The 49,585-nt window shown below is 69.2% G+C and carries 44 protein-coding genes and 2 rRNA genes; 44 read left to right on the forward strand and 2 right to left on the reverse strand.

What is annotated here, in order from left to right; translation table 11 throughout:
- The 18 genes from Q4P07_RS04840 to aspS all read left to right on the forward strand — a co-directional run.
- Positions 1–633, forward strand: a 23S ribosomal RNA gene (locus Q4P07_RS04840); the annotation flags it as partial.
- A 97-nt stretch (positions 634–730) separates the two neighbouring features.
- Positions 731–847, forward strand: a 5S ribosomal RNA gene (rrf, locus tag Q4P07_RS04845).
- A gap of 361 nt (positions 848–1,208) precedes the next feature.
- Positions 1,209–2,063, forward strand: a complete 855-nt coding sequence (locus Q4P07_RS04850) for a hypothetical protein (protein ID WP_303373769.1) — start codon at positions 1,209–1,211, stop codon at positions 2,061–2,063.
- Positions 2,060–2,905: an HAD-IIA family hydrolase gene (locus tag Q4P07_RS04855; RefSeq protein ID WP_303373770.1), complete on the forward strand. Its 846-nt coding sequence runs from the start codon at positions 2,060–2,062 to the stop codon at positions 2,903–2,905. Before Q4P07_RS04850 ends, Q4P07_RS04855 begins: the two co-directional genes overlap by 4 nt.
- Complete coding sequence (locus tag Q4P07_RS04860; protein ID WP_303373771.1) at positions 2,902–3,210, forward strand: hypothetical protein; 309 nt, start codon at positions 2,902–2,904, stop codon at positions 3,208–3,210. The genes Q4P07_RS04855 and Q4P07_RS04860 overlap by 4 nt, the downstream gene beginning before the upstream one ends.
- Positions 3,207–4,064, forward strand: a complete 858-nt coding sequence (locus Q4P07_RS04865) for a TlyA family RNA methyltransferase (protein WP_303373772.1) — start codon at positions 3,207–3,209, stop codon at positions 4,062–4,064. The genes Q4P07_RS04860 and Q4P07_RS04865 overlap by 4 nt, the downstream gene beginning before the upstream one ends.
- Positions 4,061–4,996 carry an NAD kinase gene (locus Q4P07_RS04870; RefSeq protein ID WP_303373773.1) on the forward strand — a complete coding sequence of 312 codons (936 nt, stop codon included), beginning with the start codon at positions 4,061–4,063 and terminating at the stop codon, positions 4,994–4,996. The genes Q4P07_RS04865 and Q4P07_RS04870 overlap by 4 nt, the downstream gene beginning before the upstream one ends.
- Positions 4,993–6,801 (forward strand): DNA repair protein RecN, encoded by a 1,809-nt coding sequence (gene recN, locus Q4P07_RS04875; protein ID WP_303373774.1) that lies wholly within the window; start codon positions 4,993–4,995, stop codon positions 6,799–6,801. The genes Q4P07_RS04870 and recN overlap by 4 nt, the downstream gene beginning before the upstream one ends.
- 1 nt (position 6,802) lies before the next feature.
- Entirely contained in the window at positions 6,803–7,987 is a 1,185-nt protein-coding gene (gene steA, locus Q4P07_RS04880; RefSeq protein WP_303373775.1) for a putative cytokinetic ring protein SteA, read from the forward strand.
- Positions 7,984–9,084, forward strand: coding sequence for a copper transporter (locus Q4P07_RS04885; protein WP_303373776.1), 1,101 nt, complete (start codon positions 7,984–7,986; stop codon positions 9,082–9,084). Before steA ends, Q4P07_RS04885 begins: the two co-directional genes overlap by 4 nt.
- A complete protein-coding gene (locus Q4P07_RS04890; RefSeq protein WP_303373777.1) occupies positions 9,081–9,869 on the forward strand; it encodes a hypothetical protein in 789 nt (262 codons plus the stop codon). The genes Q4P07_RS04885 and Q4P07_RS04890 overlap by 4 nt, the downstream gene beginning before the upstream one ends.
- On the forward strand, positions 9,869–11,497 hold the full coding sequence (locus Q4P07_RS04895; RefSeq protein WP_303373778.1) for a lipid II flippase MurJ: 1,629 nt from the start codon (positions 9,869–9,871) through the stop codon (positions 11,495–11,497). Before Q4P07_RS04890 ends, Q4P07_RS04895 begins: the two co-directional genes overlap by 1 nt.
- Positions 11,494–12,687: a glycosyltransferase family 4 protein gene (locus tag Q4P07_RS04900; protein WP_303373779.1), complete on the forward strand. Its 1,194-nt coding sequence runs from the start codon at positions 11,494–11,496 to the stop codon at positions 12,685–12,687. The genes Q4P07_RS04895 and Q4P07_RS04900 overlap by 4 nt, the downstream gene beginning before the upstream one ends.
- An 11-nt stretch (positions 12,688–12,698) precedes the next feature.
- The gene (locus tag Q4P07_RS04905; protein WP_303373780.1) at positions 12,699–14,387 is read left to right on the forward strand and encodes a CTP synthase; all 1,689 of its coding nucleotides are present in this window, start codon (positions 12,699–12,701) and stop codon (positions 14,385–14,387) included.
- 20 nt (positions 14,388–14,407) lie between these two features.
- Positions 14,408–15,037, forward strand: coding sequence for an NUDIX hydrolase (locus Q4P07_RS04910; protein WP_303373781.1), 630 nt, complete (start codon positions 14,408–14,410; stop codon positions 15,035–15,037).
- A 52-nt stretch (positions 15,038–15,089) separates the two neighbouring features.
- Positions 15,090–15,605 carry a hypothetical protein gene (locus tag Q4P07_RS04915; RefSeq protein WP_303373782.1) on the forward strand — a complete coding sequence of 172 codons (516 nt, stop codon included), beginning with the start codon at positions 15,090–15,092 and terminating at the stop codon, positions 15,603–15,605.
- 12 nt (positions 15,606–15,617) lie between these two features.
- The gene (locus Q4P07_RS04920) at positions 15,618–16,097 is read left to right on the forward strand and encodes a DUF421 domain-containing protein (protein ID WP_303373783.1); all 480 of its coding nucleotides are present in this window, start codon (positions 15,618–15,620) and stop codon (positions 16,095–16,097) included.
- A gap of 249 nt (positions 16,098–16,346) precedes the next feature.
- On the forward strand, positions 16,347–18,170 hold the full coding sequence (gene aspS, locus Q4P07_RS04925) for an aspartate--tRNA ligase (RefSeq protein ID WP_303373784.1): 1,824 nt from the start codon (positions 16,347–16,349) through the stop codon (positions 18,168–18,170).
- Between the two features lie 85 nt (positions 18,171–18,255).
- Here aspS and Q4P07_RS04930 read toward each other — a convergent pair whose 3' ends face one another.
- A complete protein-coding gene (locus Q4P07_RS04930) occupies positions 18,256–19,074 on the reverse strand; it encodes a GNAT family N-acetyltransferase (protein WP_303373785.1) in 819 nt (272 codons plus the stop codon).
- A gap of 99 nt (positions 19,075–19,173) precedes the next feature.
- Here Q4P07_RS04930 and Q4P07_RS04935 point away from each other — a divergent pair, with 99 nt between their 5' ends.
- The 9 genes from Q4P07_RS04935 (at position 19,174) to aroB (ending at position 29,725) form a co-directional block, all read left to right on the forward strand.
- A complete protein-coding gene (locus Q4P07_RS04935; RefSeq protein ID WP_303373812.1) occupies positions 19,174–20,535 on the forward strand; it encodes a replication-associated recombination protein A in 1,362 nt (453 codons plus the stop codon).
- Positions 20,536–20,668: 133 nt separating this feature from the next.
- Positions 20,669–23,362 (forward strand): alanine--tRNA ligase, encoded by a 2,694-nt coding sequence (gene alaS, locus Q4P07_RS04940; protein WP_303373786.1) that lies wholly within the window; start codon positions 20,669–20,671, stop codon positions 23,360–23,362.
- A 5-nt stretch (positions 23,363–23,367) separates the two neighbouring features.
- On the forward strand, positions 23,368–23,925 hold the full coding sequence (gene ruvX / locus Q4P07_RS04945) for a Holliday junction resolvase RuvX (RefSeq protein ID WP_303373787.1): 558 nt from the start codon (positions 23,368–23,370) through the stop codon (positions 23,923–23,925).
- Positions 23,909–25,153: an endolytic transglycosylase MltG gene (gene mltG / locus Q4P07_RS04950; RefSeq protein ID WP_303373788.1), complete on the forward strand. Its 1,245-nt coding sequence runs from the start codon at positions 23,909–23,911 to the stop codon at positions 25,151–25,153. Before ruvX ends, mltG begins: the two co-directional genes overlap by 17 nt.
- Complete coding sequence (locus Q4P07_RS04955; protein ID WP_303373789.1) at positions 25,147–26,055, forward strand: shikimate dehydrogenase; 909 nt, start codon at positions 25,147–25,149, stop codon at positions 26,053–26,055. The genes mltG and Q4P07_RS04955 overlap by 7 nt, the downstream gene beginning before the upstream one ends.
- Positions 26,052–26,774, forward strand: coding sequence for a prepilin peptidase (locus Q4P07_RS04960; protein ID WP_303373790.1), 723 nt, complete (start codon positions 26,052–26,054; stop codon positions 26,772–26,774). The genes Q4P07_RS04955 and Q4P07_RS04960 overlap by 4 nt, the downstream gene beginning before the upstream one ends.
- Positions 26,775–26,865: 91 nt before the next feature.
- Positions 26,866–28,131 (forward strand): chorismate synthase, encoded by a 1,266-nt coding sequence (aroC, locus tag Q4P07_RS04965; protein WP_303373791.1) that lies wholly within the window; start codon positions 26,866–26,868, stop codon positions 28,129–28,131.
- The gene (locus Q4P07_RS04970) at positions 28,128–28,646 is read left to right on the forward strand and encodes a shikimate kinase (RefSeq protein WP_303373792.1); all 519 of its coding nucleotides are present in this window, start codon (positions 28,128–28,130) and stop codon (positions 28,644–28,646) included. The genes aroC and Q4P07_RS04970 overlap by 4 nt, the downstream gene beginning before the upstream one ends.
- On the forward strand, positions 28,643–29,725 hold the full coding sequence (gene aroB / locus Q4P07_RS04975; protein ID WP_303373793.1) for a 3-dehydroquinate synthase: 1,083 nt from the start codon (positions 28,643–28,645) through the stop codon (positions 29,723–29,725). The genes Q4P07_RS04970 and aroB overlap by 4 nt, the downstream gene beginning before the upstream one ends.
- Here the strand turns inward: aroB and Q4P07_RS04980 are convergent.
- The gene (locus Q4P07_RS04980) at positions 29,707–31,284 is read right to left on the reverse strand and encodes an FMN-binding glutamate synthase family protein (protein ID WP_303373794.1); all 1,578 of its coding nucleotides are present in this window, start codon (positions 31,282–31,284) and stop codon (positions 29,707–29,709) included. The genes aroB and Q4P07_RS04980 overlap by 19 nt on opposite strands.
- A gap of 126 nt (positions 31,285–31,410) precedes the next feature.
- On the opposite strand from Q4P07_RS04980, the gene efp reads away from it, so the two are divergent.
- From efp to Q4P07_RS05065, 17 genes are all read left to right on the forward strand, one after another.
- On the forward strand, positions 31,411–31,971 hold the full coding sequence (efp, locus tag Q4P07_RS04985; RefSeq protein ID WP_303373795.1) for an elongation factor P: 561 nt from the start codon (positions 31,411–31,413) through the stop codon (positions 31,969–31,971).
- 1 nt (position 31,972) lies between these two features.
- A complete protein-coding gene (gene nusB, locus Q4P07_RS04990; protein WP_303373796.1) occupies positions 31,973–32,386 on the forward strand; it encodes a transcription antitermination factor NusB in 414 nt (137 codons plus the stop codon).
- 100 nt (positions 32,387–32,486) lie between these two features.
- Positions 32,487–33,128 carry a bifunctional pyr operon transcriptional regulator/uracil phosphoribosyltransferase PyrR gene (gene pyrR, locus Q4P07_RS04995; protein WP_303373797.1) on the forward strand — a complete coding sequence of 214 codons (642 nt, stop codon included), beginning with the start codon at positions 32,487–32,489 and terminating at the stop codon, positions 33,126–33,128.
- Positions 33,125–34,057, forward strand: a complete 933-nt coding sequence (locus Q4P07_RS05000) for an aspartate carbamoyltransferase catalytic subunit (protein ID WP_303373798.1) — start codon at positions 33,125–33,127, stop codon at positions 34,055–34,057. The genes pyrR and Q4P07_RS05000 overlap by 4 nt, the downstream gene beginning before the upstream one ends.
- Positions 34,054–35,388 carry a dihydroorotase gene (locus Q4P07_RS05005; RefSeq protein ID WP_303373799.1) on the forward strand — a complete coding sequence of 445 codons (1,335 nt, stop codon included), beginning with the start codon at positions 34,054–34,056 and terminating at the stop codon, positions 35,386–35,388. The genes Q4P07_RS05000 and Q4P07_RS05005 overlap by 4 nt, the downstream gene beginning before the upstream one ends.
- Positions 35,385–36,572, forward strand: coding sequence for a glutamine-hydrolyzing carbamoyl-phosphate synthase small subunit (carA, locus tag Q4P07_RS05010; RefSeq protein ID WP_303373800.1), 1,188 nt, complete (start codon positions 35,385–35,387; stop codon positions 36,570–36,572). The genes Q4P07_RS05005 and carA overlap by 4 nt, the downstream gene beginning before the upstream one ends.
- Positions 36,559–39,948: a carbamoyl-phosphate synthase large subunit gene (gene carB, locus Q4P07_RS05015; RefSeq protein WP_303373801.1), complete on the forward strand. Its 3,390-nt coding sequence runs from the start codon at positions 36,559–36,561 to the stop codon at positions 39,946–39,948. The genes carA and carB overlap by 14 nt, the downstream gene beginning before the upstream one ends.
- Positions 39,945–40,742, forward strand: coding sequence for a hypothetical protein (locus Q4P07_RS05020; protein WP_303373802.1), 798 nt, complete (start codon positions 39,945–39,947; stop codon positions 40,740–40,742). Before carB ends, Q4P07_RS05020 begins: the two co-directional genes overlap by 4 nt.
- The gene (locus Q4P07_RS05025) at positions 40,739–41,599 is read left to right on the forward strand and encodes a hypothetical protein (RefSeq protein WP_303373803.1); all 861 of its coding nucleotides are present in this window, start codon (positions 40,739–40,741) and stop codon (positions 41,597–41,599) included. The genes Q4P07_RS05020 and Q4P07_RS05025 overlap by 4 nt, the downstream gene beginning before the upstream one ends.
- Positions 41,596–42,435 (forward strand): orotidine-5'-phosphate decarboxylase, encoded by an 840-nt coding sequence (gene pyrF, locus Q4P07_RS05030; protein WP_303373804.1) that lies wholly within the window; start codon positions 41,596–41,598, stop codon positions 42,433–42,435. The genes Q4P07_RS05025 and pyrF overlap by 4 nt, the downstream gene beginning before the upstream one ends.
- A gap of 100 nt (positions 42,436–42,535) precedes the next feature.
- Positions 42,536–42,853: an integration host factor, actinobacterial type gene (mihF, locus tag Q4P07_RS05035; RefSeq protein WP_303373805.1), complete on the forward strand. Its 318-nt coding sequence runs from the start codon at positions 42,536–42,538 to the stop codon at positions 42,851–42,853.
- A 59-nt stretch (positions 42,854–42,912) separates the two neighbouring features.
- Positions 42,913–43,464 carry a guanylate kinase gene (gene gmk, locus Q4P07_RS05040; protein ID WP_303373806.1) on the forward strand — a complete coding sequence of 184 codons (552 nt, stop codon included), beginning with the start codon at positions 42,913–42,915 and terminating at the stop codon, positions 43,462–43,464.
- A gap of 5 nt (positions 43,465–43,469) precedes the next feature.
- Positions 43,470–43,733, forward strand: coding sequence for a DNA-directed RNA polymerase subunit omega (gene rpoZ, locus Q4P07_RS05045; RefSeq protein WP_303373807.1), 264 nt, complete (start codon positions 43,470–43,472; stop codon positions 43,731–43,733).
- A gap of 20 nt (positions 43,734–43,753) precedes the next feature.
- Positions 43,754–45,016, forward strand: a complete 1,263-nt coding sequence (coaBC, locus tag Q4P07_RS05050; RefSeq protein WP_303373808.1) for a bifunctional phosphopantothenoylcysteine decarboxylase/phosphopantothenate--cysteine ligase CoaBC — start codon at positions 43,754–43,756, stop codon at positions 45,014–45,016.
- Between the two features lie 76 nt (positions 45,017–45,092).
- Complete coding sequence (gene metK / locus Q4P07_RS05055) at positions 45,093–46,307, forward strand: methionine adenosyltransferase (protein ID WP_303373809.1); 1,215 nt, start codon at positions 45,093–45,095, stop codon at positions 46,305–46,307.
- Positions 46,308–46,350: 43 nt separating this feature from the next.
- The gene (locus tag Q4P07_RS05060) at positions 46,351–48,477 is read left to right on the forward strand and encodes a primosome assembly protein PriA (RefSeq protein WP_303373810.1); all 2,127 of its coding nucleotides are present in this window, start codon (positions 46,351–46,353) and stop codon (positions 48,475–48,477) included.
- Between the two features lie 214 nt (positions 48,478–48,691).
- The coding region (locus Q4P07_RS05065) for an ABC transporter substrate-binding protein (protein WP_303373811.1) at positions 48,692–49,585 on the forward strand (894 nt) is incomplete at its 3' end.

Raw genomic sequence — 49,585 nt, forward strand, 5'->3', positions numbered from 1 at the left:
GTAACGGAGGCGCCCAAAGGTTCCCTCAGCCTGGTTGGTAATCAGGTTTCGAGTGTAAGTGCACAAGGGAGCTTGACTGTGAGACAGACATGTCGAGCAGAGACGAAAGTCGGGACTAGTGACCCGACGGTGGCTTGTGGAAGCGCCGTCGCTCAACGGATAAAAGGTACCCCGGGGATAACAGGCTGATCTTGCCCAAGAGTCCATATCGACGGCATGGTTTGGCACCTCGATGTCGGCTCGTCGCATCCTGGGGCTGGAGTCGGTCCCAAGGGTTGGGCTGTTCGCCCATTAAAGCGGTACGCGAGCTGGGTTTAGAACGTCGTGAGACAGTTCGGTCCCTATCCGCTGCGCGCGCAGGAAACTTGAGGAGAGCTATCCCTAGTACGAGAGGACCGGGATGGACGAACCACTGGTGTGTCAGTTGTCCTGCCAAGGGCACCGCTGATTAGCTACGTTCGGACGTGATAACCGCTGAAAGCATCTAAGCGGGAAGCACACTCCAAGATGAGGTTTCCGCATCCCTTCGGGGGTGGAAGGCTCCCAGCTAGACTACTGGGTTGATAGGCCGGACGTGGAAGCACAGCAATGTGTGGAGCTGACCGGTACTAATAAGCCGACAACTTAAAACAACAAAGATGCTACGCGTCCACTGTACGGTCTCTCGACCTACGAACAACCCCCTCCCCCCCTTATACGGGGAAGGCTTGTTCAACAAGATCGACAACGTTACGGCGGTCATAGCGTCAGGGAAACGCCCGGCAACATTCCGAACCCGGAAGCTAAGCCTGACAGCGCCGATGGTACTGCACTGGAGACGGTGTGGGAGAGTAGGACACCGCCGGACCTCACTTAGACTGGGCCCTGATCGACACACTCGTGTCGGTCAGGGCCCAGTCTGCTTCTGTGTCCACTGAAGTTTGCCGTAGCCCAAGAGGGCGAGGAAGGTTGTTGCTGTGTCCCAGGAGCGAGATGGCGCCCGTCATTCGGACGGTCGGCAGGGTGGTCGTCCTGACCGCCCCGCACCGCGCGGGGGAGACCGGCGGGAGCAGCGCGAAGGAGGCCGCGGCCCTTGGCGGGACGCCGAGGGCCGGCGGCCCAGGCGCGAGAGCGAGGACCGTCGACCCACGAGGGAGGGTGAGGACCGTCGGCCCAGGCGTGAGGGCGATGACCGGCGGCCTTCTCGTGAGGGCGCCGATCGGCGTCCGGTGCGGGACTGGAAGGACCGGCCCAAGCGCGTCCCTGAGCCGGAGATCCCTGAAGATATCGAGGCGGGCGACCTTGCCAAGGTGCTGCGATCAGAGTTGCTGACCCTCAGCAAGGAGAACGCCGACGGCGTGGCTCGCCATCTCGTCGCGGTCGGACGGGCACTGGATGCGGAGGAGTTCGATCTGGCGCTGGAGCACGCGCAGACGGCTGCCAAGCGGGCGGGCCGGGTGGCCGGGGTCCGCGAGACGCTAGGAGTGGTGCATTACCGTCGCGGGGAGTGGGCTCAGGCTCTTGGCGAGTTTCGTACTGCTCGACGCATCTCTGGGCTTCACCACCTGCTGCCACTGATTGCGGACGCGGAGCGTGGGCTCGGCCGGCCTGAGCGAGCACTGGAGCTTGGTGACAGTCCCGAGGCCCGCATGTTGGGGGCGGCCGAGCAGGTTGAGCTCGCGATCGTGCTCTCCGGCGCGAGGATCGACATGGGGCAGTCCGCTGCCGGCGTCCAACAGCTGCGGGATCTAACGGTTGCCGGAAGTCCCAGTGCCCCGTGGGCGGCCCGGCTCCGCTATGCCTACGCGGCAGCCCTGGAGGCTGACGGCCAGCAGGCGGAGGCGCAGGTGTGGCTCCAACGAGCAGCGGCGGTAGATGTCAGTGAGGAGACGGACGCGCGGGAGTTGCTCGGGCTGGACGAGGCGCCCGTGTTTGTCGACCTCACCGGCGACGTCGACCCGGAGGAGGGCCAGCCGTCGGAGGTGGCGCCCTCGGACCAGACGACGGCCCGCGGGAGCGGCCAGGAGACGACTACGCGTGAGCCGGAGCGTCGCGGCCGGACTGACCGGAGCCAAGGCCGTTGACCGTCCGCGGCATTCTCTGTGACCTCGACGGCGTCGTCTACCGCGGCGAAGTCGCGTGTCCAGGCGCGATCGTGGCGTTGCTGGCTGCCCAAGCGGCTGGCGTCCGCGTCCTGTTCATGACCAACAATGCCTCGCGCACTCCGGAGGAAGTCGCCGCGCAGATCACTGGCCTCGGTCTCCCGACCGACCCGTCGCAGGTCTTCACGGCTTCTCAGGTGGCGGCGCGGGTGCTCGCGGACCGGCGAGCGTCGGGAGAGTTGGTGCTGGGAAAGACCCAGGTGGTGCTAGCCGTCGGCGGTGAGGGCGTCGGCGCCGCACTGACCGACGTTGGCCTGCCCTGGCGTTCGCCGACGCAGTTGCGCACCGGGGTGGCTGCGGGCTCAGGGGAGACAGTGGGGGTGGTGGTGCAGGGCTACGGCCAGGACGTTGGCGTCCGCGACCTCAGCGAAGCGGCTTACGCCCTGGCGGCCGGTGCTTCCTGGATCGCGACCAACGACGACGCGACCCTGCCGACCCCTCGAGGACTGGCCGTGGGCAACGGCTCGTTGGTCGCGGCAGTGGCGCGCGCCACCGACAAGGCCCCGGAAGTCGTCGGTAAGCCCTATTCCCCCGCCTACGAGCAGGCGATCGCCGCACTTGGGCTTCCGATCCAGGACTGTCTGATGATCGGCGACCGCCTCGACACCGACATCGCTGGGGCTGCCGCCATCGGGCTGACGAGCGCGCTGGTGCTGACCGGGGTGTCCACGCGCGAGGAGGCGCAGGCACAACCTGAGCAGACGCGGCCCGACCACATCGCCGCGACCATCGGCGACCTTGACTTCCTATGGAGCCAGCCATGACGCAGTCGACCGAGCCGGACCGACCGCGCCGGTCCGACGAGCCGGCAGAGCCTGGGCAGACAGCACAGCAGGCACTGCCTGACCTGGCTCCCCCCCTCTCGGTCGAGCGCCCGCTCACCGGGGACCGGGCGGTCGACGATGCGCTTGAGGAGTTCGACCGATCACTCACCGGTGAAGCTGCCAGCCAACTCGATGCCGCCACGCGGGCCCACCGCGTCCTGCAAGCGCGCCTCACCGCACCAGCACCTGCAGGATCGCCGGCGCCAGTTGCACCGGGAGAGGCCCGCCCCGGTCCCCGCCCGTGAGCGGCTGCACGCAACGACTGGACGCCGCCCTCGTGGCCCGGGGCCTGGCCCGCTCGCGGACGCAGGCCAAGGCGTTGGTGCTCGACGGCCGCGTGGCCGTCGATGGTGTCGTCGCCGTCAAGGTGTCGGTCACCGTGAGTTCCGGGCAATCGTTGGCAGTCTCCGCCGAACCGACGGGCGGCGACACCGACTGGATCACCGCCGGCTGGGTGGGTCGTGGCGCGGTCAAGCTCGCGCACGCCCTAGCGCTCTGGGGCCCGGAAGGGTTGCACGTCGAAGGGCGGCGGTGCCTGGACGTCGGAGCTTCCACGGGCGGCTTCACCCAGGTGCTGCTGGAGCATGATGTTGCGCACGTGCTCGCCCTCGACGTCGGCCACGGTCAGCTCGACCCCCGTGTCGCCCGTCGCCGCGAAGTGACCGAGTGGTCCGGCACCAACATCAAAGACGTGGTGCCAGACACGCTGGGTGGGCGCTTCGGCGTCCTTGTCGGTGACCTGTCCTTCATCTCCCTGCGCGCGGTGCTTCCGGTGCTGCCGGCCTTGCTCGAGCCGCAGGCCGAGGTTGTGTTGCTCGTGAAGCCGCAGTTCGAGGTCGGAGCCGCTCTCCTGGGACGCACCGGTGTCGTGCGCTCGGCGCAGCAACGCCATGACGTGCTCACCAGCATTACCCAGAGCGCCGGAGACCACGGACTGGTGACGTTCGGCGTGGCCCGTTCGCCGCTGCGCGGCGGTTCCGGCAACATCGAGTATCTCCTCTGGTTGCGACCGCAGCGCCACGGCATGATGGACTGGGGTCTGCCGTCACAGGAGGTCCTGGCACGGTGTGCGTCACTACGGTTGGAGGAGCTGCGATGAGTCGTCGGATCATGCTCGTGACGCACCCGACGCGACCGGAGATCCCGGCACTGGCGGCTGCGTTCACTGAGCGCCTGGCGGCGCACGGCATCGTGGTCGAAGCAGTGCCCGTGGGGGAGCCGACCCACGACGTGGTCCGCGCGGACGAGGTGGTGACGCACAAGAGCCCGCTGCCGCCGCACGTCGACGCCTCCAACGTCGAGTTGGTGGTCGTCTTCGGTGGCGACGGGACCATCCTGCGCGGCGCGGAGATCGCCCGGCCGGCTGGCAAACCGCTCCTGGGCGTCAACGTGGGCCGCGTCGGCTTCCTCGCGGAGGCAGAGCGGGACGACATCGAGGCGATCGTCGACCGGATCGCGGCCCGCGACTACCGGATCGAGGAGAGGATGACCCTGGAGGTCGACGTCATCCACGATGGTCACGTGGTCGCGACCAACTGGGCGCTCAACGAGGCGTCGGTGGAGAAGTCGGCCCGCGAACGCATGCTCGAAGTCGCTGTCGAAGTCGATGGTCGGCCACTGTCGACGTGGGGGTGCGACGGCGTAGTCATCTCGACTCCGACCGGCTCGACGGCCTACGCGTTTTCGGGCGGTGGCCCGGTCGTGTGGCCGGACGTCGCGGCCATCCTGCTGGTCCCTATCTCGGCCCACGCGCTCTTCGCGCGCCCCCTGGTCCTCGGGCCGGACACCCACCTCGCCGTCGAGGTCGTGCCGCACTCGTATGTCGACGGCGTCCTGTGGTGCGACGGCCGACGCACGATCGAGCTGCCCGCGGGCGCTCGGATCGAGGTGCGTCGCTCCCAGCTCCCGGTGCTGCTGGCGCGGCTGACCGATGACCCTTTCACGGACCGTCTGGTCGCCAAGTTCGCCCTCCCGGTGTCCGGCTGGCGCGGCCCTGCCGACGCAGCGCAGGCCACCGGAGCCAGCGCGTGACCTTGAAGCGCATCCGGATCCAGGGACTGGGGGTGATCGAGGACGCCGAGCTGGAGTTGAGCGGGGGACTCAACGTCATCACCGGTGAGACGGGTGCGGGCAAGACCATGGTGGTCAGTGGCCTGGGCCTCCTGCTGGGTGCGCGTGCGGATGCCGGCCTCGTTCGAGACGGCGCGAGTGCTGCGGTCATCGAGGGTGAGGTGGACGTCCCCTCAGACCACCCGGCGGCGCTGCGCGTCCACGAGGCGGGTGGTGACGTCGAGGACGGGCTCGTCCTGGTCCGAGCGGTGACGTCGGCCGGCCGATCCCGCGCCCATGTCGGGGGACGCGCCGCCCCGGTCGCGGTCCTCGCAGAGGTCGGTGAGCACCTGGTCGCCGTCCACGGCCAGGCCGATCAGTGGCGGCTGCGCGACGCCGACCAGCACCGGGTGCTGCTGGATACCGCAGGTGGTGCGGAGATCACCGCCGCGCTGACGTCATACCAAGGGGCGTTCGGGCAGTGGCATCAGGCGCGCAGCAGACTTCTGGACCTGTCCCGCACCTCGGTCGAACGAACCCGGCGGGCCGGGATGCTCCGCGCCATGCTCGAGGAGATCGAGCGGGTCAACCCGCAAGAGGGTGAGGAAGAAACGCTCCGTGCCGAGTCGGACCGGCTGACCTATGCCGAGGAGTTGCGGACTGCTGCGGCGCTGGCCCACGATGCCCTGCTCGGCAGCGACGACCCGGCGGAGGAGGCGCCGAGCGTCGCGACGCTCCTGGCCAAGGCGGGCACCGGCCTGCGCCCGGTGAGCGCCCACGACAGCGACCTGGCGGGCTTGCACTCGCGCCTGGAGGAGCTGGCCTACCTCGCGTCCGACCTCGCCAGCGACCTCGCGTCCTACGGCTCCGCGATCGAGGTCGACGAGGAGCGCCTCAACCAGGTGCATCATCGACGTGCTGCACTGGGTGCCGTCCTGCGCAAGTACGGACCGACGACGGGGCAGCTGCTGACCTTCGCGGATGAGGCCGCGACGGAGCTGCTCGGCATCGACGTGTCGGACGAGGACGTGCTGGCGCTCCGGGCAGACGCCGCCGCGCTCGCCGACGAGGTCGGACGGCTCGGGGATGCACTCACGCGGGTCCGACGCCAGACCGCCGACAGGGTAGGACGCGAGGTCACCGACGAGCTCGCTCACCTGGCCATGGGCGACGCGTTGGTGCAGGTGTCCGTGGAGCCTCGGCTGGTCGACCCGTCCGTTGCGAAACTCGGCGCGGAGACGGGCGCGGACGCTGCCTCCGTCTCGCTGCCGGACGGTCGCTGCGCCCATCCCCGACAGCACGGTCTCGACGACGTGGAGATCAGACTCGCTGCTAACGCTGGCGCTCCCGCACGTTCGGTGACTAAGGCTGCTTCCGGCGGAGAGCTCTCACGAGTCATGCTCGCGCTCGAGCTGGTCTGCGCCGGACGTACCAACGTCGGCGGCAAGGATGACGGACGTGGATCAGTGCCGACCTACGTCTTCGACGAGGTAGATGCGGGTGTGGGTGGCAGTGCGGCGCTCGACCTCGGTGCGCGCCTGGCTCGGCTGGCGGCGGGGTCGCAGGTGATCGTCGTCACGCACCTGGGACAGGTCGCGGCCTACGCCGACCGGCACCTGGTGGTGCGCAAGAGCACTGCCGGGCAGATCACGCGCAGCGGTGTGGTGGCCGTCGAGGGAGCGGAGCGCGAAGCAGAGCTGGCCCGCATGCTCGGCGGAGTCGCCGACTCCGAGGCGGCCCTCGAGCATGCCCGCGAGCTGTTGTCCCGACGTGCGACGATGTCCTGATATGGCAACGCCGAAGCGGGCCGACAAGGTCAAGGCAGACGTGGCCAGGACGGTGAGTGGCCACGTCCGCATCGACGCCCGCACTAAGAATCTCACCAAGCGCCTGCTGGGCGGCGAGATCGCGATCATCGACCACGACGACCTCGACCAGGTCAGTGCTCAGGCGCTGGTCGCCTGTGCGCCGGCGGCAGTCGTCAACGCCGCGCCGAGCTCGACCGGGGCCTACCCCAACCGCGGACCGCAGATCCTGCTGGAGGCTGGGATCCCCCTGCTGGACCTCGCCGGCCCGGCGGTCATGGGGCTGCACGAGGGTGTGGTCGCCACTCTCGATGACAGTGAGCTCATCGTCGACGACGCCGTCGTGGCGCGCGGCGTGCGGCTGACCCACGCGGTCGTGGAAGCCCAGCTCCAGGATGCCCGCACCAATCTGTCGGCGCAGATCGAGGCGTTCGCCACCAACACCATGCAGTATGTCCGTGCCGAACGCGAGCTTCTCCTGGACGGCATCGCCATACCGCCGCTGCGCACGGACCTAAGCGGGCGCTACGCCCTGGTCGTCGTCCGTGGCTACCACTACAAAGAGGACCTGCACGCCTTGCGGCCGTTCATCAAAGAGGCCAGGCCGATCCTCATCGGGGTCGACGGTGGCGCGGACGCTCTGCTGGAGCAGGGTCTGCGCCCCGACCTGATCGTGGGCGACATGGACTCCGTCTCTGATCGCGGGCTGACGTGCGGGGCCGAGCTCATCGTGCACGCCTACCACGACGGACGGGCCCCGGGTCTCGAGCGGGTAGAGGCGCTTGGCATCACTGATGCGGTCGTGCTGCCGTCCCCCGGCACCAGCGAGGACGTCGCGATGCTCCTGGCCGATGACAAGGGCGCCGAGCTCATCGTGGCCGTGGGCACGCACGCCACGCTCGTCGAGTTCCTTGACAAAGGACGCCAAGGCATGGCGAGCACCTTCCTGACCCGCCTGCGAGTCGGCTCCAAGCTCATCGACGCCAAGGGTGTCAGCCTGCTCTATCGTTCACGGATCTCGGCGCTGTCGCTGGTCTGGCTGGTGCTCGCTGGTCTGTTTGCGCTGGTGGTGGCCTTGGCCACGACGTCGGGTGGGCGGGCCCTCTTTGGTGTCTTGGCCGTACGATGGGACGACGCCCTGGCCTTTATCGAGAGACTGTTTCGTTGATCGACTTCCGTTACCACCTCGTCTCCCTGGTGGCCGTCTTCATCGCCCTCGCCGTCGGCATCGCGCTGGGAGCGGGCCCTCTGCGCGACGGCATCTCCTCGACCCTGGAGAGCGAGGTCAACCAGCTGCGTCAGGAACGGATCGTTCTCCGTGCCGAGGTCGACAACGCCAACCGGAGGGCGGACGCCAAGGACGACGCGATCGGCCTCATCGGCGAGAAGGCGCTGGGCGGCACGCTCCAGGACCTGCGGGTCGGCCTGATCGTGTTTCCGGGTGCCGATCGCAACACGCTGGACGCGCTCGAAGGAAGCCTGTCCGCAGCTGGCGCCGATGTCGTGCTCCAGGCCGAGCTGAACGCCAAGTGGGACGATCCGGAGCCGTCACAGGAACGCCTCCAGCTCTTCGACCAGCTGGGGCAGAGCTTGGCCGACCCGGAGCCCCCGTCCGGCGGGTCACCGACCGCGGCGACCATCCTCGCGGCGGTCCTCTCGGGGGCAGACGCGGGGGGTCGCGTCGGGGCCTGGCTGGCCGCGGGCGGCGCGCTCGAGGACGAGGGACTGGTCGACCTGACCTGGCGTGACGGCACCCCTGCCTCGGTCACCGACCGTCGCGCCCCCGAGGCGCTGGTCCTGGTCAGCGACGGGCTGACCGTGTCGGAAGCAACCGCGACCAACGGCATGGCGACGCTCGCGAGCCGGATGGGGCTGGTGGACGCGCTGGCGAAGGTGAGCACGCCCCTCGTCATCACCGGCACCGGGGGCGAGGCAGTGGTGGCCGACCTCGCGGCGCGGGTCGATCCGCTCGTCCGGGCAGTGCGCGAGGACAAGACGCTGGCCCAGCGGGTTTCTACCGTCGACAACCTCGAGAGCTCAGCCGGGCAGGTCGCCGCCGCTTTCGCGCTGGCGTGGCAGGTGCAGGGTGATGCCGGACACTTCGGGCTCGGCGAGCTCGCCCAGGCGACGTTCCCTCCGCTGCCACCCTTGCGCGCCATCGGCGGGCCGCTGCCGGAGAGCGGTCCGGCCCCGAGCCCGGAGCCGCCTGCGGATGAGAAGACCAGCCAGGGCGAGGGTGACGCCGCCTTCACGACGTCGCCGTGACGGCTCTGCTCTGCGGCCTGGCCGCAGCTGCATCGACGGCGGCGATCACGGCGGCGCACCACGCCGAACGGTTGCCGGGCGGCAGCGCGCGCTGGGCCAGGATCAACCACGCTGGGCACCCCGTCACCCTCACCGAGGGCGTCGCCCTGGGCGCGGGGCTCGCTGCAGCGCTGCTCATCGCTGACCCGCCTGCCGCGCTCGCCGTCCTGGGCAGCGGCGTCGCTGGGGGGATAGACGACCTCGCCGGGGCGACGGACACCAAAGGCCTTCGCGGCCACCTCGCCGCACTGAGAGCGGGCCGCGTCACCACCGGAGTCCTCAAGATCGGCCTCCTGGCAGCCTCCGGCCTCGCAGCCTGCGCCTGGTCCGACCAACGAGCGGGTCGTCTCGGCCTGCACTCGCTGACCGGTGGCGCCCTCGTCGCAGGGTCCGCCAACCTGGCCAACCTCTTCGACCTGCGTCCGGGGCGTGCCCTCAAGGTGGGCCTGGCCGTCGCTGCACCGCTGGCGCTGACCGCTTCCCCGGCTGCTGGCGCGGTCGTCGGCGCCGGGCTCATCGTGCTCCCGGCCGACCTTCGTGGGGCCTCGATGCTAGGTGACACCGGCGCTAACCCGCTCGGCGCCGCCGCCGGTCTCGCCGCCGCACAGGCGCTCGGTCCGGCCGGGCGGCTCGTCGCCCTCATGGGCGTCACCGGCCTCACCTTGCTCAGCGAGAAGGTGAGTTTCAGCAAGGTCATCGAGGGCACTCCCGCGCTGCGCCGCCTCGATGCCTGGGGCAGACCGTAGTGTCCCTGACGCCCGGTGGCACGGTGCGGAGCAGCCGGCTCTCCACGCAGGGGCTGCTGGCCGCTGCCGGGCTCGTCGCCGTCGTGACCCTGGCAGCCCGCGCCGTCGGCATCGTGCGCTGGATCGTCTTCTCCGACGCGGTCGGAGCCACCTGCGTGGGCCAGGTCTACAACACCGCCAACCTGGTGCCCAACGTCCTCTTCGAGGTTGCCGCCGGGGGAGCGCTGGCCGCAGTCGCCGTGCCCTTGGTCGCGGGACATCTCGAGCGAGGGCGCGAGGATCTGGCCGATCGGACCGCTTCGGCGCTGCTCACCTGGACGCTGGCCGTCCTGCTCCCGCTCGCCGCACTCGTCGCGCTCGCCGCCGGGCCGGTGACCGCCTGGCTGCTGGGGTCCAGCCAGAACTGCGACCCGGTGGCCGTGCAGGCCGCCGGACGACTCATGCTGATGCTCTTCGCGCCGCAGATCGCGCTCTACGGGATCGGCATCGTCCTCACCGGAGTCCTGCAGGCCCACCGTCGCTTCCTCGCGGCCGCGCTCGCTCCGCTGCTGTCCAGCCTCGTCGTCATCGCCGTCTATATCGCCTTCGGGATCACCTACGACGCCACCCAGCCGCTGTCCGAGGTCCCCGACATGGCGATCTGGTTGCTGGCCGGTGGCACCACCCTCGGTGTCGTGGCGCTGAGCCTGCCGCTGCTCGCCCCGTCCCTTCGCCTCGGTATCCGCTGGCGGCCCACGTGGCGCTTCCCGCAGGGCACCGGCCGGCGCGCGGGTGCTCTCGTGCTGGCCGGTGTCGCCGTCGTGGCCTGTCAACAGCTCGCGGCCGTGGTCGCACTCCTGCTGACCAACGCCAGCACCGGTGTCGCCGGGATCACCGTGTGGACCTATGCGCAGACGGTCTACCTCCTGCCCTACGCCGTGCTCGTCGTCCCTCTCGCGACAGCCGCCTTCCCACGGCTCGCCGGCCGCCGTGCCGAGGCCACCCCCGTGCTGCGCAGCACCCTGCTCGGCGCGGCCGTGGCCTCGGTGAGCGCCGCCGTCGCCCTCGTCGCCGTGCGCCGGGAGGTCGGATCAGCCTTCCTCCTGCTCGACGCGGGCGCGGGCGGCAGCGGCCAGGCCACCCTCGAAGCGCTGGCCCCCACGCTGGCCGTGCTCGCCCCCGGCCTGGTCGGCCTCGGTCTCGTCGCGGTGGGCACCCGGGCGCTCTATGCAGTGGGTTCGCCCCGGCGAGCCGCGGCGACGGTGTGCGTCGGCTGGGCGGTCGCCGCGCTGCTGCCGGTGCTGCTGGTCGCGCCGGCATCAGACGTGCGGGACACCCTGGTCCGGCTGGCGGCCGGTTCCACGGTCGGGATGAGTGTTGCGGGTGGCTTGCTGGTCCTGGAGATCCGCCGGGTATGGGGCAGGGCACCGTTCGTGGGCGTGCCCCGTGCCGCTGGTGCCGCCCTTCTCGGTGCGCTGCTAGCGCTGTCCTTCCGCGAGCTCGTGCTGCCGACCACGACGCAGGGGTGGACGCAGACCCTGGGGCTGGCGGCCCTCGTCGGGCTTCTGGCGCTGTGCTGTGCGGCGCTCGCCGTTCGCCTGCTGGCCCCCGACGCGTGGCGCGCGATCTCGACGAGGATGAGCCAATGAGGATCCTCCTGGTGACCGGGCTCGTCGCCGGAGGTGTCGGGCAGCACGTGGCCATGCTGACTCGCGGACTCACCACCGCCGGGCACACCGTGGTGGTGGCTTGTCCGGACACGGTCGCCGCCCAGTTTGGTCTGTCCGACCTCGGTGCCAGACACGTGCGGCTGGAGGTCGGTGCCCGTCCACATCCACGGCGCGACAGAGCGGCCGTCGTCTGCCTCCGCGAGCTGTTGAGCGCGTGCGACGTCGTCCACGCTCATGGGCTGCGGGCCGGCGCGCTGGCCGCGCTCGCTCGAGCGGCAGGCACGACGCCGCGCCTGGTGGTGACCAGCCACAACGGGCCTCCAGCCCTGGCTTCGCGAGGCACGAGTGGACCTTCTGTGTCCGGCGCGCTCGCGGCCCGTCTCCTCTATGGCCAGCTGGAGCGACTCGTCTGTCGCCGTGCCGATCTCCTCCTCGCGGTCTCACCGGACCTGCTCCAGAGAGCCCGTGCCAAGGGGGCCGACGCCACAGCCCTGGCGATCGTGCCGGCCCCCCCGGCCCGTGTCCGCGATCGCTCGATCGCAAGAGCGGTGCTGGCGGCCGAGCTCGGCTTGGCTGGCAGTGACCTCGTCGTGCTCAGCATCGGTCGCCTCGCTCCGCAGAAGCAGATGGGCGCACTGATCAGCGCCATGGTGCGGGTGGGCGCCGAGCAGGCAGGCAGCGATGGACGACCGGTCCTTCTCATTGCGGGGGAGGGCCCGGATCGAGCGGCGCTGCAACGACGGCTGGATCTGCCCGAGACCGCAGACGCCCTCGACGCTCGTCTGCTCGGGCACCGCGAGGACGTGCCGGCTCTGCTGGCTGCCGTGGATGTGGTTGTCTCGGCAGCGCAGTGGGAAGGGCAGCCGGTGTGGTTGCAGGAGGCGCTCGCGAAGGGCGCGCCGATCGTGGCCACCGACGTTGGCGGGACGAGGCAGGTCGTCGGGGAGGCTGCGCTCCTGGTCCCGCCGATCCGGGGGGAAGACGGTGAGAAGGTGCTGGCAGAGGCGATCGCGCAGGTCCTGGGCGATCCGACGTTGCGCTCCGACCTTCGCGGACAGGCGTTGCTTCGCGCCGCTCAGCTGCCGACAGAGGCTGACGCGATCACTGCCGCGGTGACGGCATACCGCTCTGGCGTGGCTGGTGACCAACCCACGGCTGCGGTCACGTAGACTGACAGCCCGTGGCGGAGACAACGAAACATCTGTTTGTGACCGGCGGCGTGGCCTCCTCTCTGGGGAAGGGTCTGACGGCCTCCAGCCTGGGCTTCTTGCTTCGATCTCGAGGCCTGCAGGTCACGATGCAAAAGCTGGACCCTTACATCAATGTCGACCCCGGCACGATGAACCCCTTCCAGCATGGCGAGGTCTTCGTCACCGAGGACGGGGCCGAGTGCGACCTGGACATCGGCCACTACGAACGCTTCCTCAACGTCAACCTCTCCGGACGGTCCAACGTCACGACCGGGCAGGTCTACAACGACGTGATCGCCCGCGAGCGGCGCGGCGAGTATCTCGGCGACACCGTGCAGGTCATCCCGCACATCACCAATGAGATCAAGGCACGCATGCGGGCGGCCGCCAACGTAGACACCGAGCGCCCGGACATCATCATCACCGAGATCGGCGGCACCGTCGGCGACATCGAGTCGCTGCCCTTTCTGGAGGCCGCGCGTCAGGTCCGCCACGACATCGGCCGCGCCAACAGCTTCTTCCTCCACGTCTCTCTCGTGCCCTACCTCGCGCCGAGCGGCGAGCTGAAGACGAAGCCGACGCAGCACTCGGTCGCCGCCCTGCGCCAGGTCGGCATCACCCCCGACGCGCTGGTGCTGCGCGCCGATCGCGAGATCCCTGAAGCCATTAAGCGCAAGATCTCGATGATGTGCGACGTCGAGCCGGGCGGGGTCGCCGCCTGCATCGACGCTCCGAGCATCTACGACATCCCCAAGGTGCTGCACCGCGAGATGCTCGACGCCTACGTCGTGCGGCACCTCGGCCTGCCCTTCCGCGACGTCGACTGGTCGGCCTGGGACGCGCTGCTGGAGCGGGTGCACGAGCCCGAGCACCAGGTGGAGGTCGCGCTCGTCGGCAAGTACATCGACCTGCCGGACGCCTACCTGTCGGTCACCGAGGCGATGCGCGCCGGCGGTTTCCGGCACGATGCCTTGGTCAACATCCGCTGGGTCGCCAGCGACGAGTGCCAGACTGAGAGCGGCGCGAGCCAGTCCCTCGACGGGGTCGACGCGATCCTGGTCCCCGGTGGCTTCGGCGTGCGGGGGATCGAGGGCAAGATCGGCGCGCTGCGCTGGGCGCGTGAGCGCGGCGTCCCCACGCTCGGCCTCTGTCTCGGTCTGCAGGCCATGGTCATCGAGTACGCCCGCAACGTGGCCGACGTCGAAGGCGCCAGTTCCACCGAGTTCGACCCGCAGGCAGCGGCTCCCGTGATTGCCACGATGGCGGAGCAGCAGCAGTTCGTCGAGGGCGCGGGCGACCTCGGTGGCACCATGCGGCTCGGCGCCTACGACGCGATCCTGCAAGAGGGTTCGGTGCTCGCTGGGGTCTACGGCACCACCGCGGTCACCGAGCGGCACCGGCACCGCTATGAGGTCAACAACGCCTACCGGGGGCAGCTCACGGAGGCGGGTCTGGTCATCAGTGGCACCTCTCCCGACGGCAACCTCGTCGAGTTCGTCGAGCTGCCCGCCGAGGTTCACCCCTACTACGTGGCCACGCAGGCGCATCCGGAGTTCAAGTCTCGGCCGGACGTCGCCCACCCCCTCTTCGCCGGTCTGGTCGCTGCCGCCCTCGAGCGGCAGCGCAGCCAGCGCCTCGTCGAGGTCGAGGGGCGCCAGCACCAGCACGAGCTGCCCTGACCGGCGCAACGGCCTCTTCGATGACCCTCGACGCACGCCGTCTCGCGGCCGCGGATCTGCATGACCGACCTGGCCGCGCGCAGGTGCTGCGCACCTCCACGGTCTTCGAAGGGCACGTCTGGGACGTGCGCAGCGACACTATCGATCTGGGGCACACCCAGGTCGTGCGGGAGTACGTCGCCCACACGGGCGCGGTCGCGGTCCTGGCGCTACGCACCGACCGGGGTGTCCCCGAGATCTTCGTGATCCAGCAGTACCGTCACCCGATCGGCGCTCACGACTGGGAGATCCCGGCTGGCCTCCTTGACGTCGAGGGGGAAGATCCGGTCTTCGCCGCGCAGCGCGAGCTCGCAGAGGAGGCCGACCTGCTCGCGGACAGCTGGGAAGAGCTCATCGCTTTCACGCCCTCGCCCGGCGGTCTCGACGAGGTCATCACGGTCTACCTCGCGACCGATCTCGCCGACGTGCTGGAGGGAGAGCGGCACCTGCGTGAGGACGAGGAGGCGGGTATGCCGTGCGGCTGGGTCGCCGTCGACGAGGCGGTGGACGCCGTGCTCGCAGGGCAGATCCACAACGCGGCGCTGATGCTCGCGGTGCTCACGCTCGACGCCAGGCTCCGCGGCGTACCTGGTCGGGCTGGACGCCGCTAAGCACAAGGACTTTTGGCATGCCGTGGGCCACGTCGTGGTGTAAAGAGGAGACGTGACCACGATGTCCACGTTTCACAATGTGCAGGAGGCTGGTTCGCGGCGGTCGTTGCTGTGGCGGCGACTCGGGGTGGGCGCTCTCACCGTCCTGGTGGCTGCGGGGCTCTTCGGACTGCTCGGCGATCAGACGGCGGTCGTCGAGGCGCGCAGCGGAGACTCGCTGCACCTGCGGGTCACCTATGCCAGTAGTGCACGTCCCGGTCAGGACGTACCCTTCGAGATCGAGGTGTCTGACCCTGCCGGGCTTGCGCCACAGATCACTCTCGCGTTGACCGCGGACTACCTGGACATCTATGAGACCCAAGGGTGGTATCCCGCCACGACGGATGAGACCCGTGACGATGAGTGGCTCTACCTGACGTTTGCGACGCAGGAACAGCCCACGATGACGGTGGGCTTCGATGCCTATATCCAGCCCAACAGCGTTCGCGGCCGCCAGGGTCAGGTCGCGGTCGTCGTCGACGGGGTGCCGCGGGATCCAGTCTCCTTCCGCACCCAGCTGTTCCCCTGACCTGGAGGCCTGATGGAGATCGTCGTCCGCGCCGCGTTGATGTTCCTGTTCCTGTGGTCAGTGACCCGGGTCGTCGGTCGCTCGACCCTCGGCGAGCTCAGCTCTTTTCAGTTGATTCTCTTTATCACGATGGGTGACCTAGTGGGTCAGGCGATAGTCCAGCAGGATTACTCCTTCACCGCCGGCGCATTAGCCGTCGGCACCTTCGCCCTGCTCACGATCTTGATCGGGTGGATCAACTCGCGATGGCGCGGGTGGGCTCGGATCACGCACGGGGTGCCGGTGGTCGTCGTGCAGGACGGGGAGCTGCTGCTGGAAACCATGCGGAGGGAACGGCTAGGCCTCAACGACCTGCTCGCCGCGTCGCGTGGTCGAGGGATCGAGCGGGTGGGTGACATCCGGGTGGCGGTGCTGGAGGCTAACGGACAGTTGTCGTTCTTCACGTCCGACCCTGGGGCTTCCGGTGCGAGCGAGCAGCCGCCCGTTGGCTAGGGCCCAGAGGCTTGAGCCTGTAAACTGGGTACGTGCGCAGGGGCGGGGTGACGACCCGCCAAGAGCTGATCGACATACCGACACCACAGCCCGACCTGCGCACCGCGCGTCCAGCGGATCGACGAGAGGCTGAGGATCCCTCGGCAAAGGTGTGGTGGCACCGCGACCTAGCCCCCGCCCACACCTTGACGGGCTGCCTTCGCAGGGGGCAGACCGATCCTCTGCGGGACCGACCCGAGAGGACAGCCCATGCTTCGTACCCATAACGCCGGCACCCTGCGCCCCGCGCACGCCGGCACCACCGTCACCCTCACCGGCTGGGTGGCCCGCCGCCGCGACCACGGCGGCGTCGCCTTCATCGACCTGCGTGACGCCAGTGGTGTCGTCCAGGTCGTGGCCCGTGACGAGGTCCTGACCGGGACCGCCCACGACCTGCGCAGCGAGTTCTGCGTGAAGGTCGTCGGTGAGGTCACCCCGCGCGCCGAGAAGGACGTCAACCCGGACCTGCCCACGGGAGCCGTGGACGTGGTTGCCAGCCAGATCGAGGTGCTGTCCGGCTCCGACCCGTTGCCCTTCCAGATCGACGAGCGTGTCAGCGTCGGTGAGGAGACGCGCCTGCGCCACCGCTACCTCGACCTGCGTCGCCCAGGCGCCAGCTCGGCGGGGCAGAACCTGCGCCTGCGCTCCAAAGTCAACGCGGCCGCTCGCAACCTCCTCGCCGACCGCGACTTCGTCGAGATCGAGACGCCAACGCTCACCCGCTCCACGCCCGAGGGTGCCCGTGACTTCCTGGTCCCGGCACGCCTGCAGCCCGGCAGCTGGTACGCCCTCCCGCAGAGCCCGCAGCTGTTCAAGCAGCTGCTCATGGTCGCGGGGATGGAGCGCTACTACCAGATCGCGCGCTGCTACCGCGACGAGGACTTCCGTGCCGACCGGCAGCCGGAGTTCACCCAGCTCGACATCGAGATGAGTTTCGTCGAGCAGGACGACGTCATCGAGCTCGGCGAGGCGATCACGAAGGCGGTGTGGGCCGTTCAAGGGGTCGAGCTGACCACGCCCTTCCCTCGGATGACCTACGCCGAGGCGATGCGCCGCTACGGTTCTGACAAGCCGGACCTGCGATTCGACCTGGAGATCACCGAGTGCACCGACTTCTTCGCCCAGACCCCCTTCCGGGTGTTCCAGGCCGAGTACGTCGGCGCCGTCGTCATGCCCGGCGGCGGTTCGCAACCACGCCGCCAGTTCGACGCCTGGCAGGAGTGGGCCAAGCAGCGCGGCGCCAAGGGCCTGGCGTATGTCACCGTCGGGCAGGATGGCGAACTCGGCGGCCCGGTCGCCAAGAACCTGTCCGACGCGGAGCGGGCCGGACTGGCCGGACATGTCGATGCCCAGCCGGGTGACTGCGTCTTCTTCGCAGCTGGGCCGACCAAGGCCTCACGCGCACTCCTCGGCGCCGCCCGCCTGGAGATCGGCAGGCGCTGCGCTTTGATCGACGAGTCCGACTGGAACTTCTTGTGGATCGTTGACGCGCCGCTGTTCGAGCCAGCTGGTGAGGCCGTCGCCGCTGGGGACGTGGCCGTCGGCTCGGGGGCGTGGACCGCTGTTCACCACGCCTTCACGTCACCGAAAGCAGAGTATGTCGACTCCCTCGAGTCCGACCCGGGCGCCGTGCTGGCCTACGCCTACGACTTGGTCTGCAACGGCAACGAGATCGGTGGCGGGTCCATCCGCATCCACCGCCGCGAACTCCAGGAGCGCGTCTTCGGGGTCATGGGGTTAACTGCCGAAGATGCGCAGGAAAAGTTCGGCTTTCTGCTCGAGGCGTTCAAGTTTGGTGCCCCGCCGCACGGCGGGATCGCGTTTGGGTGGGACCGCATCGTGGCCCTGCTCGCGGGCACCGACTCGATCCGCGACGTCATCGCCTTCCCCAAGACCGGTGGCGGCTTCGATCCGCTGACCGAGGCCCCGGCCCGCATCACCCCGGAGCAACGCAAGGAGGCCGGCATCGACGCCAAGGCGCTGGCCCAATCGGCGGACAAGCCCGCAGCCCAGGCGGACCCCGCAGTGCAGTAGGGCGCCGCGCCGAGCCGTGGCCTGTCCTGCGCGGTCGTGCACTGCGCGGTGGGTATGGGCCGCCCCGACGACCCATACCCACCGCTCAACCGGGGCCGAGGAGATCGCGCGAGTGCCAGGCTCTGGCGGTGCGATAACCGAGCCGACGGTAGATCGCGCGGGCTGGTTCGTTGTCGGAGAACATCCCCAGCGTGCAGACGCCGCCCTCCGCCAGTGCCCACCGAGACAGAGCCAGCGTGACGGCGGTGCCGAGTCCTCGGCAGCGTAAGGAACGGTCCGTCACGATCCCGGCCAGGTGCGGGACCCCTGTGGCCTCGCGTTCAGCCCCGCCGAGCGCGAGAAGATCCCCGGTGAGGTCCCGCAGTCCCACCCAGTGATGGACCCTCCCGGTCCCGATCTGCGTCCAGACGTGCGGGTTGTGCCGGTGCGTGAAGGCCGAGATCTCCTCAGCGTCGTCCACGTCGTGCAGGACGACCTCGATGGCGGAGAGCGGGACCGCGGCGCTGGGCCGGTCCGGGAGTGATGCCGTGGAGGCGTCCACCCACATCCAGTCCCAGTCCCCACCGTTACCCAGCTCCAGGACCTCGTGGGCCACGGCTGCGTGTGCCTGGACGACGGAGAGCGACCGGCTGCCCAGCCGCTGGAGATGGCCGCCATCTCGCAGTTCGACGAGTGCCGCACGGACCCGCCTACCCTCATCCTGGTCGGACTCGGGCGCTGCCTTGACGCTGGCCGCCGTGATCGGCGCCACCCAGAACCCGCGTCGGGAGCCCCGACGCTCGACCAGGATCACGCCGTCATGGACCCAGACCTCTCCGGCAAGGGGAGCCGCGATCGACCAGCGGACCCAGGGGTCATCTCCACTCAACCTCACGGCGGTGGCGTAGTCCGGGACGCGCTGCACCCCCCAAGCCTGCCAGCAGGGAGGGATGTCGACAGTGCCGGGCCGGTGCTGGTCGGGACGAGGGGTTAGCCTGCGCGGGTGGCATCAGATGGGTCCGACCTGTTCAGCGTCGCCGGGAGCCCGGACGCCGCAGGCTCCGACCTGTTCCTCCCCTTAGCTGTCCGGATGCGTCCGCAGAATCTTCAGGAGGTCGCCGGTCAGCGCGACGCGCTGCGGCCCGGCTCTCCCCTGCGACGCCTGATCGAGGGCCAGGGCGGCCCGGCGGGGGCACTGTCAGCGATCCTCTGGGGTCCGCCGGGGACCGGTAAGACTACGCTCGCCCACCTCGTCGCGCACAGCGCCGACCGCCGGTTCGTGGAGCTTTCAGCCGTCACCGCCGGTGTCAAGGATGTCCGGTCGGTGATGGATCAGGCCACCCGAGAGCGAAATCTCTACGGCCGCCAGACCGTGCTCTTCCTCGACGAGATCCACCGGTTCACCAAGGCCCAGCAGGACGCACTACTGCCTGGCGTGGAGAACCGCCTTGTCATTCTCGTCGCCGCGACCACGGAGAACCCTTCCTTCAGCATCATTGCGCCGTTGCTGTCCCGCTCCGTGCTGGTGACCCTGACCTCGCTGGATGACGACGATGTCCGCGGTGTGGTGGAGCGTGCCCTGCTTGACGACCGCGGACTCGCGGGTGAGTTCACGCTTGCTCAGGAGGGTATGGAGCATGTCGTCCGGATGGCGGGTGGCGACGCACGTCGGGCCCTGACCACGTTGGAGGCGGCCGCCGGAGTTGCCGACGACGACCGTGCCGCCGGTGCTGAGGACGCGACCGTCCAGATCACGCTCGGGCATGTCGAGCAGGCCGTCGCGCAGGCGGCCGTCCGCTACGACCGGGCCGGCGACCAGCATTACGACGTGGCCAGCGCCTTCATCAAGTCGATGCGAGGCTCGGACGTCGACGCCGCGCTGCACTACCTGGCGCGTCAACTGGAGGCCGGGGAGGACCCACGCTTCATCGCCCGTCGGATCGTCATCTCGGCGAGCGAGGACGTGGGCCTGGGCGACCCGACCGCCTTGCAGACAGCGGTGGCCGCGCTGCACGCAGTCGCCCAGATCGGGATGCCAGAGGCCCGGATCATCCTGGCCCAAGCCGTGGTCCACAACGCGTTGGCGCCCAAGTCGAACGCCGCCTACAACGGGATCAACGCGGCGATCGCCGACGTGAGAGCCGGCAAGGGGGGCGCGGTCCCGGCCCACCTGCGCGGCAGCGGCTATGCCGGGGCGGCCCGGCTGGGACACGGCAAGGGCTACCGGTACAGCCACGACGAGCCCGCGGGGGTGGGCGCCCAGCAGTACCTGCCCGATGACCTGCTCGCTGAAGACGTCGACTATTACCGCCCCAGCGGCCGCGGCTGGGAAGAACGGCTCGGCTCAAGGTGGGCCGAGTTGCGCCGAATCATCCGCGGTCGCTGAGGCGGGAAATGGCGTAGCGACACAGCCTGGCTATGTACAACGAGCCCCGCCTACTCGGTGATCAGGCGTGTCGGGAGTGCGCGAGCCGGGCCGGTAGAGTGGATCAGTCTGTTTGTATCCGACTGAGGAGACCATGGAAACCGCCGAGATTCGTCGCCGCTGGCTGTCGTTCTTCGAGAGCAAGGGCCACGCGGTCGTGCCAAGCGCGCCTTTGGTCTACAACGACCCCAACCTGCTGTTCGTCAACGCCGGCATGGTGCAGTTCAAGCCTTACTTCCTCGGGCAGGAGACGCCGCCGTGGCCGCGCGCCACGAGCGTGCAGAAGTGCGTGCGCACCCTCGACATCGAGGAGGTCGGAAAGACCACCCGCCACGGCACCTTCTTCCAGATGAACGGCAACTTCTCTTTCGGCGACTACTTCAAGGAGGGGGCCATCTCCTACGCCTGGGAGCTCATCACCGGCTCCCAGGGGGACGGCTTCCTCGGCTTCGAGCCCGACTCGATCTGGGTCACGGTGCTCGACGGCGACGACGAAGCGGCGGACCTGTGGCACCGGGTCGCCGGGCTGCCCCAAGAACGCATCCAGCGTCGCGGACTGGCCGACAACTACTGGCACATGGGTGTCGCCGGCCCAGGTGGCCCGTGCAGCGAGATCTACGTCGACCGCGGTTCTGAGCATGGCCCCGATGGCGGCCCCATCGTCGATGAGGACAGGTTCCTGGAGATCTGGAACCTGGTCTTCATGCAGGAAGAGCTCTCCGAGGTCCGCAGCAAGGTGGACTTCGACATCTCCGGTGAGCTGGAGAAGAAGAGCATCGACACCGGCATGGGTCTGGAGCGCGTCGCCTACCTGCTGCAGGGCGTGGACAACCTTTACGAGATCGACGAGGTCTACCCCGTGATCAGCCGCGCCGAAGAGATCTGCGGCCGTTCGTACGGCGCGGATCACGAGGACGATGTGCGTTTCCGCGTGATCGCCGACCACGTGCGCTCCGGCCTCATGCTGATGGGTGACGGCGTGACTCCCGGCAACGAGGGGCGTGGCTATGTGCTCCGCCGCCTCCTGCGCCGCGCGGTGCGCTCGATGCGGCTGCTCGGCGTCCAGGACCCGTCCCTTCCCGAGCTCCTCCCGGTGAGCAAGGACGTGATGAGGTCCTCCTACCCAAACCTCGAGCAGGACTGGGCGCGGATCAGCGAGACTGCTTACGCCGAGGAGGAAGCCTTCCGGCGCACCCTGACCAGCGGGACGACGATCCTGGACACCGCCGTCACCAAGGCCAAGACGGCCGGTTCCACCGTGCTGTCCGGCTCGCAGGCCTTTGCCCTGCACGACACCTACGGTTTCCCGATCGACCTCACCCTGGAGATGGCGTCCGAGCAGGGGTTGTCCGTCGACGAGGACGGCTTCCGCGCGCTCATGACCGAGCAGCGGGACCGGGCCAAGGCAGACGCCAAGACGAAGAAGCATGGCCACGGTGGCACCACCGCATACCGTGCCCTGGCGGACCGCCTCGGCCACCAGGTGGAGTTCACCGGTTATGAGCAGATGTCGGGGGAGTCGAAGGTCGTCGGTGTGCTCTCCGGCGGGCGTGAGCTCGACCGCTTGACCGCCACCTCGGTGGATAAGGATGGCGGCGGGGCCGAGGTCGAGCTGGTGCTCGAACGAACCCCGTTCTACGCCGAGGCCGGTGGGCAGCTCGCGGATCACGGCACGATCCGGCTCGCCGGTGGCGCAGTTGTGGAGGTCACCGACGTGCAGAGGCCGTTGCCCGGGTTGGTTGTACATCACGGCCGGCTGCTCGAGGGCGAGGTCGCCATCGGAGAGGGGGCCGAGACGCAGATCGACACGCTGCGTCGGGCCTCGGTCTCCCGCGCGCACACCGCGACCCACCTGGTGCACAAGGTGCTGCGCGAGACTCTCGGCGACACTGCCACCCAGGCCGGCTCGGAGAATGCGCCCGGACGCCTGCGCTTTGACTTCAAGGCCAACCGTGGACTCTCACCTGATGAACTGGTCGCCGTCGAGGCACGCATCAACCAACGGTTGATGGATGACCTGCAGGTCAGCGCGACCCAGATGTCCTTGGAGGAAGCCAGGGAGATGGGTGCCATGGCGCTGTTCGGTGAGCGCTACCCGGAGGTTGTCCGGGTGGTCTCCGTGGGCGGTCCCTGGAGCCTGGAGCTGTGCGGTGGGACCCACGTGCTCAACTCTGCGCAGTTGTCCTTGGTCAAGATCATGGGCGAGGCGTCGATCGGGTCCGGCGTCCGCCGGGTCGAGGCGCTGGTCGGCGCGGACGCCTACCAGCACCTCGCGCGCGAGAACATCATCGTCAACCAGCTCACCGACACCCTCAAGGTGCGTCCGGAGCAGCTGCCTGACCGCATCAGCCAACTGATGAGCAAGCTCAAGGACGCCGAGCGGGAGATCGCCAGGGCCAAGGCCAAGCAGGCGCTCGCGGCAGCCTCCGGCCTGGTGTCGTCGGCCAAGGACGTCTCGGGCATCCGGTTCCTGGGCCATGACCTGGGTGAGGGTGCCAGCGGAGATGAGTTGCGCACGCTCGTCCTCGACCTGCGCTCGCGCCTCGGCAACGACGGCCCCGCCGTGGTCGCCCTCACCGGTGTGGCCGGTGGCCGTCCCCAGATCGTGGTCGCGACCAACGAGGCCGCGCGGGGTCGCGGGGTCAAGGCCGGCCAGTTGGTCAAGGTCGCGGCCCAGGCCCTCGGCGGAGGTGGCGGCGGCAAGGATGATCTCGCCCAGGGCGGTGGGCAGGACCCCACGGCGACCGCGTCCGCCCTCGGGGCGGTCGAGGACGCCCTGCGGGTCTGAGGTCCGTGTCCACTGACGAGGGTCCATGTGCTGCACCTGCCCGGCCACCGGTCGGGGTGCTGCTCGGCGTCGACGTGGGGGAGGCCCGGGTCGGCCTCGCCGCCAGCGATGCCATCGGGCTGCTCGCGCACCCGGTGGCCACGCTGAGACGGGACCACGAGGGGGAGAGCGACCTAGACCAGATCGCGGCCGAGATCGGTCACCGAGCGGCCGTGGGCGTCGTCGTCGGCCTGCCGCGCGGGTTGTCCGGGGCCGAGGGGGTGGCCGCCGAACGCGCGCGCCACTACGCTATGGCCTTGCAGCGGCGCGTGGAGGTGCCGGTGCGCCTGTGGGACGAACGCCTCACGACCGTGGACGCGCACCGCGTCCTCCGGTCCAGTGGTGTTGCCGGCCGCGAGCAGCGTGGCGTCGTCGACCAGGCGGCCGCCGTGCTTATCCTCCAGGCAGCCCTCGATGCCCGACGCGCCGGTCGCCCAGCCGGTGTTCCCCTGAAGCGGCGCAAGCCCCGGACCCCCAAGGTCCGACCGGATGTTAGGACTGACACGCATGAGTCTTCCTCCTGAGGACTGGGACGAGCACGGAGTGCGGGGCCGGTCTGAGTCCGCTGCCTTCGACGACGACGTCCTGGGGCTGCGCCGGGTCACCGAGCACGACGAGTCCCTCGCCGACGACGTGCTGGCGCCGGAGTCGGAAGCAGGGATGTTCCGTCCGCGACGACGCAAGCGTCGCAACCCCTTCTTGAAGGTCATCGCTCTGCTGGCCGCGGTGGCAGTGGTCTTGACCGCGTCCGTCTACGCCTTCGGCTCCCTCAAGGATCTGATCCCTTCCGTGTCGTTCGGGCAGGACGCCCCTTCCGACTACGAAGGGTCTGGCACGGGTGAGGTGACCGTCGAGATCCCCGAAGGGGCCGCCGGTGGCCAGATCGCCGAGATCCTCCTCGAGCAGGACGTGATCGGTTCCGCCGGAGCCTTCACGGCGGCTCTGCAGGCCGATCCTCGTTCCTCCGGGATCCAGCCAGGGACCTATCGGATGGCCAGTCAGATGAGCTCCGAAGCGGCCCTGGCCAGGCTCCTGGACGGCAACTACCGGGAGATCAACGGGGTCACGATCCGCGAGGGCCTCTGGGTCTCGGAGACGTTTGCGCTGCTTGCCGAGGGCACCGGCCACGAGGTCAAGGACTACGAGGCGGTCGATCCGGAGACGTTGGGCCTGCCCGAGGCAGCCAACGGTGAGCTTGAGGGCTTCCTGTTCCCTAGCACCTATGAGTTCGGACCCGATGCGACCCCGGCGGAGCAGCTCACCGCGATGATCGCCCTCGGTAAGAGCACCTACGCCGACCTGGGAATCTCCGACGGCGACCTCCGCGAAGTGCTGACCAAGGCGAGCATCGTGCAGGGCGAGGGCATGTTTGCTGACGACATGCCCAAGATTGCCCGCGTGATGGACAACCGCATCGAGGGCAACTCGGAGACCAACGGGATGATGCAGATGGACTCCACCGTCCACTTCATCTACCAGGAGCGCGGCCGTGCCGGCACCACGGAGGAGCAGCGCGCCAACGACAGCCCCTACAACACCTACCTGCACCCCGGCCTCCCTCCAGGCCCCATCAACAGCCCCGGCGAGCAGGCCATCAAGGCGGTGCTCAACCCTGCAGAGGGCAGCTGGCTCTATTTCGTCACGGTCAACCCCAGCACCGGCGAGACCAAGTTTGCTGACACGTTCGCAGAGCATCAGGTCAACGTCGCTGAGTTCACCCAGTGGTGCGCGGATAACCCCGGCCAGTGCTGAGCGGTCGCGACCACGGCGAGGTCAGCACGTCTACCGGTCAGGAGACCACGCCCGCGCGGGGGGACTCCGCCCGGTGGCGCCGGGCTGCGGTCACTGGTTGGCCCATCGGGCACTCTCTCTCACCGGTCCTGCACCGCGCCGCCTATGCAGCCCTCGGCCTGATCGGTTGGACCTATGAGGCGGTCGAGATCCCCAGCGGAGCGCTGCGGAGCTGGGTCGACACGCTCGGCCCGGAGTGGGCAGGGCTCTCCGTCACGATGCCGGGCAAGGAAGAGGCACTCGCCCTGTCCGAGCAAGCCAGCGAGAGCGCCCGCCTCACGGGCTCGGCAAACACCTTGGTGCGCACGGGCGGGGGATGGACGGCGCACAACACCGATGTCGAGGGGCTGACCGCTGCCCTGCAGACGTGTGGACTGCTGGCTCCTGTGCGAGCCACCGTGATCGGCGGCGGAGCAACGGCGCGGTCCGCGCTGGTCGCCCTGCGCGGGCTCGGGGTGCGCGAGGCCACGATCGTGGTCCGGGACGGATTGCGTCCGCAGACCCAGGAGCTCGCCGAGCGTCTCGATTTCCTGTGCACGGTCCAGCGGCTGGGTGAGCGGCCCGTCACCATCGGTCGCGACGCCAGCGACGTGATCGTCTCTACGCTGCCGGCCACGGCCCCGGCACCGGCAATGGTGTTGGTGGGAGGAGGACCGCCGATCGTGATGGACGTCGCCTATGCACCCTGGCCCAGCCCCTTCGCCCTGGCCGTGCGGGGGCTGGGCCCGAGCGCGCCTCTGGTCATGAAGGGGACAGAGATGCTGCTGCGCCAAGCCGCACGCCAGGTGCGACTCATGACCGGGCATGATGGGCCGGTGGAGGCAATGAGAGCCGCTCTGGCGCCGCAGGACCAGACGCGGTGACGGCACCGGTCTGGGTCCCGATCCTGGTCGGCTGTGTCGTCGCGGTGATGGGGATCCCGGTCGCGCGCTGGCTGGCGCTGACGACCTATCGCAAACCGGACGAGGTAGATGAGCCCTCGCCGGGCCGACGCTGGTGGGTGCCGCCGGCCCTCGGGCTGGTGTCCGGCCTCGTCATCGATCGGATCTGGTTCGTCCAGGACGACGCGGTGCCCTCAGCGTGGGTCGCGGCGGTCCTCACCGCGACGCTCCTGCTGGTCACGCTCTCCTGCATCTGCCTGGCCGCGATGGACATGGACGTGCACCGCCTCCCGGACCGGATCATGTGGCCGACCATGGGGTTCCTCGCTGGTGGCATCACGCTTGCTGCCCTCGTCGGTGGCGGTCTTGACCCCTGGCTGCGCGGGATGCTGGCCGGTGTCGCGGCCGGAGCGTTCTACCTGCTGCTTGCTCTCCTGTCCCTGGCCCGGGGCTCCTTGGCGTTGGGCCTGGGAGACGTGAAACTCGCCGTCGTCCTCGGCGCTGCGCTGGGCTGGTTCGGCTGGTCCGAGGCAGTGATGGGGATCTACGCCGGCTTCCTCGTCGGCGGTGTCGTCGCCGTGGCGCTGCTGGTCGGACGACGGGTCAAGTGGGAGGGCCACTTCGCCTTCGGCCCACCCATGATGGTGGGGGCACTCATCGGGCTCCTCGCTGCGCCTGGCATCTTCGCCAGCATCTTCTGAGCGGCCGACGCGCCGGCCGCTCAGCCACGATCGTGAGTGGCACTGGCAGGCACCGGAGCGTGCTCGACATACCGCGTGGGAGAATCTGCCCATGCTGCGTTGGTTGACCGCTGGGGAGTCGCACGGTCCTGCCCTGACCGCCGTGATCGAGGGTTTGCCCGCGGGGGTGAAGATCGAGCGCTCGGCCGTGGAAGGCGCTCTCGCACGGCGCCGGCTCGGCTATGGGCGGGGGGCCCGCATGTCGTTCGAGGCCGACCAGTTGCTGTTCCTGGGAGGTATGCGGCACGGCGTGAGTCTGGGGTCGCCCCTGGCGATGCAGATCCAGAACTCGGAGTGGTCCAAGTGGGAGGCGGTGATGAGTCCGGAGCCGGTCGCGGATGAGGCGCTGCACCGCGCCGATGACGTCGGGGCCCCGCAGGAGCTGGCCCGCAACAAGCCGTTGACCCGGCCGCGCCCCGGCCACGCCGACCTGGTGGGGATGACCAAGTACGGCTTCGACGAGGCACGACCCGTCCTGGAGCGGGCCTCCGCGAGAGAGACCGCTGCCCGCGTCGCGCTCGGAGCCGTAGCCGCCGCGTTCCTCGAGCAGAGTGTCGGCGTCCGTCTCGTCTCGCACACGGTGAGCATCGGCGCAGCCGGCTGGCCCGAGCTGGACGTGGACGCCCCGCTCCCGACCGGGCTGCCCACCGCCGAGGATGTGGATCGCGTCGACGCGGACCCGGTCCGCACCCTCGACGCCGAGCTCTCCACCGCGATGGTCGCCGAGGTTGACGCCGCGCGCGCGGACGGCGACACCCTGGGCGGGGTCGTCGAGGTGCTCGCCTACGGGCTGCCGCCGGGGCTCGGCTCGCACGTGCACTGGGACCGCCGACTCGACTCCCGCCTCGCTGGAGCCTTGATGAGCATTCAGGCGATCAAGGGCGTCGAGGTCGGTGAGGGCTTCCGGACCGCCGCGCGTCGGGGCAGTGCGGCGCATGATGAGCTGGTGTCCGACGAGCAGGGCCTGGTGCGCCGCACGACGCTGCGTAGCGGCGGCACGGAGGGGGGCATGAGCACCGGGGAAGTGCTGCGCGTCCGCGCAGCGATGAAGCCGATCTCGACGGTGCCCCGTGCGCTGCGCACCATCGATACCGTCACGGGGGAGGCCACGACCGCGATCCACCAGCGCTCCGACGTCTGTGCTGTCCCGGCCGCTGGCGTGGTCGCCGAGGCGATGGTGGCGCTGGTCCTCGCGGACGCCGTCCTGGAAAAGTTCGGGGGAGACTCCGTGGCGGAGACCGCGCGCAACCACGCGGCCTACCTCGCGAGCGTCGGGCAGCACCTTCGCACGCCAGCGACCCACGGTGACCAGGCATGAACGCGATCGTCCTGATCGGGCCCCCAGGGTCTGGCAAGACCACGGTCGGGGCTCTCCTGGCGCGGCGCCTCGGGGTCGACCATCTCGACATCGATGCCGTCATCGAGTCCCGTACCGGCCGCACGATCCCCGACATCTTCGTCCAGGACGGTGAAGTCGCCTTCCGGGCGCTGGAGCGCGAGGAGACCCTGCGTGCCCTGGGCGCCGCCGGGGGAGTCCTTTCCCTCGGTGGAGGCGCCGTGATGCAGGAGGAGATCGCGCAAGCGCTGCGTGGCGGAGATGACCGCGTGGTCTTCCTAGACGTCTCGATCGCCGACGCCTCCAGGCGCGTCGGCTTCGACGCCTCCAGGCCGCTCCTGCTGGTCAACCCGCGTGCGAGCTGGACCCGGCTGATGAACGCCCGCCGCCCGACCTATGAGGGACTGTCCACCTTCGTGGTCGACACGGCAGGCCGCGCGCCCGATGAGATCGTCGATGACGTCATGGCAAGACTGGGGGAGGGAGCACTCTCATGAGGTCGGTGGGGCGCACCATCGTGGTGGGAGGACCGGCCGGGTATGACGTGCACGTGGGGCCAGGCGTCCTCGACCGGCTCAGGGAGCACGCCCGTGACGGGCGACGCGTGCTGGTGGTGCATCAGCCCGGTCGGGAAGGCCTGGCCAAAGAAGCGGCCGTTGTCCTGGCGGAGGAGGGTGCCCGGCCGATGGTGGTGCGGGTGCCGGACGCCGAGGCGGCCAAGACGGTGCACGTGCTCAACGCGTTGTGGGAGCGGCTCGGCGAGGAAGGTTTCACCCGCGACGACCTGATCCTCGGGATCGGTGGGGGAGCGACGACCGATCTGGCCGGCTTCCTCGCGGCAACCTGGCTGCGGGGGGTCGACTCGGTGATGATGCCGACCTCCTTGCTGGGCGTCGTCGACGCGGCCGTCGGTGGCAAGACCGGCATCAATACACCGCAGGGCAAGAATCTCGTGGGGGCTTTCTACCCCCCTCGCGTCGTCCTGTGCGACCCGGCCTGGTTGAGCTCGATGAGACGTCCTGACTATGTCTCCGGGCTAGCCGAAGTGATCAAGTGCGGCCTGATAGCCGATCCGGTGATCCTCGACCTGGTCGAGGCAGCTCCGATCGACGCCGGTGACCCGGTGGCCGATCCTGGGCTCGCCTCCGAGCTGATCGCGCGAGCCGTGCAGGTCAAGGCCGACGTCGTCACTGCTGATCTCAAAGAGGCCTCGCTGCGAGCGATCCTCAACTACGGCCACACCTTCGCGCACGCGATCGAGCAGGTCGAGGACTACACCTGGCGCCACGGTGATGCGGTCGCGGTCGGCATGGTCTTCGTGGCCGAGGTGGCACACCGCTGCGGCCTGATCGACCAGGCTCTGCTCGACCGGCACCGGTCCGTGCTGGCGTCCGTGGGTCTGCCGACGACCTACCGGCCAGACCGCTGGGACCAGCTGCGGGCCGCGATGGGCCGGGACAAGAAGGCGCGGGGCAGCGTGCTGCGCCTGGTGGTCCTGGACGGGTTGGCCAGCCCGACGTGGTTGGCCGAGCCGCAAGAGGAACTCCTGGAGGCTGCTTACTTCGCGCTGCGCTGAGCGGTCGGTGAGGGCTGCGCCGAGCCACCTCGCGGCGCTGGGGCCATCAACATCGCGATGCTGTCCTGCTGCTCGCGCGACGGCATACCCCACCCGCGCTCGTAGCCGAACGCCTCCCACAAAGGCGTGGCGTGCCGGTTGCCGAGCAGGATTTCGATGTGCTCGGTGGAGAGCAGGCCGGGGTGCACGACCCCACACGCCTCCGACAGCTTCACCATCTCCCGACGCCAGGCGTTGAGGTAGTTGGCGCAGCGCACTGACTTAGAGTCTGGGTCGAGGCCGCGGACAAGCCAGGGATTCTGGGTCGCGACACCTGTCGGGCAGCGGTCGGTATGGCAGCGTTGGGCCTGGATGCAGCCGATGGCGAGCATCGCCTCCCGTGCGACGTAGACCAGGTCGACGCCGAGCCCGAACGCGACGGCCGCGTTGCTCGGGATCCCGAGCTTTCCGGCCCCCATGAAGACGACCCGGTCGGTGATGCCGCGTTTGGCGAACTCGGAGTACACACGCGGAAAGGCGAGGCGGAAGGGCAGTGAGACGGAGTCGCTGAAGGTCAACGGTGCAGCACCGGTGCCGCCCTCGCCACCGTCGATGGAGATGTAGTCGACGCCACGGCCCGAGCTCGTCATCTGCTCAGCGAGCTCGACCCAGGACGCGGAGTCGCCGACCGCGGACTTGATCCCGACAGGCAGGCCGGTCTCCGAGGCGATGAGCTCGACGAAGTCCAGCATCGAGTCGACGTCGTTGAACTCGGCGTGACGGCTGGGCGAGATGCAGTCTCGGTCCTGCCGGATGCCGCGGATCTCGGCGATCTCATCGGAGATCTTGGCTTGGGGCAGCAGGCCGCCGAGTCCGGGTTTGGCTCCCTGAGACAGCTTGATCTCGATGGCTTTGACGGGAGCGGAGGCGACGAGGTCCTTGAGTCGGTGCAGGTCAAAACGGCCCTCCTCGTCCCGGCACCCGAAGTAGGCGGTGCCGATCTGGAAGATGAGCTCACCGCCGTGGCGGTGGTGGGTGGACAGGCCGCCTTCGCCGGTGTTGTGGAGCGCACCCGCCAGCTGCGCACCGCGGTTGAGCGCCTCGACAGCGGCGCTGGACAGCGAGCCGTAGCTCATCGCGGACACATTGATCAGGCTGTCGGGTCGGAAGGCATGCCGTCTGCCACGAGCGGCTCCCAGTACTTTTGCGCACGGGACGGGCAGGTCGTCGCGCTGGTGGGGGGCCTCGGTAGGCACCACTTCGGCGAAGGTGGCGTGCTTGAGGATCGCGTAGCCCTCGGCCCGCTCGACGTCGTTGTCGGTGCCGAACCCGAAGTAGGGGTTCTCCTGCTTGCTGCTGGCATAGACCCATCGGCGCTGGTCACGGCTGAACGGTCGCTCGGAGTCGTTGTCCGTCACGATGTACTGCCGCAGCTCGGGTCCGACCTGCTCCAGCAGATAACGCAGGTGACCGATCACCGGGAAGTTGCGCAGGACCGCGTGCTGCTTCTGAAGGAGGTCTCTGGCAGCCACGGCAGCCACGGCGACGGCGGGGACGGCAAGGGCTGCTTTCCACTTCATGAACCCCACCATGCCGCAGCACGATGCGGTTGCGTGGGAAGTGCGACGGTAGACTCGTGCAGGTTTGCGGCCGCGCCTGCGCGCCCAACCCGCGAGTACGCCATACCTGAGACGAAACGAGAAGCAGTGGCAACGACGAACGACCTCAAGAACGGCCTGGTCCTCAACATGGACAACGGCCTGTGGCAGGTGCTGGAATTCCAGCACGTCAAGCCGGGCAAGGGGCCAGCCTTCGTGCGGACCAAGCTGAAGAATGTCACCTCGGGCAAGATCATTGACAAGACCTTCAACGCCGGCACCAAGGTCGAGACGGCCACCGTCGACCGGTCTGACTTCCAGTACCTCTACAACGACGGCACCGACTACATCTTCATGGACGAGAAGACCTACGAGCAGATCCCGGTGACGCCGGAGACGATGGGCGATGCGGCCAAGTATCTGCTGGAGAACGGTCGCGCCCTGATCGCGCAGCACGCTGGCCAGGTCCTCTATGTCGAGCTGCCCGCCTCGGTGGTCCTGGAGATCACCCACACGGAGCCTGGGCTGCAGGGTGACCGCTCCACCGGCGGGACCAAGCCGGCGACCCTGGAGACCGGTGCAGACATCCAGGTGCCGCTCTTCCTCGAGGCCGGGACCAAGGTCAAGGTCGACACCCGCGACGGCTCCTATCTTGGTCGCGTGAACTGACATGGCAGCACGCACCAAGGCGCGCAAGCGCGCCCTGGAGCTGCTGTTCGAGGCCGAGCAACGGGGAGTCAACGTGGGCTCCCTGCTGGAGGAGCGGATCGCCGTTCCGACGACCCAGCACCCGTTGCCGGCCTATGCCGTGGAGCTGGTCCGTGGGGTGCTCGAGCACTGGAGCGCCATCAACGAAACCCTGACAACCTACTCGCAGGGATGGTCGCTGGAGCGCATGGCAGCGGTCGACCGTGCCGCGCTCCGGATCGGGACCTGGGAGATCGTCTGGAACGACGACGTCCCCGACGTGGTGGCGATCTCCGAGGCGGTCTCGCTGGTCCAGGCGATGTCGACGGACGACTCACCAAAATTCGTCAATGGTCTCCTCGCGCGGGTTGTCGACATCAAACCGACCCTGGCCTGACCCGCCCAGGAGATCTCGGGACTCCCGGCGGGGAGTATGGTGAGGACACCGAGTGCAATTCCTTTAACCACCGTCCTGCGAGGCGGGGAAGGAGAGGGCGATGAGTCCTGCCCAAGACACGGCGCTACCGGGACCGGGGTCCCGTGAGGAGGCGTCGCCGGGCGGATCGGCAGTTGCCGTCCCGCAGGGACGGGAGGTCCTGACCGGTGCTGACATCAACCGAGCGGTGCGGCGGATCGCCCACGAGATCCTCGAGGCCAACAAGGGGGCAGAGGGACTCGTTCTTCTCGGCATCCCGACGCGTGGGGCGCACCTTGGCAGGCGTCTGGCGACGGCGCTGCAGGAGGTCGAAGGCACACAGATCCCGGTCGGGACGCTCGACATCACGATGTATCGCGACGATCTGCGCCGTCAGCCCACCCGTGCCATGGAGACCACCCGCCTTCCTGAGGGCGGGATCGACGGCCAATCGGTGGTCCTGGTCGACGACGTCCTCTACTCCGGCCGCACGGTGCGCGCCGCCCTCGACTCGATCGCTGACCTGGGTCGCCCGCGCGTGGTTCGGCTCGCGGTCCTGGTCGACCGCGGCCATCGCGAGCTGCCGATCCGTGCGGACTATGTCGGCAAGAACCTGCCGACCTCCCATGCTGAGCGCGTCATGGTGCGGCTGAAGGAAGCCGATGGCGCGGACGGTGTCTGGATCGCTGGACCGGCCCCCACGCCCACGGGAGTCACCCCATGAAGCACCTGCTCTCTATCGAGGACCTCTCCCGCGAGGAGATCGACTCCATCCTGGACACCGCGGTCTCGATGCAGGACGTCCAGCACCGTGACGTCAAGAAGCTTCCGACGCTGCGTGGCCGGACCATCATCAACTTCTTCTTCGAGGACTCCACCCGCACTCGCAGCAGTTTCGAGCTGGCGGGCAAGTGGATGAGCGCGGACACGATCAACCTTTCCGGCAAGGGCAGCTCGCTGTCCAAGGGGGAGAGTCTGCGCGACACCGTGCTGACCGTGGACGCGATGGGCGTCGACCTGATCGTCATCCGCCACCCCGCCAGCGGTGCCCCGAAGCAGGTTGCGGAGTGGGTCAACTGCTCGATCGTCAACGCCGGTGACGGCACCCACGAGCACCCGTCCCAGGCGCTGCTGGATGCCTACACCCTCCGCCGCGAGTTCGGGGACCTGCAGGGTCGACATGTCGCCATCGTCGGAGATCTGACGCACTCCCGCGTGCTCCGCTCCAACCTGCTCTGCCTGCGCAAGCTGGGGGCCCGCATCACGCTCGTGGCGCCACCCACGCTCATGCCGAGCGGCATCGCCAGCTGGTCGGAGAGGGACGGCTTCGCGACCTCCCACGACCTCGACGCGGTGCTGCCCACGGTCGACGTGGTCATGATGCTGCGCGTGCAACGGGAGCGGATGGCCGGCGGCTACTTCCCGACGGCGCGGGAGTATGCCGTGACCTACGGCCTCTCACCACGGCGCCTCGATCTCCTCCCCGACCACGCCGTCATCACCCACCCAGGCCCGATGAACCGCGGCCTGGAGATCTCCGCGGACGCGGCCGACGCGGTGCGATCGCGCATCCTCGACCAGGTCTCTGCCGGCGTGGCGGTCCGGATGTCCATCCTCTATCACCTCCTCGCCGGGGAAGGCAGCGCCACATGAGCCAGACTCCCACCCAGCCCGACCTCCTCGTCGAGGGCGCTGACATCCTCGGCCAAGGAGTCGCGGACGTCCTCATCGTGGACGGCCACATCGCGGCCATCGGCCCCGATGCCGTGACGCAGGCACCGACGCGTCACCAGAAGGTGGAGGGCGACGGTCTGGTCCTGCTCCCGGGGTTCGTCGATCTCCATACCCACCTGCGCGAGCCCGGACGCGAGGACGCCGAGACCGTCTCCACTGGTTCACAGGCCGCCGCGGCCGGTGGCTTCACGGCCGTCTTCGCGATGGCCAACACGGACCCGACCACGGATAACGCAGAGGTCGCCGAACGCGTCCTCGACCTCGGTGTGCGGGCCGGGTATGTCGATGTCCACCCCGTCGGAGCCGTCACCAAAGGGCTGCGTGGGGAAGAGCTCGCCGAGCTCGGGCTGATGGCGCGCTCCCGCGCTCGGGTCCGCGTCTTCTCCGACGACGGCCGGTGCATCCACGACGCCCGGCTGATGCGGCGCGCGCTGGAGTATGTGCGGATCTTCGACGGTGTCATCTCTCAACACAGCCAGGATCCGCGCCTCGCAGACGGCACCGCCTGCTGTCACGAGGGCGAGCTGTCGGGCCGTCTCGGCCTGCCCGGCTGGCCCACCGTCGCCGAGGAAGTCATCGTCGCGCGCGACGTCATGCTGGCGCGTCACACGGGTTCACGTGTCCACGTGGCGCACGTCTCCACCGCGGGCAGCGTCGAGGTGATCCGCTGGGCCAAGGCGCAGGGCATCGACGTCACGGCCGAGGTCACGCCGCACCACCTGATGCTCACGCAGGACCTGCTGGCCGGCTACGACCCCGTCTACAAGGTGAACCCGCCGCTGCGGCCCACCGAGGACGCCCAGGTGCTGCAGGAGGCGCTGGCCGATGGGACCATCGACATCGTCGCGACCGACCATGCCCCCCACGTCCGCCAGGACAAGGAGCACGCATTCGTGGAGGCCGCCTTCGGCATGCTCGGCCTGGAGACCGCGCTCGCTGCGGTCGCCACCACCATGGTCAGTCCCGGGCGGATGAGCTGGGCTGACGTCGCGCGCACCATGTCGACGGCACCCGCACAGATCGCCCGGCTCACCACGCAGGGCCAGGGCATCACGATGGGCGCCCCGGCTAACCTCACGCTCGTCGACCCGACCCGACCCGTCACCGTCGATGCATCCCTGTCCAAGTCGATGTCCCGCAACAACCCCTGGCACGGGCGCCAGCTCACCGGGGCCGTCCACATGACCATCCTGCGGGGCCGCGTCACCGCCCGCGAGGGTCTGGTGTGGGGAGAGGAAGTGCCGTCATGAGCGAGTCACTCGACAGGAAGGCACCCGCCGTCGCGGTGCTCGTCCTGGAGGACGGCCGCACCTTCCGCGGCCAGTCTTACGGCGCGGTCGGCCAGACCGTCGGCGAGGCCGTCTTCGCCACCGCGATGACCGGCTACCAGGAAACCTTCACCGACCCCTCCTATCACCGTCAGGTCATCGTGATGACCGCGCCGCATATCGGCAACACGGGCGTCAACAGCGTCGACATGGAGAGCCAACGCTTCTGGGCGGCCGGGGTGGTCGTCCGCGATCCAGCGCTGCGCCCGTCCAACTGGCGCTCCCAGGGTGATCTGGGCGACGCCCTCGACGAGGCAGGTGTGGTCGGCATCAGCGGCATCGACACCCGCGCCCTGACCCGTCACCTGCGTGACCGCGGCGCCATGCGCGTCGGGATCTTCTCCGGTGCTGCTGCTACCGCGACCGAGCAGGAGTTGCTCGCCAGGGTCACCTCGGCGCCCCTGATGACCGGCGCCGCACTCGCCGCCGAGGTCTCCACCACCGAGGCGTATATCGTGTCGCCGCCCGAGGGGCAACCGGCCACGTTCCGGGTCGCTGCCCTGGATCTTGGGGTGAAAGGGATGACTCCGACGCTGTTGGCGGCTCGTGGGATCGAGGTGCACGTCCTCCCGTCCCACACCACCTTCGAGGCGATCCAGGCGCTCTCCCCGGACGGGGTCTTCTACTCCAACGGGCCGGGCGATCCGGCCAGCGCCGAGCACGAGGTGGACCTGCTCCGCCACGTCCTCGAGGCCCGGATCCCCTTCTTCGGCATCTGCTTCGGCAACCAGCTGCTCGGGCGCGCCCTCGGGCTGGACACCTACAAGCTGGTCTTCGGGCATCGCGGGATCAACCAGCCGGTGCTGGACCGCACGACCGGCAAGGTCGAGGTGACCAGCCACAACCATGGGTTCGCGATCGCCTGGCCCGATGGGACGCCCACCGATCAGGCCGTCGACACGCCATACGGTCGCGTTGCCTGCTCCCACGTCGCGCTCAACGACGACGTGGTCGAGGGCCTGGAGTGCCAGGATGTGCCCGCGTTCAGCGTGCAGTACCACCCCGAGGCAGCTGCGGGTCCGCACGACGCCGCCTACCTGTTCGACAGGTTCATCGACCGCCTCACCCAGTATCAGGACGAAAGGGGCACCCGTGCCCAAGCGTGACGACATCAAGAGCGTCCTCGTCATCGGCTCGGGGCCGATCGTCATCGGCCAGGCGGCCGAGTTCGACTACTCCGGCACCCAGGCCTGCCGGGTGCTCCGGGAGGAGGGCGTGCGCGTCATCCTGGTCAACTCCAACCCGGCCACGATCATGACCGACCCCGGGGTGGCCGACGCGACCTATATCGAGCCCATCACCCCGGAGATCGTCGAGGCCATCATCGCCAAGGAACGCCCGGACGCTGTCCTGGCCACCCTCGGTGGACAGACCGCGCTGAACACCGCGGTGGCGCTGCACGATGCGGGGGTCCTGGAACGCTACAACTGTCCGCTGATCGGCGCGGACGTCCGTGCGATCCAGCTCGGCGAGGACCGACAGCTCTTCAAGGGGGTGGTGGACAAGTGTGGTGCCGAGAGTGCGCGCTCGCTCATCTGCCACACGATGGAGGAAGTGCTGGCAGCGGCCGACGAACTCGGTTATCCGGTCGTGGTCCGCCCCTCTTTCACGATGGGTGGTCTCGGGTCCGGCTTCGGCTACGACGAGGACTCGCTGCGCAGGATCGCCGGTGCAGGTCTTCAGGACAGTCCGACCACCGAGGTGCTCCTGGAGGAGTCGATCATCGGCTGGAAGGAGTACGAGCTGGAGATCATGCGGGACCACGCCGACAACGTCGTGGTGGTGTGCTCGATCGAGAACCTGGACCCGATGGGCGTGCACACCGGCGACTCGATCACCGTGGCGCCCGCGATGACACTGACCGACCGTGAGTTTCAGCAGTTGCGCGACATCGGCATCGCGGTCATTCGCGAGGTAGGCGTGGAAACGGGCGGCTGCAACATCCAGTTTGCGGTCAACCCGGCGGACGGTCGGGTCATCGTCATCGAGATGAACCCGCGCGTCTCACGCTCCTCCGCCCTCGCCTCCAAGGCCACCGGCTTCCCGATCGCCAAGATCGCCGCCAAGATGGCGCTCGGCTACACCCTGGACGAGGTCCCCAACGACATCACCAGTCGGCTCAAGGTGCGCCCCAAGCCCGGGCACGCCGCCGAGGGCTTCTACTCCGCGGCCTTCGAGCCGACGCTCGACTACGTGGTAGTCAAGGTGCCTCGCTTCGCGTTCGAGAAGTTTCCGCTGGCGGACCCGACGTTGACCACCACGATGAAGTCGGTCGGTGAAGCGATGGCCCTGGGCCGCAACTTCACCGAGGCTCTGCAGAAGGCGTTGCGATCTGTCGAGCGCAGGCACAGCTCCTTCCACTGGCGGATCGAGGAGGAGCCGACGGCGGGCATGGCCAAGGCTCTGTTGGAGCAGGCCCGGACCCCGACCGACGGCCGCCTGGTGCTGGTGCAGCAGGCTCTGCGCGGTGGATGCTCGGTCGAAGAAGCGCACGAAGCCACCGGGATCGACCCGTGGTTCCTCGACCAGATCGAGCTCATCAACCAGATCGCCGGGCAACTGCGGGACCAGGCCCGCGCGGCCACCGGCGGCAGGCTGACCCCCGAGCTGCTGCGCCTGGCCAAGAGGCACGGCTTCTCCGACGCTCAGATCGCGGAGATCACAGGGCTCGTGGAGCCGGTCGTGCGAGGGGTGCGGCACGCGCTCGGCGTGCGCCCGGTCTACAAGACCGTCGACACCTGCGCGGGTGAGTTCGAAGCGCTGACGCCCTACCACTACTCCACCTACGACGAAGAGACCGAGGTCGCTCCGCGCGAGCGCCCGGCGGTCATCATCCTCGGCTCCGGACCCAACCGGATCGGCCAGGGCATCGAGTTCGACTACTCCTGCGTGCACGCCTCGATGGCCCTGCGCGACGCCGGGTTCGACACGGTGATGGTCAACTGCAACCCCGAGACGGTCTCCACCGACTACGACACCTCCAGCCGTCTCTACTTCGAGCCGCTCACCCTGGAGGACGTGCTCGAGGTGGTGTATGCCGAGCGGCAGGCCGGTCCACTGGCAGGGGTCATCGTGCAATTGGGCGGGCAGACGCCGCTGGGCCTGGCGGCGGCACTCAAGGCCGAGGGTGTGCCGATCGTGGGCACCTCGCCCGAAGCGATCGACCTGGCTGAGGACCGCGGCGCGTTCGGCCGCGTGCTGGACGAGGCGGGGCTGGTGGCTCCTCGTCACGGCACGGCCTACACGGTGGAGGAGGCCCTGGACGTCGCCCACGAGATCGGCTACCCGGTCCTGGTCCGACCCTCCTACGTGCTCGGCGGGCGGGGGATGGAGATCGTCTACGACGACGACACGCTCGCCGGCTACGTCGGCCGCGCGACCAAGAACGCCCCGGATCACCCCGTGCTCGTCGACCGGTTCCTGGACACCGCGGTCGAGATCGACGTGGACGCCCTGTATGACGGGACCGACCTTTATCTGGGCGGCATCATGGAGCACATCGAGGAGGCCGGGATCCACTCCGGAGACTCCTCCTGCGTCCTGCCGCCGTTCACCCTGGGCCGCAACGAGTTAGAGCAGGTGCGGGCCGCCACGCTCAAGCTCGCCGAGGCGATCGGCGTGCGGGGGGTGATGAACGTGCAGTTCGCGCTGGCCCAGGACGTCCTCTACGTCCTGGAGGCCAACCCCCGGGCCAGCCGGACCGTCCCGTTCGTCGCCAAGGCGACCGGAGTGCCGATCGCGCAGGCAGCCGCCAGAGTCATGCTCGGGACCTCGATCGCCGAGCTGCGTGAAGAAGGGATGTTGCCCGCACAGATCGACGGTGGGAGCATGCCCGCGGACGCGGCGTTCGCGGTCAAAGAGGCGATCCTGCCGTTCCGCCGGTTCCGGACCCAGACCGGTCAGGCCATCGACTCGATCCTGGGTCCGGAGATGCGTTCCACCGGTGAGGTGATGGGCATCGACGCCGGCTTCGGCGCCGCGTTCGCCAAGAGTCAGCTGCGCGCCGGCTCCAGCCTGCCCACAGGAGGCACGGTCTTCGTGTCGGTAGCCAACCGGGACAAGCGGTCCATGATCTTCCCGGTCAAGCGGCTAGTGGACCTCGGCTTCACTGTGGTGGCGACGGAAGGCACCGCAGATGTGCTGCACCGCAACGGCATCCGCGCAGAGGTGGTGCGCAAGCACAGCGCTGGTCGGGGACCCAATGGCGACCAGCCCACCATCATCGACCGGATCACCAGCGGTGAGATCGACATGGTCATCAACACCCCGTCCGGCCGGGACGCGCGGGTCGACGGCTACGCCATTCGGGCAGCCACGACCAGCCTCGACAAACCGATCATCACCACCGTGCAGCAGCTCTCCGTCGCAGTGCTCGGGATCGAGGCCTTGCAGGCCGGGCCCTTGCAGGTCGCCTCGCTCCAAGAGCACGCGGCGGCCCTTGATCTCTACGGGCGCGACGCCAGCGGCAGCCTCACCCGGTGAGCGGCCCAGCAGCGCACCTGGCGGCGGTCGAGGCCGTCGTCACCACAGTGCGTCCTGCTGGCAACCTTGACGTCGTGACCCTGTCCGTCCCCGACGACGACGCGTGGGAGCGGGGCCGCCCCGGCCAGCTCGTGGTGCTCCCGCGCGACCCTACCTTCGGACGAGTGCTGCCGGAGGTGCACTGGCTGGCCGGGTCCCACGTCGACCCCATCCACGGGGCCAGCATCGAGCTGATGCTGCCGTTAGAGCGGGCCACGGAGCCAGGAGAACGGATCCGCCTCCTCGGTCCGCTCGGGCGTGGGTTCGCCCCGCCCTCCCAGCAGGTGCCCGTGCTGTTGGTGGGGCACGAGGGTGGCGCTGTGCCCTTGCACTGGCTGGTAGAGATCCTGCGTGCTCGCGGCTGCACGGTCCACGTCCTGCTCGGCTCCTCCGACCCGCAACTTCACGTCGACCTCGTGCACCTGCGTCGTCATGCCCGGACCGTGGTCCTGACCCTGCCAGAGGACCTGAGCGCCTCGCTGGAGCGGATGCTGGACGACCCGGACATCGATCCTGCGGTGGTCTACGCAGGCGCACCGGTCACGATCCTGCGCGAGATCGCCAGGGCCGGCGTGGCGCGCGGACTGGCCGTGCGGGTGGCCGCCCTCGACCTCGACCAGCCGGTCGTGTGCGGCACTGGGCTGTGCGGTGCCTGCGACCTGGACGTCCACGACGGCCGTTCGAGCATGGTGCTCCGGGCGTGCCTGGAGGGACCGGTCATCCCCGGCGACTGGCTCCTCGGAAGTATGCCGTGAGCCTGACCGGGTCCCGACCGGCACCGCTGCCAGCCATCTGGCTCGCGCCGGGGGCCGTGACCGACCTTCCTGCGCTAGCCCGCTTCGGTGATCTGCATGGCGTGCCGCTGGTCGTGGGCCCGATCGAGGTAGGGGCCCAGCGCTCCAGGACCGGCCGGCCGATCGTGCATGGGCTCGGGGTCGGCGGGGTCGAGCACCAGGATGTCGAATCCGTCTCGCTCACCAGCGCGCAGGACGCGCTCCGCTGGATCTCCTCCCGGGGTCTGAGCGCCTGCCTGTCGATCCGCGGTGCCAGCACCGGGGACCTTGCCGCGGTCGTCGAGCATGCCCGGCGCAGTGTGGAGGCTGACGTGGTAACTGCGGTGGAGGTCGACCTGCGCACAGCGGACGACCAGGTGGTGCTCAAGAGCATGGCGCGGGTGCGGGAGGCGGCGCCGCGCGGGCAGCGACTCCTGGCACGTCTGGCAGTGCAGGGGGTGGATTCCGACCTCGTGGGCAGGGCCCGGGCAGCGGTCGCCGGCGGTGCGACCGCGATCGTCGTGTGCGGGCAGGTCCGGCTCGGGCCCGGACGATGGTGGTCGGGGCCTGCCACCGCTGCCCTGTGCCGGGCGGGCGTGCGCGCTCTCATGCAGGCCGAGTCAGAGCAACGCTGGCCCGGCGCGCCGCTGGTCGCCTCCGGTGGCGTGCACAGCCCCAGCTCGGCCGTCGCCGCAGTGCGGGACGGGGCCGCCGGCGTGCAGTTGGGGACCGCGCTCTGGGCCGACCCAGGCGTGCTCTGGACGATCCGCGACGCCGTGCGCGCCGAGCTGGCTCGCTGCACCAGCACCTACCCGCCCCTGCCCAGGAGGAACCCATGACCGCCCACTTCGGAGCCCGCCTCGTTGCCGCGATCCAGACCTACGGTCCGCTGTGCGTGGGGCTAGATCCGCACGCCCAGCTGTTGTCCGACTGGGGACTGCCCGACACCGCCGAGGGGGTGAGGACGTTCAGCCATACGGTCCTCGACGCCGTCACCGGATGGTGTGCCGCGGTCAAGCCCCAGGCCGCGTTCTACGAGCGTCACGGGTCTGCGGGGGTCGCGGTGATGGAGTCGGTCCTGGCCACGTGCCGGGAACGCGGCGTGCTCACCGTGCTCGACGTCAAGCGGGGAGACATCGGGTCGACGATGAGCGCCTACGCCGAGGCCTACCTCTGCGCTCGTAGCCCGTTGGCTGCCGACTCCATCACGCTGAGCCCCTACCTCGGTTACGGCTCGCTGCGGCCGGCCGTGGACCTGGCCCGGGCCTCGGGGCGGGGAGTCTGGATCCTTGGGCTGACTTCCAACCCGGAGGGTGCCGAGGTGCAACTGGTGGGGGAGCCGAGCGTCGCTGCCCGCGTGATCGACGCGGTCAGCAGGGACAACGCGGGGATGATGCCGTGCGGTGACGTGGGTCTCGTGGTGGGAGCTACCCTGCCCAGGATGCCGACCGAGCTCGGCATCGACCTGGCCGCGTCCGGGGCACCGATCCTGGCACCCGGGGTCGGGGCTCAGGGCGCCAGTCCCACCGACGTGGCACGACACTTCGCCGGCCTGACCGAGCGGGTGCTCGTGCCCCTCAGTCGAGGCGTGCTTCGGGCCGGTCCAGCTCCGAAGGCGTTGACGGCCAGCGCCCGGTGCTGGACCGAACAGCTGCGCTCCGCACTCCATCCGTGAGGGGAGAATGCGCAGTCGGTTGGCACGGGGCGGAGGAAGTCGCTAAGTTCGCCCCGTGGGTGCTCGACATCCACATCCAAGCAATCGAGGAGTGAGATCGTTGGCCCTTCCCCAGCTGACGCCGGAGCAACGAGCCGAAGCACTCGCCAAGGCGGCGGCTGCGCGCCGCGAACGAGCGGCCGTGAAGAACCGCCTGAAGAACGCCCAGGGTTCTTTGAAGGAAGTCGTCGACGAGGGTAAGCGTCACGACGTCATCGGCAAGATGAAGGTCTCGGCACTGCTGGAGTCCATGCCAAGCATCGGTCGGGTGCGTGCCCGTCAGATCATGGAGGAGATCGGTATCTCCGAGAGTCGTCGAGTTCGCGGGTTGGGGACCAACCAGATCGCGGCCTTGCTCGAGCGCTTCGGCGAGCACTGAACACCCAACCAGCGCCCGACCGCCCCGACGGACCGATAACCAGTCCGCGGCTGGTCGTCATGGCCGGTCCCACCGCCGTCGGCAAGGGGACGGTGGCCGCATACGTCCGGGAGCACTACCCCGAGGTGTGGCTGTCCGTCTCGGCGACCACGCGCACCCCTCGGCCCGGAGAAGTCGACGGCCTGCACTACCACTTCGTCGACGGTGTGGAGTTTGACCGTCTCGAGCGTCAAGGACAGCTCCTCGAGTCAGCCGTCGTCCACGGGAGCGCGCGCTACGGCACCCCCCGCGGTCCGGTCGAGGCCGCGCTCGCGCAGCGCCGGCCCGCGCTCCTGGAGATCGACCTGCAAGGCGCGCGTCAAGTGCGGGCTGCCATGCCGGACGCGTTGTTCGTCTTCCTCGCCCCGCCGTCGTGGGACGATCTGGTCCACCGGCTGGCTGGTCGGGGGACTGAAACGGCGCAAGAACGGGCCACCAGACTAGACACCGCACGAACCGAGCTCGCGGCCGCAGACGAGTTCGACGTGGTCATCATCAACGACGATGTCGTCAGGGCCACCGAGGAACTCGTATCATTGATGGTTGACCCCCACCCCGCAAAGGAATCGTGACTCACGTGACCGGCAGCATCCGCCACCCCGACGGCATCACCAACCCGCCGATCGACTCTCTCCTGCAGCGCGCAGACAGCAAGTACGCGCTGGTGATCTACGCCGCCAAGCGCGCGCGCCAGATCAACGCCTACTACGCCCAGCTCTCCGAGGGCCTGCTCGAGTACGTCGGCCCGCTCGTCGAGGCTGACGCCACCGACAAGCCGATGTCGATCGCGCTCAACGAGATCGACCAGGGCAAGCTGCACATCAGCCCGCCTGAGAACTGACTGACGGAGGACGAGCGGTCATGCGTGTCGTCCTGGGCGTGGCCGGCGGCATCGCCGCCTACAAGGCCGCGCTGGTGCTCCGCCTCCTCACCGAGGCTGGTCACCAGGTCACCGTCGTCCCGACCGAGGCGGCGCTGCACTTTGTCGGCGTCGCGACCTGGGAGGCACTCAGCGGAGCGCCGGTCTCGACCCAGGTGTGGGACGACATCCCGTCGGTGCGACACGTCCGGCTGGGCCAGGAGGCCGACCTCGTCCTGGTCGCGCCCGCGACCGCTGACCTGATGGCCCGCGCCGCTCACGGTCTGGCGGACGACCTGTTGACGACCACCCTGCTGGCCACCCATGCGCCGGTAGTGCTCGCGCCGGCAATGCACACGGAGATGTGGCTGCACCCGGCGACAGTCGCCAACGTGGCGCTGCTGCGCGAGCGGGGGGTCACCGTGATCGAGCCGGCTTGTGGCCGGCTGACCGGCACCGACTCCGGTCCCGGCCGGCTGCCCGAACCCGAGGCCATCGTTCATGAGGCGCTCACTGTCGCGGCTGGGGCTGCGGCTAGGGGGCCTGTCGACGCGTCCGGTCCACAGCCTGACCACCTTGACCTCGCTGGCCGGCACGTCGTGGTCTCCGCCGGTGGCACCCGGGAGCCGCTGGACCCGGTCCGCTTTCTCGGCAACCGCTCCTCCGGCAAGCAGGGGTATGCCGTGGCGCAGGAGGCTGCGCGTCGGGGTGCCCGAGTCACCCTGATCTGCGCCAACGTCGCCCTCCCGGTGCCCGCAGGATGTGACGTGGTCCCGGTCGAGTCCGCGCTGGACCTCCACCGGGAGATGAACGCGATAGTCGCCCGCGGAGGAGTCGACGTCATCGTGATGACAGCCGCGGTCGCCGACTTCAGGCCGGCACACTACGCCGAGCAGAAGATCAAGAAGACGCACGGCGAAGGCGACGAGAGCGCGCCCGTGGTAGAGCTCGTCCGCAACCCCGACATTCTTGCTGGACTGGTGCAGGACCGGGGAGTCGCTGGCACGCCCTACATCGTGGGATTTGCCGCCGAGACCGGGGATGAGACGGGCGACGTCCTGTCCCATGCGCGAGCCAAACTCACCCGCAAGGGATGCGACCTGCTCGTCGCCAACAAGGTGGGCATCTCGCAGACCTTCGGCCAAGACACGAGCACCGTGCACCTCCTGTGGCCCTACTCGGAGGAGACGCGCACGATCGGTCCCACGGACAAGAGCCGGATTGCCATCGCCATCTGGGACGCGGTCGTGGCCGACCTGCCCTGACCCGGGCAGGTCTGTCGGCCCGCTTGCGTAGACTGCCTGCGTCAGTCAGCAGCCGCTGCAACCCTCGAGGAGATCCATGGCCCGCCTGTTCACGTCCGAGTCCGTCACCGAGGGACACCCCGACAAGATCTGCGATCAGATCAGCGACGGCATCCTCGACGAGCTGCTCCGGCAGGACGCGCAGTCACGGGTGGCCGTGGAGACGATGGTCACGACGGGCCTCGTGCACGTGGCCGGCGAGGTGCGGACGGAGGGCTATGCCGATGTCGCGCGCATCGTCCGCCAGACGATCCTCGACATTGGTTATGACAACTCGCACAAAGGGTTCGACGGCCGGACCTGCGGTGTCCTGGTCTCGATCGGAGAGCAGTCTGCAGACATCGCGGTCGGGGTAGACACCGCGCTGGACTCCCGAGGAAACGCGATGGCTGACCCCTTCGACGTGCAAGGCGCCGGCGACCAAGGACTGATGTTCGGCTACGCCTGCCTCGACACTCCCGAGCTGATGCCCCTGCCGATCTACCTCGCGCACCGACTGGCCGAGCGGCTCGCGAGGGTGCGCCAGAGCGGGGAGCTGGACTATCTGCGACCCGACGGCAAGACCCAGGTCACGATCGCCTACGACGGGGACCGCGCCGTCCGGCTCGATACCGTCGTGCTCTCCACCCAGCACGATGCCAGCATCTCGTTGCCTGACCAGCTCACGCCAGACATCCGGGAGCGGGTCATCACCCCCGTGCTCCAGGAGGCGCAGGAGGCGGGGATCGAGCTCGCGACTGACGGCTACCGGATGCTCGTCAACCCGACCGGCATCTTCACTATCGGTGGGCCGATGGGCGACGCAGGCCTGACCGGCCGCAAGATCATCGTCGACACCTACGGCGGCATGGCGCGACACGGTGGCGGCGCCTTCTCCGGGAAGGACCCGTCCAAGGTGGACAGGTCGGCTGCCTATGCCCTGCGATGGGTCGCCAAGCACGTCGTGGCGGCCGGGCTCGCGCGACGCTGCGAGATCCAGGTTGCCTACGCCATCGGCACCGCCAAGCCGGTCGGACTTTACGTCGAGACGTTCGGCACCGAGAGTGTGCCGGTGGAGCGGATCCAGGACGCCATCACCAAGATCTTCGACCTGCGTCCGGCTGCCATCGTCGAGCAGCTCGACCTGCTCAGGCCGATCTACGCGCCGACGGCTGCCTACGGACACTTCGGTCGGACGAGCGCCGTCGGCGTGGACAACGCCTTCCCCTGGGAACGCTTGGACCGGGTCGAGGACCTGCGCTCTGCCGTCTAGTGCTCTGCCGGAGCGAGTCTGGTGAGGGAAAGGTGATGGTCCGGTGACTGAGCAGCTGGCGCTGGCCTCGCAGTCCGAGCCCCGTGGGTCCGTGAGAGTTGCCCGCCGCAACCCGGCCACGGACCGACCGGTCGCCGAGCACGACCCGATCGCCACCGTCCTGATCGACACGCCCTTGGCCCACCTGGACCGGCCCTTCGAGTATCTGGTGCCTGCCGAGCTCGACGCTGACGCGCAGCCTGGTGTCCGGGTCCGGGTCCGTTTCTCGGGCCGTGACCATCGTGGCTACCTGATCGAGCGCCGTGCCGACGCGGAGCACGAAGGTCGGCTGACGCCGCTGCGCACGGTCGTCAGCCCCGAGCGCGTGCTGACCCCTGACGTCCTCGCTGCTGCGCGCGCCGTTGCCGACCACTACGGAGGCACGGTGGCTGAGGTTCTGCGCCTCGCGGTGCCACCTCGGCACGCCAGAGCCGAGAAGTCCGCCGCAGCGCAAGGTCAGAAGGGCACCGAAGCCCCGCCACCGGAGCCGGGGGCATCGGCCGAGCCGGAGGAGCTGGACGACCGCGTCGCGTCGCTGGCCCCGTGGGCTGCCTATCCGGCTGGCGCTGCCCTGCTGCGTCGGATCGGGGCGGGTCAGGCGCCGGCGGCCTCCTGGGTGGCGCTGCCCAACCAGCCTGCTGACCGTGACTGGCCGGCGGCGGTGGCTGCCGTCGTCCTCGCCGCGCGTCGAGGAGGACGGGGCGCGGTCGTCGTGGTCCCCGACCACCGCGATGTCGATCGCCTCATCGTTGCGCTGAAGCCTGTGCTTGACGCTGACGACTGGGTCCGGTTGACCGCCGACCAGGGGCCGCAGGCGCGCTACACCGCCTACCTGCGGCTGCTACGTGGCCATGCCGGGGTGGCGGTCGGCACTCGGTCGGCGGCCTGGGCGCCCGTGCGGGATCCGGGCCTGTTTTTGTGCTGGGACGACGGCGACGACCTGCTGCGTGAGCCCCGCAGTCCCTACCCCCACGTGCGTGAGGTGCTACGGATCAGGTCACGAGCGGCTGGCGCCGCGCTCGTGCTGGGCGGTCTTGTCCGTAGCGTCGAGGTGCACGCGTGGGTCAGTGCCGGCGCAGTGGCCGAGGTCGGCGCACCCACCGCCACCGTCCGGGCCACGGTGCCCGCCGTCGTCGTGGCCGGAGAGGGGATGGCGGCCGCCCGTGACGCTGCCGCCCATACGGCCCGGATGCCCTCCGTCGCGTGGCGTGCGCTCAGCCTCGGTCTGCAGTCTGGCCCCGTCCTGGTGCAGGTGCCCCGACAAGGCTATGTGGTGTCCGTGACCTGTGCCGACTGCCGGACGCCCGTGCGCTGCCCCTCGTGCGAAGGGCCGGTGGGGATCTCCGCAGGCGGTCGCGCACCGTCGTGTCGCTGGTGCGGTGCCACGGCACCGGCGACAAGGGCGTGCCGGTCCTGTGGGTCGCCACGGGTGCGCGCCTCGGCGATCGGTGCGGCGCGCACCGCCGAGGAGCTGGGTCGGGCCTTCCCGGGCGTGCGCTTGGTCAGTAGCGGGGGGGCCCACGTGGTGCCGCAGGTGCCGGCCGAGGTGGCCCTCGTGGTCGCCACGCCGGGGGCCGAGCCGGTGGCCGTCGGTGGCTACCACGCTGTCGTCCTGCTCGATGGCTGGCGACTCCTGGACCGGGCCGCGCTTGACGCCTCTGCCGAGACACTTCGACGGTGGTGTGCGGCTGCGACGCTGATGAGGCCACGATCACCGACGCAGGAAGGCTCAGAAGCACGCGTGGCACCAGGCTCCGTGGTGCTGTGCGGAGTGCCGCCGCATGGGGGTGTGTCCGCGGTCGAGGCGCTCGTGCGGTGGGACCCGGTCGGACTGGCGGATCGGGAGTGGCGGGAGCGGGTCGAGCTCGGGCTCCCGCCGGCTGTGCGACACGCCCTCGTGCGCGGCCCCCTCACCGGTGTCGTGGATCTCGTCGCGATGCTGGTGAACGCGGGCCACGTGGCCCTCGGGCCAGCGATGGCAGACGGGCAGGGAGACGCCGCGGTAGTGGTGCGAGAAGGTGGAGGCGGGTCTCTGGCGGCGGCGGTGCGGGCGGCCAGAGCTACCCGGAGCGCACGCAAGGCCTCGGAGGTCGTGGTGGTCAGGCTGGATGTCGCTGACCTCGTGGATTGACGTGACGTCCGCCGTGTGGCCTGCTGCGAGGCTAAGTCTCAAAAGCGTAACGATCCAGTTACTGTGCGGCCACTTCAGTAGACCTGGGCCACACCGCATGCCTATGTTCTAGAGGCAACCCCCGGCTCGACGCACTGTGGGACTCGGCCAAGCGTGGCCGAACACCGGCGCGAGCTTTTCACTAGGAGGAACATTGAAGATCAGGCGAACGACTATGGCTGTCGTTGCGGCGGGTGCCCTCGTCCTGGCCGGCTGCACGTCGACCCCAGACGACACCGCATCCGACCCCAGCAGCGCCCCGGCAGGCAGCCCCACCGATGACGCGATGACCTCGGATGACGCGGGGGCCACCTCAGGCGGCGGCGCCACGGCAGCGGAGAGCACCGGCAAGGTCGACCTGGGTGACGTCACCCCCAAGGACGACACCGTCAGCTTCTCCAGCGGAAGCGAGCAGTACAACGCCTATAACGGCAACACTGCCGCCACCAACTCGACCTACAACTCCGTGGTCAACAACCAGCTGTTCGGCGGTTTCTGGTACTGGGGCACCGACGGCGCCATCTACCCCAACGAGTGGTTCGGAAGTTATAAGACCACCTCCGAGGACCCCCTGACCGTCGAGTACACCATCTCCGATGAGGCCATGTGGTCCGACGGCACCCCGATCACCGCCAACGACTTCCTGCTCGAGTGGGCCTCCTCCAACCCGGAGTCGCTGGGCGGCGCCGACAAGCTCGGCTTCGACCCCGTCTCCGTCGACTACGGCGAGTTCGTGCCCGACGGCCCGCAGGCTGAGGTCGACTCCAAGACCTTCACGCTGACCTACCCCGAGGCGTACCCCGACTGGGAGCTCATGGTCAGCGGTGCACTGCCCTCTCACATCGCGGAGAAGGCTGCCGGCCTGGAGAAGGGCGCGCTGGCCAAAGCGATCCTGGACAAGGACACCGACACGGTTGCGAAGGTCTCGAAGTTCTGGAACACCGGATGGTTGTTCAAGAACTACAAGGTCGAGGACGAGAGCCTGGTTCCCTCCTCCGGTCCCTACACCCTTGAGGGTTCGACGTGGAAGGCTGGGGAGTCCCTGGGCCTGGTCCCGAACGAGAAGTTC

Origin of the sequence: Ornithinimicrobium sp. (genome assembly GCF_030537745.1) — a bacterium.
Classification (GTDB): domain Bacteria; phylum Actinomycetota; class Actinomycetes; order Actinomycetales; family Dermatophilaceae; genus Ornithinicoccus.

Bases quoted from the DNA above. Each gene is read 5' to 3' on its own strand.
- Q4P07_RS04860 (WP_303373771.1), top strand. From the start codon at position 2,902: ATGACGCAGTCGACCGAGCCGGACCGACCGCGCCGGTCCGACGAGCCG.
- Q4P07_RS04870 (WP_303373773.1), top strand. From the start codon at position 4,061: ATGAGTCGTCGGATCATGCTCGTGACGCACCCGACGCGACCGGAGATC.
- steA (WP_303373775.1), top strand. From the start codon at position 6,803: ATGGCAACGCCGAAGCGGGCCGACAAGGTCAAGGCAGACGTGGCCAGG.
- Q4P07_RS04900 (WP_303373779.1), top strand. From the start codon at position 11,494: ATGAGGATCCTCCTGGTGACCGGGCTCGTCGCCGGAGGTGTCGGGCAG.
- Q4P07_RS04910 (WP_303373781.1), top strand. From the start codon at position 14,408: ATGACCCTCGACGCACGCCGTCTCGCGGCCGCGGATCTGCATGACCGA.
- Q4P07_RS04920 (WP_303373783.1), top strand. From the start codon at position 15,618: ATGGAGATCGTCGTCCGCGCCGCGTTGATGTTCCTGTTCCTGTGGTCA.
- aspS (WP_303373784.1), top strand. From the start codon at position 16,347: ATGCTTCGTACCCATAACGCCGGCACCCTGCGCCCCGCGCACGCCGGC.
- alaS (WP_303373786.1), top strand. From the start codon at position 20,669: ATGGAAACCGCCGAGATTCGTCGCCGCTGGCTGTCGTTCTTCGAGAGC.
- mltG (WP_303373788.1), top strand. From the start codon at position 23,909: ATGAGTCTTCCTCCTGAGGACTGGGACGAGCACGGAGTGCGGGGCCGG.
- aroC (WP_303373791.1), top strand. From the start codon at position 26,866: ATGCTGCGTTGGTTGACCGCTGGGGAGTCGCACGGTCCTGCCCTGACC.
- Q4P07_RS04970 (WP_303373792.1), top strand. From the start codon at position 28,128: ATGAACGCGATCGTCCTGATCGGGCCCCCAGGGTCTGGCAAGACCACG.
- aroB (WP_303373793.1), top strand. From the start codon at position 28,643: ATGAGGTCGGTGGGGCGCACCATCGTGGTGGGAGGACCGGCCGGGTAT.
- Q4P07_RS04980 (WP_303373794.1), bottom strand. From the start codon at position 31,284: ATGAAGTGGAAAGCAGCCCTTGCCGTCCCCGCCGTCGCCGTGGCTGCC.
- nusB (WP_303373796.1), top strand. From the start codon at position 31,973: ATGGCAGCACGCACCAAGGCGCGCAAGCGCGCCCTGGAGCTGCTGTTC.
- pyrR (WP_303373797.1), top strand. From the start codon at position 32,487: ATGAGTCCTGCCCAAGACACGGCGCTACCGGGACCGGGGTCCCGTGAG.
- Q4P07_RS05000 (WP_303373798.1), top strand. From the start codon at position 33,125: ATGAAGCACCTGCTCTCTATCGAGGACCTCTCCCGCGAGGAGATCGAC.
- Q4P07_RS05005 (WP_303373799.1), top strand. From the start codon at position 34,054: ATGAGCCAGACTCCCACCCAGCCCGACCTCCTCGTCGAGGGCGCTGAC.
- carA (WP_303373800.1), top strand. From the start codon at position 35,385: ATGAGCGAGTCACTCGACAGGAAGGCACCCGCCGTCGCGGTGCTCGTC.
- pyrF (WP_303373804.1), top strand. From the start codon at position 41,596: ATGACCGCCCACTTCGGAGCCCGCCTCGTTGCCGCGATCCAGACCTAC.
- gmk (WP_303373806.1), top strand. From the start codon at position 42,913: ATGGCCGGTCCCACCGCCGTCGGCAAGGGGACGGTGGCCGCATACGTC.
- coaBC (WP_303373808.1), top strand. From the start codon at position 43,754: ATGCGTGTCGTCCTGGGCGTGGCCGGCGGCATCGCCGCCTACAAGGCC.
- metK (WP_303373809.1), top strand. From the start codon at position 45,093: ATGGCCCGCCTGTTCACGTCCGAGTCCGTCACCGAGGGACACCCCGAC.